Below are 57,671 nucleotides of genomic sequence, written 5' to 3' on the forward strand. Positions count from 1 at the left end.
TAAGCAAAGAGCACTTGCGTACTCTCAGATGGAAGGAGCAATATGTGTACTGAGCGATATGCAGGCGAATAAAAGCTTTATTTATAAATCTGCAGCCGCTGGAGAACTTGGACTCACTATGGGAGAAAATCCCACAGAAATAGATTCTATCTGGGAAGAAGAGATGCTGAAAAAGATCCATCCGGATGACCGTCTGAAGAAATATATCCATGAACTCCGTTTTTTCAAATTAATGGATGCTATGGAAATGGAACAGCGTACAGAATACAGTGTGGTGTCAAAAATCAGGATGAAAGATAAAGATGGCGAGTACCGCTGGGTAAAACACCGTATGTTTTATGTGTATTCGCCTTCCAATGGCAGACTGAGGCTGGCTCTCTGCCTTTACAATATTGCTCTGGCTTCATCTGCGGTTCCTGATTTTATGATTATCAATACAATAAAGGGAGAAGTTGTTGTAAAAGATAAACTTGATTATAAAAATATTCTGAGTCCCAGAGAACTTGAAGTTTTGAAATTTGTGGGAGAGGGCTATGCCAGCAAAGAAATTGCAGATATACTTTTCATAAGTATCAATACTGTCAGCAGACACCGTCAGAATATTCTGGAAAAACTAAAAGTAAAAAATTCTACACAAGCTTTCAAAGATAGTTTTTATTAACTACTTAGCTTTAAATATCCGAAAAGTTCACCATGTTATTTTGTATCTTATGATTAATTTTATACCTTGAATATAGATTAGCAAGAAAAATACATGATGAAAAGAAGTGAAGAAATTACCCGTCAATATTTTACCTTTCTGGACAAGCACATTCAGGAGGTTATTTCCGGAACTGTTCCGGATTTTATGGAGCTGAACGAAATTGCCGGAGAGCTTGCTGTCTCTCATAAACATCTCACTGATACCATTAAAAAAGAAACCGGAGAGCACCCCTGCTATTTTTATGATGGAAAAATTATCGAACAGGCTAAAAAGATGCTCATCAATTCCGATAAATCTATAGCAGAAGTTGCCCGTATTTTTACATATGACCCATCCAATTTTTCAAAATTTTTCAAAAAAATGACCGGTTTTACTCCCGGAAAATTCAGGAATTCCAACAAAATTTAACCTGCTTATTTTATTTCTTTAAAATTGCTGTGGGAGGGAATTTGTGACGATTTTCATCTCTTGGTAGGGATTTAAGCATGCCGGATTTTCCATTATAATGAGTGTTTTAGTGAATAATCATCGGAAAACAGCCTGAAAATAATCTTTTATAAATGAGATGGTTGTAAGGAATAACCGCCTTTTTTTATTATTAATTTATTAATATTTCTTTATTGTTTACTTTTTTTGTTAAATTTAGGTAAGAAAAAACTAATTAATTCAATAGGAAAAAAAAGTTAAAAAGGGACAGATATATAAAATAGTTTGGTTACCAGATAATAAGAATAAATTATTGTGTCTTTAATAATATTTAATCTTATTGCAGGCGTTTAAGCCCTCTAAATAGTTATATATTTGTTTCTTTTAAACCACAACAAACAAGATTAAGGATGAGCATCAATTTCACAACAGCAACTATTAAAGACTTTGAGAATATACCAGATAATAATATGGCTCAAAGGGCTGAAATTTTTTATGAATATTTAGACTACGTAAAGTCTAATGGACACATGAATTACAGACTGAAGAATACTTCAGGAACCAATGCGATACTGAATGTAAATATTGCAAACCAAAACAGAGAATTTGTTAGTTTTGTATCAAGTGATTATTTAGGATTTACGCAGCATCCAAAAGTAAAACAAGCTGCTATTGAAGGAATCGAAAAATATGGTACAGGTACAGGAGCTACTCCTCTCATCGGGGGATATTTTGATTACCATAATGCTTTAGAAAAAAGAATTTCAAGTTTTTTTAAAAGAACAGAAGATGAAGCCGTAGTATTTACTACCGGTTATACTGCTAATAGTGCGAGTTTACAGTGTTTAATGCAGAAAGAAGATCTTGCTATTTTAGACATGGCAGTACATGCCAGTGTACATGAAGGATGCGCTTTTACCAATAAAAAAACTTTTCCGCACAATAATTTGGAATCTTTGGAACACATTTTGAAGGTATCTGAAAATCTGTACCGTACGAAACTCGTTATTGTGGACGGAGTGTATTCCCAGGATGGTGATACCTCCCGTATTAATGAGATCTACAATCTTGTGAAAAAGTATAATGCCTTTCTAATGGTAGACGATGTACATGGCGTTGGTATCCTTGGAGAAACAGGCAGAGGTACTTTGGAACAGGCTGGTTTATTAGATAAAGTAGACATCATCACCGGAACATTCAGTAAAACGTTTGGAAACCTTGGTGGATATGTCATTGCCGATAAAAAATTGGCTGCATTTATCAGATTCCATTCCCGTCAGCAGATTTTCTCAGCAACAGCTCCACCATCATCCGCAGGAATTGTTAAAGCCATTGATTTAATAGATGAAGAACCTATCTGGAGAGAAAAACTCTGGAGCAATATCAATTATTTCAAAAAAGGACTTGATGATCTTGGATTGGATACCGGAGTTACCTGTTCCGCAATTATTCCAGTGAAAATAGGAGATCCCTATGTAACAGGTGAAGCAGGAAAACTACTAATAGAAAAAGGAATCTACACCAACCCGATTCTTTATCCGGCTGTACCAAGAAAAGATGCGCGTATCAGGATGAGTGTAACTGCAAGACACGAAAAAGAACATCTCGACAAAACGCTTAACGCGTTTGATGATATTAATAAAAAATTGCATATTGCAAAAAAATAATAATTATGCCTAGAAAAGTAGTGCAGGGCCCCATTAGGGACAAAGAAAAAACAAAGCAAAAACTGCTTGCTGCAGTTGGTAAAATTTTAAGAGTAAAAGGATACTCCGGACTAAAAGTAAGTAAAATTGCCGCAGTGGCCGGATTTGATAAAAAATTGATCTATGAGTACTTTGGAAGTACTGATAAACTGATTGATGAATATATCAAATCTCAGGATTACTGGAGCCAGGTCAACCAGGACGTTGATATGGATTTCTCTGACGGTGGACACGAACTTACTAAAATGGTTGTACTCAACCAGTTCGAAAACCTGAAGAAGAATAAAGAACTTCAGAAGATTATCCTGTGGGAGCTTTCAGAAAGTAAACCTATTCTTAAGAAATTAGTTGAACAACGTGAAGAGGTAGGAGAAGTTTTATTTGGGAATATCTCAGATCCTTATTTTGGTGAAGGGGTAGCTACAAGACACAGGGCAATTATGGCTTTGATTGTTTCCGGGGCTTACTATCTTAACCTTTATACAGGATATAACGCAAACAAGTTCTGCGGTATTGACCTGAAAACTGAAGAAGGTAGAAAAGAGATTGAAAGTGCTATTGTTGAGTTGATTGACTTTGCATACAGCAAAAAAAAGTAGGGATTAAAAGTTTTCCGATTTAAACAGAAATACGTTTTTTGTTGATATTTGAAAACTTTTAATTTTCAAATTAAAACTATATTTCTTATTTTTGACCAATGGAAAATTTTATAGTATCTGCAAGAAAATATCGTCCTCAGGAGTTTGATACGGTTGTAGGGCAATCCCATATTACGGATACTTTAGAACATGCAATTGAAGAAAGTCAATTAGCTCAGGCATTACTTTTTTGTGGTCCTCGTGGTGTGGGTAAAACTACTTGTGCCAGAATTCTTGCAAGAAAAATCAATGAGAAAGATGGCTCGGTTTCAGAAGATGGCTTTGCTTATAATATCTATGAGCTGGATGCTGCATCCAATAACTCTGTAGATGATATCAGGGAACTGATAGATCAGGTAAGATTTGCACCTCAGGTTGGTAAATACAAAGTATATATCATAGATGAGGTCCATATGCTGTCTTCTGCCGCTTTCAATGCTTTCCTTAAAACACTGGAAGAGCCACCTGCCCATGCCATCTTTATTCTGGCAACAACGGAGAAACATAAAATTATTCCAACAATTTTATCCCGTTGTCAGATCTATGACTTCAAGAGAATTGTCATTGAAGATATCCAGAATCATCTGAGAAATATTGCTCAAAAAGAAAATATCCAGTATGAAGATGATGCATTGTACCTGATTGCTCAGAAAGCTGACGGGGCACTAAGAGATGCGCTTTCTATCTTCGACAGGCTTTCTACATTCTCCCAGAAAAATATTACGCTGGCAAAAGCAGCCGAAGTACTGAATATTCTGGATTACGATCAATACCTCAATATTGTAGATCTTGCCAAGGAAAACAAAATTCCTGAAGTGCTTTTTGCGTTCAATGAAATTGTAAAAAAAGGATTTGATCCCCATATTTTTATTGCCGGATTAGGAAATCATTTCAGAGACCTGATGATGGCGCAGAATGCTTCTACGATCGACCTCATTGAAGTAGGAGAGAAGACGAAATCCAAATTTATAGAACAGGGACAGAAGTGGGCTGCCCAGCAGCTGATTGATGGCATTGAAATCTGCAACCATGCAGATATTAATTATAAGAATTCCAAAAACCCAAGACTTACGGTTGAAATTGCATTAATGCAGCTTGCTTCACTGACAGCTAATTTAGGCGATACTAAAAAAAAAAGTTCCTGATTCTGGCTCCGTTTCTTAGTGAGAAACAGGAGGTGAAGATACCGGAAAAAACTCCGGAGAAAAAAGAAGTTAAAGCAGAACAAAAGCCTGCTGCTTTGGAACAAGTTGAGGAAACTTTAGTAACAAAAACAACCAGGCCATTATCAAGACCGGGAATTTCTTCCGGTTTCAGCATCAATTCTTTCCTGAATAAAGAAGATAAAGTGGAAACAACAGAAGATGTTGTTGTGAAAACTGAACATCTTCCTCAAAACCATTTTACAGATACAGATCTGCAGATGGAATGGAAAATTATGCTTAAACAGCTTCAGGTAAAAAATAACTTTGTATTTAACGCAGTAAAAACATTCAAACTGGAAAAAGCTGCAGAAAATAAAATCAAAGTTTTATTCCCTTCAGATTCTGCCAAAGTAGAATTTGATAAAATAAGCGGAGAATTTTTTAATCATTTTAAAAGAAAAATTCAAAACCATAGAATTGAGGTAGAATACGTCAGAGACGTTGAAAACCTGAAGATTGAAGTGGTGACCAAGAGGAAAATGTTTGAAAAAATGATCGAAAAAAATCCACTTTTAAAAGATCTTGATGATTTAATGAAGTTTGATTTGACATAATTTTTATATATTTGTCAGATATTTCTGTTGAAAATACGTTTTCAACAAGAACAAATTACAACCAGAAACGCTAAAACAAAGACATTTCCAGAATAAAATGGAAAAACTGACTAACACATATCTGTCTTTTTTTGCACCCGCTAATTACTTTTTTAGCGGTTATTTTAGTTTTTCTGCTTCTTATTATAGAAATTTCAGAACGTATTACCGATTTTATTGGTACTGTTAACTGAATTTCTTTCCAAAAAATACAGGAGAAGTAGAGCCCTATTATTTTCCTGATTCCTTTAAAAATTTTTGAACGGCATTTTTTGAAAAGAATTATAAATTAAATTTTATAATCCAAAGGGCTATTGCTGTCAACGAAAAAATTATATAAAAAAACAATAAAATTTAGAATATGAATTTAAATGATTTGAAAAATGAGTGGATCGATGGGCTTACACAGCCACTAATGATCGCGGGACCATGTAGCGCAGAAAGTGAAGCTCAGATGCTTGAAACCGCCAGGAGAATTAAAGAATCCAATGCCAATGTATCGGTTTTCCGTGCGGGAATCTGGAAGCCTCGTACCAAACCAAACGGTTTTGAAGGAGTAGGAGTAATCGGTTTGAACTGGCTAAAAAAAGTAAAAGAAGAGTATGGTTTTAAAACAGCTACTGAGGTAGCCAATGCACACCATGTATTTGCAGCTCTGGAAGCAGATGTAGATGTTCTTTGGATTGGAGCACGTTCTACAGTAAACCCATTTACAGTACAGGAAATTGCAATGGCTTTAAGAGGAACAGATAAACCTGTATTCGTGAAAAACCCTGTGAATCCGGATCTTGCATTATGGATTGGAGCGTTGGAAAGACTTTTAGGTCAGGATATTAAAAACCTGGGAGTAATTCACAGAGGATTTTCAACATACCAGAAAACAAAATACAGAAACAACCCGAACTGGCAGATTGCCCTTGATTTCAAAAGCCAGTTTCCAAATATTCCAATGTTGATTGACCCATCACACATCTGCGGAAACAGAACCGGTCTTGCTGATATTACACAGGAAGCTCTTAACGTAGGATACCAGGGTGCTATCATTGAATCACACTGTAATCCTGATGAAGCCTGGAGTGATGCTTCTCAGCAGATTACTCCTGAAGTTCTTGCAGACCTTATTGGTAATCTGAAAGTAAGAAGCTCTAATCTTGCAGGATTTGAAGGAGAAATGGGAAGACACAGAACTTTGATCTCGGATCTTGACTTCCAGTTAATAGAACTTCTTTCTCAAAGAATGAAAATTTCTGAAAAGATCGGTAAACTTAAAAAGGAAAATGACATCGCGATTTTCCAGCCTGAACGTTGGAAAGTAATCACGGAATATGCTAATCAAAAAGCAAAAGAAACCGGAATGTCTCAGGAATTTATTGAAAAAGTCTTCAAAGCAATTCACGAAGAATCTATTGAAGTTCAGAACAGCATTATGATCGATAAGAGATAAACAGCAGATAAACGGGTAAGGGGATTAGGGTTTAGGATAAGTAGAATTGATTTAATTCCTGAAAACAATTACCTATTTACGGCAAAAAATATTTATTAGGGCTTAGACCTCAGGATTTAGAAGAATTGAAACATGTGTTTTTAACCTATTTCCTGAATGCTAAGCCCTAATTCCTTATATTTGCACCAGTATTATCTATGAAAGGAAAAATCATTAAATCTACAGGCAGCTGGTACCAGGTTTTGGAATTGGAAACAAATAAAATTTTCGAGGCCAGAATCAGGGGGAAATTCAAATTAATAAAAACAAGGCTTACCAATCCACTTGCTGTAGGAGATTTTGTTGAGTTTCAACTGGAACAGGATGATATTGCCTGGATCACGAAAATTGAGCCACGCTCCAATTATCTGATCAGAAAATCAGTAAACCTTTCAAAAGAAGCCCATATTATCGCTTCCAATATTAATTTAGCGTGCTTTATCTTTACCCTGAAACATCCTGAAACATCTTTAGGATTTCTTGACAGATTTTTGGCATGCTGTGAAGCCTATAATATTACTCCTTTGATTCTTTTTAATAAGATTGATGTTCTCCAGGGGGAAGAAATAGAAATTGTGAAAGATATCGAGTTTCTCTACCAGGAAATTGGATATAACACATTGGAAATTTCATCTTATTCAAGACTGAATCTAGATCAGTTGCAGGAAATCCTTAAAGATAGAACTTCAGTGTTCTTCGGACACTCCGGTTGTGGGAAATCTACTTTAGTAAATGCTTTGCAGCCAGGACTGAATTTGAAAACATCTGAAATTTCAGACACCCATCTGAAAGGAAAGCATACAACAACTTTTGCACAGATGCACTTCTGGGATTTTGGCGGAAATGTTATCGACACCCCTGGAGTTCGTGAATTTGCAATGATCGATATTGAAAAAGAAGAAGTACAGCATTACTTCCCTGAGATTTTCAAAAAGAGAGAAGAGTGCAAATTTCACAATTGCCTTCACATTAATGAGCCGAAATGTGCTGTTCTTGATGCCCTTGAAACAGGCGAAATACAACATTCGCGCTATTCTACGTACATTAAATTGATGGATGAGGCGGAAGAAGCTTCTCAGAAATAACCATATCAATTTCTATACTATTATAACCACTGCAGATTAATTCGGACAATCTGTACAGATTCTATTGCTGTCATTTTAGTATAATATTTCTCAAATATTATTTTTTAATGTTCAAATTTAACATTCTTACTAATGGTCTGTTTTTTTTGATTTGTTTTTTATAAATTTTAACGAAAAAAATCTCTTTTTTATATAACTCTACTTTTTGGCACAACAAATTTGGCAGATAACTCCACTTTTGACATATTTTAGTTTAGCGAGAAAATAATATTCTGGAAAATCCGATTGTTTTAATAATTGAAATAAAAGCAATAATACTATTAAATTTACTTTTATTTAGCTATTTAAAATGTTGAATTGATAAAAAATGGCATTGTTTTTTGAAAATAAAAAACCCAGCCGAAGCTGGGTAAAAACTAATAACCATGAAAACTCAAATTAAACATGAGAATCGCAGTAGAATAAACAATTACTGTGCCAAAGATTGGTTCATAATTTCTTAATAAAAGTTATTTTTATGTTAAAAAAAAATTAAAATAAAAATCAAAGATATTTTTTGTAATTTTGCGCCATTAAAAAAATATACATTTATGTCTAACATTACATTCACTATGATTAAGCCTGATGCAGTTGCTGACGGACATATCGGTGCTATATTGGGTAAGATTGCTGAAGGAGGTTTTAAAATCAAAGCTTTAAAATTAACTCAGCTTACAGTTGCTGATGCAAAAAAATTCTATGAAGTACACGCTGAAAGACCATTTTATGGTGAGTTGGTAGAATTCATGAGCTCTGGTCCTATCGTGGCTGCAGTTTTAGAAAAAGATAATGCAGTTGAAGACTTCAGAACATTAATTGGTGCTACTAACCCTGCAGAAGCTGCAGAAGGTACAATCAGAAAAATGTTTGCAAGAAGCATCGGAGAAAATGCTGTTCACGGTTCAGATTCTAACGAGAATGCATTAATCGAAGCTCAGTTCCATTTTTCAGGAAGAGAGATTTTCTAAGAAATCATCTTACAAAATAAAAGATCCGGAGAGAATTCTCCGGATTTTGTTTTTTATGATATTCAACGCTTATTAAAGATTGTTTTCAATAGCACCCACATTTTCTCTGTAAAGTTCAATAGGCTTATTGAGTAAAACAGCAATGACAGTCATCTGCTTATCCAGCTTTTCCTTTGGAATATCAATATAAATAATTCCCGGTCTGTCACTCCAGTAAAGTTTATTATATATCGTATGTGACAGCATAGTGCCTTCGCCTACCACTCTTATTCTGGCAATTCCGTTTTTTATTCCTTTTAAGGCAATTGGGCCTGTAGGGGTTCCTTCCACAAAAAGATAAAGTGTCTGTTTATCTTTTGACAATGCACTTATTCCTGAATAGTGGCCATCTGGTAATCCTTTTTCAGTTTCATAAAGTGCCTCCGCATGCTTACTTATCCATTGCAGAGTTTCCTGATTGGTGTTGGGTGTTGTCTTGATTTTCATATCGAGACCATCACTGGTCAGCCCTGAAGAGGTCGGCAGATTATAACCATTATATAGTGTATTGGCTATAGTATAGGCCGCTTCCTGTGTGTTTTTATTACCCATGATTTCAGCGAGAGAGTGATTTTCCTTTTTAAAATCTTTCAGAAATACAGGCGGAGTATCAAAAGTAAGTTCTACAACGGTGACGTCTTTATCAAATTTCACATTGGAAAAATTCAATGTGAGTGTTTTTTCAGCGTTGTAATCTGTTTTGATAATAGCTGAAGGATCTCCTATTATTTTTGCTGAAGCAGGTTTTGTTTCCAATCCATAAATCTTTGCGAAGTTTTTGGCTTCCTCCAGGTAAAGGAATAAGGATTTTTTTGAGGTAGATAAAGAAGATTTTCCTTTATAATTTTCAAAAGGAATTCCACGGGTTGTTTCATAAATGGCGTGCTGGTTTTTAGAGGTCCATCGGCCAAGGTTTTTCAGAATTTCCACTTGCTCCTCGGGAATTGTACCATCTGATCTGGGTCCGATATCAAGCAGAAGATTTCCTCCCATACTGATAACATCTGCCAGCGTTCTTACGATCATATTAGGTGTTTTATAGCTTTTATCATAAGGCTGATATCCCCAGGAATCATTCATGGTATAACAAAGCTCCCAGTATGGATTTTGTGGTGGAACGACCGGAATTCCCTGTTCAGGAGTGTCATAATCCCCATGATTGTTGAGCCTTGAATTGATGATGATATTTGAATTGTATTTCTTGAGCAGATCCAGAGTCTGAGAAGCTTTCCATTCCTCAGAAGTATGTTCCCAGTCTCCATCAAACCAAAGAAGGTCAGGGGAGTACTGAGAGGAAAGTTCATTAAGCTGGCTTTGATAGTAACTGATGAAATTCTGCCATCGTTTCGGATCGTTTTTTATTTCGTATCGCTTTTTTGTCCGCGTATTGATATCATAATAGGGATGGCTCCAATCCGGCAAGGAGAAGTAAAGCCCTGTTTTTAATCCGGAATTTTTCAAAGCAGAAATAAAAGGACTTAGAACATCTTTTTTGGCCAAAGACTGTCCGGGAATCGTGATCGCTTTTTCAGCCTTAGAGTTCCACAATGAAACCCCGTCATGATGTTTGGTCGTAATAACAGCGTATTTTGCTCCGGATTCTTTAATAAGGTTTACCCACTGTTCAGGCTGATATTTTGAAGCTGAAAAACCATTCAGCTGTTTCATGTAATTTTCGTGATTGATATAATTGTTGAAAAATGACCATGATTCAGATATTCCATTTACGGAGTAGATTCCCCAATGAATAAAAATACCCAGTTTGGCATTTTTAAACCATTCCATTTTCTTGCTGTTGTCAACTGTTTGAACCTGTGCATTGGTATTATAAGCAGATAACACCAACCCAAGGAAAACAGCTTTAATCAGGCTGCTTTTCATATATAGTTTTATTTTACCATTAAATATAAATAAAGAAAGCATTACCGCAATAATATCTTGAGATTTACTCATAATTATTATCAGAGCGTCTCCTTTATTATTGTATTTTTATGATTTAAACTAAAAATTAAAATAAAACCATCTCCATATAATTTGAACTTAAAATAAAAGGTTGAATATATTGGACGAGATAAATGGAACGTTTATTGTAAATTTTATCTGAAAAAGCAATTATGAAAATTCCAGCAATATTAATGGCGAGTTTATTAGCAGTAGGAGCTTCTGCACAAAGCACTAAACCTGAAACTAGAACTAAAAAGCCTGTAAAAAAAGTAAAGAAAGCAACAGCATCCGATACTGTTGAAAAGAAAAAACCGGGAACTCCTAAGTCAATCGTAAAAAAAGATACGCTTGTTCTTCGTGGCCATGGCTGCCCGGCTTGTGGAATGGGATAAAAGATGAAAAAACCACTATTAGGAATATCAATGATGGCAGAAGCTGATTTTGTTTCTGCTGTTTTGCCGTTGCTGCAGAACAACACTATTGATGTTCTGGAATGGTCCTTTGATACCCTTTATCATGCCAATGAACCGGATTGGCTTCGTGATCTGCTAAACTTTTATGCAGAAAATAACCGTTTGATAGGCCATGGTGTTTATTATTCCCTGTTTGATGCAAGATGGACAGAAAGGCAGGAAGATTGGCTGAAAAAGCTAAAAGAAGAAGTCGGTTTAAGGAAATACAATCATATCACGGAACATTTTGGTTTCATGAATACTGAAAACTTTCATCAGGGAGTACCATTGCCGGTATCTCTGCATCCCAAAACTTTACAAATAGGAAAAGACAGGCTGTACAGGCTTCAGGAGATGATAGATATTCCTGTAGGTATAGAAAATTTAGCGTTTTCATTTTCTATTGATGATGTCAAAGAACAAGGGATTTTTCTTGATAAACTAACGGAGGATACCAATGGCTTTCTGATTCTCGATCTTCATAATATTTATTGTCAATCCTGTAATTTTGGAGTGAAAATGCAGGAAATAATTGATCTGTACCCTTTGGATAAGGTAAAAGAGATTCATCTTTCCGGAGGAAGCTGGCAGGAGAGTGTATATGGGAAAAAGCAGGTGAGAAGAGATACCCATGATGATATTATTCCCGAAGAGATTTTTTCTGTTTTGCCTTCCGTTTTAGCAAAGTGTCAAAATCTGGAATATATTATTACCGAAAGGCTGGGGCATACGCTGAAAACAGAAGAGGAAAAAGAAAATTTCCTGAATGATTTCAATAAAATTAAAACAATAATCGAAGCTTCTGATTGGAAAGGAAGAAAAATAAGCAGTTGGAACAAGCGGCAAATACAACTTCCGGAGAAACCTGTCGAAGATCTGGCTTTGTTTGAAGAGCAGTCAAGGCTTACCAGACTTCTTTTTGACAATGCGGGAGCAGCAGTTATCAAAGATCAGGATTTTCATTACTTTAAAACAGAGAACTGGGATCCTGAAATGATTCTTACTGCCCAGAATATTATCAAAAAATGGAATCCTTATTAATTCTATCCTGATAACCAAAATCAAAATATATGAAAATGACAACACTAGTATTGATCATTACCGCTGTCCTCACTGCTCTGATAGGAGGACTTTTCTATGCTTATTCATGTTCTGTAGTCCTTGGACTGGGAAAACTCTCTGATGTAGAATATCTGAAAGCTATGCAGAACATCAACCGGGAAATTCTGAACCCTGTTTTCTTCATGAGTTTTATGGGAACAGCGGCTTTTCTGCCGGTATCTGTCTTTTTGTTCCGCGGACATCAGTCTGTTTTTATCTTTCTCCTGCTGGCTGCACTGGCCTATCTGATTGGGGTTTTTGGAGTGACGGTTGCGGGGAATGTTCCGATGAATGACGCACTGGATAAGTTTGATATTTCCAATTCTACAACGGAAGCCATCAGGCAGATGCGCGCTAATTTTGAAAACAGATGGAATTTTCTGAATAATATAAGAACCGTTTTCTCTGTTATTTCTATCATTTTTGTAGTCTGTGCCTGTATCTGGAATAAGGATGTGTAAATGGGCGAATACGTAGAAATACTTAATGTTAGATTCGGTATTTCTACGGATGTGTACCTATGGTTTTATTCTGATCTTTGTGTTGTTAGCAAGACAAAACAGATTTAACATTTTCAAAATGTTGAGAAAAAATTTATAACCACGAAGACTTCATTTCAAACAAGAGAAAAGGCAGCCATTGGCTGCCTTTTGTTTTTATAATAAAGATAATTATTAAATCTTTAGAAGTTCAATCGTTCTCTCAGGGCTTTCTGCTGAGAAAACAGCATTTCCTGCCACAAGTACATCAGCTCCGGCTTCAAAAAGCTTAGAAGCGTTGTCAAGGTTCACTCCACCGTCTATTTCAATAAGGGCTGTAGAGTTGTTGCTTAAGATTAGGTCTTTGGTTTCAGCAATTTTTTTGTAAGTATTTTCAATGAATTTCTGTCCTCCAAACCCTGGATTTACACTCATTAACAATACCAGATCCACATCTGCAATGATGTCTTCAAGCATTAATACCGGAGTAGAAGGGTTCAAAACAACACCTGCTTTTACTCCTTTGCTCTGAATGTGATGAATGGTTCTGTGAAGGTGAGTACATGCTTCATAATGTACTGAAATAAGGTCTGCACCATGATTGATGAATTCATCAACATATTTCTCAGGCTCCACAATCATCAGGTGAACATCTACAAATTTTTTGGCATGCTGCTGAACAGTTTTCATTACCGGAAAACCAAATGAAATATTGGGTACAAAACGGCCGTCCATTACATCAATGTGGAACCAGTCGGCCTGGGAATTGTTCAGCATTTCAATGTCTCTTTGCAGATTCCCAAAGTCTGCAGATAAAAGGGATGGAGCAATAAGCTTCGTTTTCATTTTTACTTTATATTAGATATTTAGAGTCAGGAATCAAGAACCAAAACATGGTCAAAACAGGTGTTTTATATGTGTATTTTGGTTATCTTGAATCTTGTGTCTGGCATCTTGATTCTATTAATGATACTTCAGTTTCATTTCCGGTTTGATCTTAAGAACGGTTTCGTAGATAAGTTTAATCACATTCCCTACATCTTCTTTGGACACCATTTCTACCGTAGTATGCATATAACGCAAAGGTAAGGAAATTAACGCACTTGGTACTCCGCCATTAGAATGAGCAAAAGCATCTGTATCAGTTCCTGTAGCTCTGCTTGCTGCTGCTCTTTGGAAAGGAATTTTTTTAACTTTTGCTGTGTCAATAATCAATTCTCTGATGGTATGGTGAACACTTGGCGCAAAGAATACTACCGGTCCTGCACCACATTTCTGATCTCCTTCTTTCTTCTTTTCAATCATCGGAGTGGTAGTGTCATGGGTAACATCCGTTACAATGGCAATATTCGGTTTGATGGTGTCAGCGATCATATCTGCGCCGTATAAACCTACTTCTTCCTGTACAGAATTGGTAATATAAAGTCCGAATGGAATAGATTTTTTATTTTCTTTCAAAAGTCTTGCTACTTCTGCAATCATGAAACCTCCGATTCTGTTGTCCAACGCTCTGCAGACAAAATATCTGTCGTTCATTTCAAAGAACTCGTCCGGGTAAGTAATCATACATCCTACAAAGATTCCCATTTCTTCCACTTCTTTTTTGGAAGTAGCACCACAGTCGATGAAGATATTTTCAATTTTAGGAGTAGGCTCATTCTGATTCGTTCTCGTATGAATAGCCGGCCATCCGAATACTCCTTTTACAATTCCGTTTTCTCCGTGAATATGAACCACTTTTGAAGGGGCAATCGTCTGATCGGAACCTCCGTTTCTGATGACATAGATTAATCCGTCATCTGTAATATAATTGATGTACCATGAAATTTCATCAGCATGTGCTTCAATCACTACTTTAAATTCAGCTTCCGGGTTGATGATCCCATAACAGGTTCCATAATGGTCTACTTCTATTGTGTCAACATAGGGTCTGATATAGTCCATCCAGACTTCTTGTCCTTTATGTTCGTAACCTGTTGGAGATGATGTGTTTAAATATTTTTCTAAAAATTTCAAAGATTTCTTTTCAAATTTCATAAAAAGGAATGATTTTTGCGTTTAATTTTTGTTCTTATAAGTGTAAAAATAATGAATTTTAGTAAGATTATCTGCCTTTTTATTCTCTTTTTTGGAGTCAGTGCTTTTGGCCAAAAGGATGGTGTAGTGGCGAAACCACTCAATCAGTATCCACCTGAATCCTTGAAAACGGATGAATTTGGTAATAAATACTATTATGACGAGCAGCAAAAAGTCAAGATTTATGAAATTAACGGCGAGCCTGTAGTTGTATTAGACGAGTTGGTTTTGGTTAATAAACCGAGATTTAATAACCAGCTGGATAAAAATTACTATTATTTTCTGAATAAAAAGCTGTACAGAGTATATCCGCTATTTGTCACTGCATTACAGCAGTACAGAGACATCCAGAAAGATATGAATGATATGGATAGCAAGGCTAAAAGAAAATTTGTAAGAGAACGACAGAATATGCTGGCAGATCAATATGAAAAACAACTGAGAGATCTTACCACTACCGAAGGGCAGGTTTTTGCAAAACTGATGAACAGAGCTACCGGAAAAAATGTCTATGAAATAATCAAAGAACTGAGAGGCGGATGGAGCGCTTTCTGGTGGAATGTAAAAGGAAAAATGGCCGATATTGATCTGAAAGAACAATACGATCCACACAAAAACAGAACTGATGAATTTGTAGAATCATTGCTTCAGTCCAATTGGAATTCAGGGTATTTGCAGCCTTACCCGGGAGCAAGCGATTTTAAAGTCAAGAAATAATATAAATTCCTGTAAGAATGCTTACAGGAATTTTTCTTTTAATTTATCAAATACAATCTTATCTATTGGAAGAGGGAAAGGATTGTCTGGTCTGTCTATATCAATCCATTCTGTTTTTTCGATGCAGGGATCCATGATAATGAAATCTTCTTCATTCACAATATCTACTATATAATATATCGTAAGAAGCTGTTCGTTTTCTTTGAAGCGGGAAACCAGAAAGTTTTCCTGAGTATAAAAATGTTCCAGAACATTAATCTGTACATTCAGTTCTTCATCAAATTCACGATGCAGGCATTCCAGTACTCCTTCACCATATTCTAATCCGCCACCCGGAAATTTCATTAAAGGTTCGCCGGCATATTCTTCAAATAAAGTCAGAACTTGTTTGTCTTTTACCGCACACGCATACACTCTAATGTTGATCTTATCTATCATATATATAATGTATAATATTTGTATAGCTAATGTAAGAAATTTTGTTGAAAAAAGCTGGCTGTAGGAAGCGTGAAGCTGGAAGTTTTATGCTATCTGTTTTATTTCTGAAAATTTCCAAATCAACCTATCTTTACTATAGAATGATTATTATAAAAAATAGAAAATTAAAGTATATTTCCTTAGTAGCTTTACATTCTACAATTTAACGGCATTGATCATTTCTCTTTTTCCCGGAGGTCCCTGTTTTTTTTCTACCTGGAAATTCAGTTCCTGAAGAATTCTTCTTACACTGCCTTTAGAAGAGTAGGTAGTTAATAATCCGTTAATGGCCATTTTGTCAGAAACCAGTTCAAATAGTGGCTTTTCCCAAAGATCAGGCTGTACTCTGGCACCGAAACAATCAAAATAAACAAGATTGATTTTAGGCAAGTCAATGTCTTTTAGGTCAAAAAAATCACATTCTATCTTTTTTAAGTTGAATCCACTAATGATTTCTACTGACTTTTCCCAATCTGCCAGATGAATTTTCTGATAAATATTTTTAAACTCAGGGTTATCAAAATGTTCAAAGTAAGCCAGATCCTTAACTTCGGATTCATTTATGGGATATTTTTCAAGCGAAAAATAATTGATGACATGATTTTTGTCAGTTTTTAAATATTCATTAATTGTTACTAAAACATTCAAACCTGTTCCAAAACCGAGTTCTAAAATATTAATTTCGTAATCATTTATCAAATTTAATCCATTTTTAATAAACACGTGTTCGGCTTCCTGAAGTGCTCCGTGATGAGAATGGTAGTTTTCATTTAATTCATTGATAAACAATGTTTTACTTCCGTCGTTTGTGGTCTTAATCTCTCTTTTCAAGCTATTTTTTTGTCAAATTTACTCTAAAATTTTTATATTTAGAAAATTATGTTAAATTTGTAGAACATCGTAAAAATTTTAAAAAATGATAATTCAAAAAACTGAAAACTCCAGAATTTCTACATTTGACCCTAACGATTTTTCATTTGGTGGTACTTTCATAGATCATATGATCATATGTGAGTATGAAGATGGGAAATGGGGTGATGTAAAATTAGTTCCTTACGGTCCGATTCCATTTACACCTGCCATGATGGGGGTAAACTATGGACAAGCTTGTTTTGAAGGGATGAAAGCCTATAAAGACAAAGACGGGCAGGTTTTCCTTTTCAGGCCTGAAAAGAATTTTGAACGTATCAATAAGTCAGCAAAGCGTCTTGCTATGCCTGAGGTGACTGAAGAAATGTTTTTGGACGGATTAAAAGCATTGGTAGATATGGATAGAGAGTGGATTCCACAGGGGGAAGGAATGTCTCTTTATATCAGACCATTGATCTTTGCAACGGAGGAAGCTTTGAAAGCAAGAGTATCTAATAAATATATGTTTGCAATCGTTGCAACACCAGCGAAGAGCTATTATTCTGAGCCTGTATCTGTAAAGATCTCTGATCACTATTCAAGAGCAGCAAACGGAGGAGTAGGTTCTGCAAAAGCTGCAGGTAACTATGCTGCTTCTTTCTATCCTACGCAATTGGCGATCGAAGAAGGATATGAGCAAATCATCTGGACAGATGATGCTACTCACGAATATTTCGAAGAAAGTGGTACAATGAACGTATTTGTAAGAATCAATGATACAATCTATACACCTCCAACTTCTGAGAAAATCCTTGACGGAGTAACAAGAGACAGTTTCATTCAACTGGCTAAGAAAAGAGGAATTGAAGTGAAAATAGAACCAATTCCTGTGAAAACAGTTATTGAAGCATTGAAGAATGGTTCTCTTAAAGAAGTGTGGGGAGTAGGTACAGCAGTGGTAACCACTCAGTTCCAGGCTTTAGGATATGAGGGTGTAAAACTTGAGCTTCCAAGATTATCTGATGAAGAAAGTTTCGCTGCTATTCTTAAGAAAGACTTGGTAGACCTGCAGACTAATCTTTCTGAAGATCCTTTCGGATGGAGAGTTGTAGTAGATCATGCATTAGAAACAGTTTAATATTTTTTTTAAATAAACTATATAAAAGTCGGGTTTTTCCCGGCTTTTTTTGTATTTATGTATTCGTGTAAAATGTATGAATAACTTTTAATCAGAGGATTCAGCCAGCTGCCTTGTTTTATTAGCAGATTGATACATTCTTACATTCACATATTTCTGGGTCAAGTTTTGTAATTGATTCGCGAAATGTGTATTTTCGCAAAAGTTTATGAAAAAAATACTCTTCATATCAGCCATAAGCCTGTTAAGCTGCAACAGAAATACACAGACGGCCCATCCTCCGGTAGGCGGTGTTTTAAGCCAAAAAGATCTGGATGTTTCTAAAAACAGGATGAAAAATCTGAATATCATAGAAAGAGGCCAGATTCAGGATTGGATCAGCGGGCAGTCTGTGAAATTTTATCCTACACAGCTTAATTACTGGGTAACCGCTGAAGGTTATGATCAGAGAGAAAGAAGGAAAGATGAAACTTTGATTTCCTATTCTTATGATCTGTATGATTTTGATCAGACAAAAATATACGATCAGTCTTTTGAAAGAAGAGATGCCAGATTCGGGCACTTTGATGAACTGAGGGCAGTGGAGAACGCTTTGCGTTTTATACATGATGGAGAGGAAGTAACGCTTTTGGTACCGTCTTCTTTGGCTTACGGAACTTTTGGAGACGAAAAGAAAATAGATAACGATATTCCATTAATCATAAAATTAAAAGCGCTATAATACATGAAATTGTTTAACAAGAATATAATTCTGGCAGCGGCAAGTATCTCGCTGATGAGTTGTACCCCAATTTATAAAAAAATGAACGTAGACAAAGAAACTTACGAAGGTCTTAATGACGGGCTTTATGCCAATCTTCAAACCACAAAAGGTAATTTGATTGTAAAGTTTGAAGACAAGAAAGCACCAGTAACTGTAGCCAACTTTATTGGTCTTGCAGAAGGGAAAATCGACAACAAAGCTAAGGCTAAAGGAGTTCCTTATTATGACGGAACTATTTTCCACAGAGTAATCAAAGATTTCATGATCCAGGGGGGAGATCCTCAGGGAACTGGCGCGGGTGATCCGGGATATAAATTCGAGGACGAAAGAAATGACCTTAAACATACAGGAAAAGGTATTCTTTCAATGGCGAACTCAGGACCTAATACAAACGGGTCTCAGTTCTTCATCACTGAAGTAGCTACGCCTTGGTTAGACGGAAAACACACGATCTTCGGAAAAGTGGTAAAAGGTAATGATGTGATTGATGCTATTGCTAACGTTGAAAAAGGAGCTCAGGATAAACCTAAAACAAATATCGTTCTAGAAAAAGTTTCTGTTTTCAGCAAAGGTGATGAGTACAAGCACTATGATGCTGCTAAAACATTTACTGAAGGAAAAGCAAAGATTGCAGAAAACAATAAAGCTTTCATCGCTAAAGAAGAAGCTGAAAAGAAGAAAAAAGAAGAAGAATTCAAAGCTAACCAGGAGAAATTAGTTGAAAACCTAAAAGCTGGTATGCAAAAAACTGAATCAGGTCTTTACTATAAAATCACAAAAACAGCTGACGGTAAAGCTCCAAAAGCGGGTGATAATGTATCTGTACATTATGCAGGTAAACTGGTAGACGGAACTGAATTCGATTCTTCATTCAAAAGAAATGAGCCGATCGAAATTCCAATCGGAATGGGAAGAGTAATCAAAGGATGGGATGAAGGTATCCTATTGTTGAAAGAAGGTGAAACTGCTACATTATTGATCCCGCCAGCAATGGCTTACGGAGAAAGAGGAGCAGGAGGAGTGATCCCGCCAAACTCTTGGTTAGTTTTCGATGTTGAGCTTGTAAAAGTAAAATAATTGAATTTTCAAAATATTCTCAAAAGCCGTCCGGAAGGATGGCTTTTTTTATTCTGTTCAAATACATTCTGTAACGATATGTGTAAGGCTGCGACCCATTTTAATATCTGGGAAGTTCAATGATTTTTCCGGTAAAAAGTAATCTTAAAATTTGTAACAACTACTAAATAATGAAGACCAAATCACTTCTGTTTCTGTTCGTTCTGCTTTCGTTTATAGCCTTTTCACAGACCAAGGCAAATCCTGACGATACAGCGATAAAGAAATCACTTACTTATTTTGTAAACAGTATTAAATCTAAACAGCTAGATCAGGCAGTAAGCTGTATATATCCAAAATTCTTCACCATAGTTTCAAAAGAGCAGATGACGCAGATTTTGAATATGACATATAATAATCCATTCATGAAAATTGAAGTACAGGATTTGAAGTTTGGAAATATTGAAAAACCTGAACTCATTACTGGTGAGTATTTCTCTATTACCAATTATTTTTTGAAACTGAAATGTAATGTAAGCTCATTAAATGATGATATGAAAAAGAAAATGAACAGCGCTTTAACAGCCAAATATGGCGCAAATAATGTTAAATATTTAGCTAACGAAGGTTCATATCTCATCAACGCTAATATGAAAGCATGTGCTGTTTCAAAAGATAAAAAGTCATGGAAATTTGTTATTCTTGAAAAGAAATATAAAAAAGAACTGGTGAAAATCTTACCGAAGAAAATTCTGGATACATTTTAAAAGGTTAAGCAGTAAGCATCAACTTTTATATTAAAATAATGCCGTCTGAAAAAGACGATTTTTTGTTTCCTGTAAATACCGTAAAAATACGGATTTCGGTAAGGCATTATTACATCTATCTTTATCCTGTACTTATAAGAAACAAAATAAGAGATATGTTTGATCTGAATTACGACCTTATAAAAAAAGAAATTGAGTCAGAAATGTGTGAAGAACACGGTCTGCACCCGGAATTGATTAAAACAGATGAAGGCTTTGGAATAAAAGCCTGCTGTGAACCTTTCCGAGAAAAAATGGTTGAAAAATCCGGACATATGATAGAAGAAGAAACCAAAAAGGCCCTTGAAAAAATGATGAAGGACCTGTTTAAAGAATAAGTTTTTACGATGTTAAGATAACTTTGTTGTTATCGCTGAGCTGCTCCGGAGGGAGTGGCTTTTTTTGTTGGAAAGATTGTAATTCATAGGGACTATTAATTATAAAAAATCTTTATGGATTTTAATGGTTGTATAATTTAGCTATACAAATAAAAAACCGCCCCAAACAGGACGGTTTTTTCAGTAAAAATTAATTGAAAGTTATATTTTATTATCTTTTCTTCATACTCGTTCCGGCTAAAGAACTGATGAATACAAGGCCGAAGCCGATATAAGCGGCAAATGCCGTCAGATATATAATTAAGCTGTTAAAGCTTGGTTTTAAGGCGTATACCAATACAGAAAATGCAGCAAAACTTAGTACCAGCAATAGGCTCCATATATTCAATTTTGCAGCATCTTCATTTCTCTTAAAAATCATTTCAAAAAAGGCTCTCATCATTACTTACATTTTAAGGGTTATACAATTAATTAAAAAAATAAAGGCGTACTCATCGCGGTAAAAAGAATAAATTCCTTTACTGGGCTAAGGTTCGTGATGACTTTGCCGTTTATCTATATCGTAATACCGGGCAAAAAGTCCGGGATATTTTTGTTTTTTTTGAATCAATAAATGATTCGTGGTTATTGATGATACCAGTGAGATACGGGTGCAAAATTGCTGTGAAAAATCAACGGGGGTTAGTTAATCACGAGCCCGTATCTGTGACGGCATCGTAGAAAAAAAAGGATTCATATACTAGATATGAATTTGAATCAGTGGAAAAACTGAAAATCCACAGAAAACCTTTTTTCTCATCCTTAGTGTTTTTTTTAATTTTTTCTCAATATTTTACATGCTAATATCATGCCAAAATAAAACTTTCTCGATTAACACTTTGTTTCACGGGACTGGCGAAGCTCCTCATGAAGCGTGTTTTCATCTGTTATTTCCTTAAACAAAGAAAAATTTTCTGTTTTTAAGCTTAAGTTGCCTGAAGCAAAGAAAATATTACGGTGCAACTATTTTTTATATATTTAAACTCCTTTAGTATAGTTTAAAAATGAACCGGGAAAGTTTAAAAGACAGTATCAATATCTGTATAACAAATCTTTTGCAGCTGGCTGAAATCAATTGTCGGAATGCGATTTCCCCGAAATTGTTTTTTATTTTGTCTGATTTTAATGAATTTGAAGGATCCGATTTCAGTGAACAGAGGATATCCCGAAACAGGATAAATAATTCAAAAACATTGCTTACTTTGGATCTTGCACTGGAGATTTTACAAAAAGAGTTTGATGATCTTTATGATGTTACTCTGTATATTTTCCGGGCAAATACAAGAGAAACTATTATAGAAATCCAATATTACAGAAAATCAAATTTTGATGCTGATTATTTTGCTGTAGTAAAAGATAATCCACCAATGTTCCATTCAAAAATTGCAATGCCTGTATATGCATGGGAAGGAGAGAAATTTGATGTCAATTGGGAATCGGGAGGTGGAATACATCATGAGTGGAAAACTTTTTTATGGAGAAATTTTCTTTACAGGCGTAAAATTAAAAAATTCAAAAGATAATTTTATAGGATAAGAAATTAGTTATTACCATTTATACAATCATCTGTGTCAATCTGTGAAATCAGTGGTTATAAAATCAATATAAGTTTTGGCTGAAGCCATTGGAAGGTATTTGTAAAATTAAACGGCTCCCTTCGCCTACGCTTAGGATGATAGCCCGTTCCTATTGAAATAATGAGATATTGTATGTAAAAAACAAAAACCGCCTTTAAAGACGGTTTTTATATTTGTTACCAGTTTTTATCAATCATATAAATAATCTGCGTCAAAGCTGTAGCGCCTAATAAAAGCTCTCTTCTGTTCACTTTTTCAAAAGTATCTTCTTCTGTATGGTGAATATCAAAATAGCGCTGAGAATCCGGCATCAATTCAGCGGCAGGAATTCCCATGTCATGAAGCGGATAGAGGTCAGTTCCGGAAAATCGCTCTTCAAAATTATAAACTCCGTAGGGAATGAATAGACTTGACCAGCCTTTGATCTGATTTCTTTTGGTATCATCCATATCCAGGGCAATTCCTCTTGGTGCAAAACCTCCGGCATCCGTTTCTATGGCAAAAAGATGTTTTTCATTCTTCTCTTTTACCGTTTTACCGTATTGAATTCCGCCCTTTACTCCGTTTTCTTCATTGGCAAAGCAAACCACTCTGATAGTATGGTTATTTTGTAATCCTAACTTTTTAAAGGTTCTCAAAACCTCAATACTTTGAACAATTCCGGCTCCGTCATCATGAGCGCCTTCACCTACATCCCAGGAATCAAGGTGTCCTCCAACTACGATAACGCTTTGGTCTTTTTTACCTGTGATTTCCCCGATTACAGAATGGGAAAGCTTTTCGCCTTTCATTCCGCAGTTGGAATTAAGTTTAGCAGTAATTTTCTGGCTTTTCAGTAAAGCTTCCAGTTCATCTGCTGTCGTACTTCCGATGGCTACGGCAGGTATTTTAGAGACTTTGTCTTCGTAGCGCATTGCTCCTGTGTGAGGTACATCATCAAAAGCAGAAGAAAGTGATCTGACGATGGCAAACTTACCTCCTTTTTTTGCCGTTAATGAAGCGGCTGTGGTTCTGTATTTTGCGGCATCACCATATGCTTTAAAGGTTTCTACAAACGACTGGCTGAAGGGGTAGTTGAAGAATACAATCTTATCTTTCACCTTTTCAGCGGGAAGTTTGTCATATTCTTCCATAGATTTTACCATGATAATTTCTCCTGAAACATCTTTTCCTCCGGTTCCTTCAGAATTTCCAAGGGAAAGCATTTTAAGACTTTTCCATTTTCCGTTAGAAGCCTGGATATGCAGAGATTCTTTTCCTCTTTCCCATACCGGAATCATAACTTCCTGAAGCCATACTTTATCAGCTCCGGCATCACGAAGCTTCTGCTCTGCCCATTTTACTGACTTCTCGTAAGCTTCAGATCCGCTTAAACGATGTCCGATATTTTTTGTAAGCTCTCTCAGCTCAGTATATCCTTTTCCGTTGTTCAGAATTTCCGTAGAGATTTTTCTGAACTGAATAGAATCGTCTTTGGATTGGCCAAAAACAGCCATTCCAAAAAGTAATAATGAAGTTCCTACTATCTTTTTCATAGTTACCAATTTTTATCAATCATATAAATAAGTTGTGTCATTACCGCAGAACCAAGTAACAGTTCTCTCCGGTTGACTTTTTCAAAAGTGTCTTCTGCTGTATGGTGAATGTCAAAATAACGCTGTGGATCTGGAACCAGCTCAGCTGTGGGAACTCCCATTTCGTGAAGCGATGCTATATCCGAACCAGAATATTTACCCTCAAAATTGTAGACTCCATAAGGTAAAAACAGGTTGACCCAGCTTTTGATATGGTTTCTTTGAGGATCATCCATTTCCAGGGAAATTCCCCTTGGTGAAAAACCTCCGGCATCTGTTTCTATAGCAAAAAGATGTTTTTCATTGTTTTCTTTAACAACTTTGCCATATTGTTTTCCGCCTTTTGTTCCGTTTTCTTCGTTGGCAAAGCAAACAGCGCGGATGGTGTGGTTATTTTGTATTCCTAATTTTTTAAATGTTCTCAGAACCTCAATACTTTGCACAATTCCGGCTCCGTCATCATGAGCACCTTCACCCACATCCCAGGAATCAAGGTGTCCGCCAACTACGATAACACTCTGGTCTTTTTTGCCAGTGATTTCTCCAATTACAGAATGAGAAAGCTTTTCGCCTTTCATTCCACAGTTGGAATTAAGTTTAGCTGTTACTTTCTGATTTTTTAACAGGATTTCCAGTTCATCAGCAGAAGTATTTCCGATCGTAATAGCCGGTATTTTTGAAACGTTTTCATCATAGCGCATATTGCCTGTGTGAGGAACATCATCAAAAGCGGAAGAAAGTGACCGGATGATGGCAAATTTCCCTCCCTTTTTAGCAGTCAATGAAGCCGCAGTTCTTCTGTAGGGGCTGGCATCGCGATAAGAAATGAAAGTCTGTACATTTTCCTGATTAAAAGGATAGTTGAAAAATACAATCTTATCTTTCACCTTTTCTGCAGGAAGTTTATCATATTCTTCCAGTGATTTTACCATAATAATATCACCTGAGATATCCTTTCCTTTTGTACCTTCGGAATTTCCGAGAGAAAGCATTTTAATACTTTTCCATTTTCCGTTTGAAGTCTGGATGTGCAGAGATTCTTTTCCTCTTACCCAAACCGGGATCATGACTTCCTGAAGCCATACTTTATCAGCTCCGGCATCACGGAGTTTCTGTGCTGCCCATTGTACTGATTTCTCATAGGCTTCAGATCCGCTTAAACGGTTGCCTATAGTTTTGGTAAGTTCTCTCAGTTCATTGTATCCTTTGCCGTTGTTCAGAATTTCTGTGGAAATCCTTTTAAATTGGATAGAGTCTTCTTTAGTCTGACCAAAAACAGCCATTCCAAAAAGCAATAATGAAGTTCCAAATATCTTTTTCATATTACCAGTTTTTATCAACCATAAAAATCATCTGTGTAATGGCAACTGCTCCGAGAAGAAGTTCTCTTTTATTCACCTTGTCAAAAGTATCCTGTTCGGAATGATGGTAGTCGAAATACCTTTGTGTATCTACCACTAGCTCTGCTAAGGGAATGTCAAGTTTTTTTAAGGGTGAAATGTCCTGAATTGCCTCAGTTTGGTCAAAATCATAAACGCCATAAGGAAGAAAATATTCTTTCCATGGGTAAATCAATCTTCTTCTCTGAGGTGACATATCCAGAGAAAATCCTCGCGGAGAATAGCCTCCGGCATCTGTTCCTAAGGCAAAAACGTGTTTTTCGTCTCTCTTTTTTACAAAAGCGGCATACATCTCACGGCCCTGGCCTCCGTTTTCACTGTTGGCATACAGGACTACGCGGATGGTGTGGTTATTTTCGTATCCGAGTGCTTTCAGTGTTCTTAAAACTTCTATACACTGGACTACGCCTGTTCCATCATCAATGGCCCCTTCACCAAAATCCCACGAATCAAGCTGGGCACCCAAAACAATCACTTTAGAATCTTTCTTACCCTGAATTTCAGCAATAATATTGGAGTTTGTAGTGTCACCTTTTGATTCGGCAGTCATGTTGATTTTAGCAGTAACTTTTTGCTTTTTCAATATTTTTTCCAACTCATCTGCGGATCTTACTCCAATGGATAAAGCCGGAATTTTAACTTTATCATCTGGTTCATAGTAAATCATTTTAGCATGAGGAGTGTCGTCATTAGCTGTTGTCAGTGATCTTATGATTAATGCTTTTGCGCCTGTTTTAGCAATGATAGAAGCGGAAATTAATTTCGATTTTGCAGTCTGTAAATAGGAGTCACTTGTATTGATAATTTTCGGGTCCATAGGAACATTCACGAAAACGATCTTGTCTTTTAACTGGCCTATTGACATTGCGTTAAGCTCTGACGTGGTATTAATTAAAACAATTTCACCTGTAAGGTCTTTGCCACCCGTTCCTTCAGAGTTTCCAAAAGAAAGCATTCTGATGTTTTTCCAATCTCCATTTCCGGTTTTTATCTGTAAAGATTCTTTTCCTCTGATCCAGACAGGTGCTTTGGCTTCCTGTCTCCAGATCATATCAATACCAATTTCCTTGAACTTTTTTTCTGCCCATTCTACGGCTTTTGTATAGCCTGGAGTTGCGCTGAAACGCGATCCGATTCCTTTCGTAAGCTCTCCAAGATTATCATAAGCCTTACCATTGGTCATGATTTCATCTGAAATTTTTCTGAACTCATCATGATAATTGAATTTGGCAAGCGTTGTTTTTTTTGCCGGATTTTTTTGTGGCTTTTTTTGAGAAAATAAAAATCCACTCAAAAAGAGTGGAAGTATAATGAATATTTTTTTCATTTTTTATTTACCTTTCTTTTTCCTTTGATAAAAGTAGGGAAAAAATGGGAATTTATTAAGGTTTCATATCATACATTACCAGCGCTGTAATCAACTTTGGTTCAATAAATGTACATTTTGGAGGCATGCTTAATTTTAAATCCGAAATTTTAATCATATCATTAAAACTTACAGGATAAATTCCAAAGCCAACCTTGCCTTCACCACTGTCTACTTTCTCTTTTAAAAGATTGATTCCGTTGATATTGGATGTTCCTTTTACATAAGAAATAAGCTCAGAGCTGTCCGGATCTTCAATTTTCAATATATTTTTAAAAATATACTTGTCAATAAGGTGGTGATCCAGATTATCAAGAGACATTTCTTTGGAACGAAGATCGTGCTTCACATGAAGAGAATAGAACTTCCCATCCATATACATTGAAATGTGGAATTTCTGAGAAGGGTAGTAGGATGTTTCTCCTTTTTCATGAATAAGGAAATAATGTTCAAGTTCCTTCAGGAAAGCTTCGGGAGAAATACCGTTCAGATCATGTAAGATTCTGTTATAATCATGAATTTTAATAGACTGATTGGAAACAATAAAGCTGTAGACAAAGTTGTAAAGCTCTGTACCATTATGTTTTTTGTTTTTCTCCTTATGATATTTGGCATTTATCGCTGTAGACCCAATTCTGTGGTGTCCGTCAGCAATATAAAATGAATCAATCTGATCAATCACTTCTTTAAACTGCTGTAACTTCAGGCGGTTGTCTATTCTCCAGATTTTATGTCTGATACCGATAGTGTCTACATGGTTGAAGATAGGGACATTTTTTTCCTCATGATTCATCAGCAGCTCAATTTTTGAGTTGGCCGGATAGGTAAGGAGTACAGGTTCTGCCTGCAGGTTTACTTTTTCAAGGTAATGAGCCAGTTTTTCTTTTTTCTGGGGAATGGTACTTTCATGTCTTTTGATTTTTCCATTCCAGAAATCTTCAATACTTGCTAATCCCAGAAGTCCTCTGAACACCTGTTTGTTGGGGTAGATCTGCTCATAAAGATAGTAGGCTGAATTGTCCTGGACCAATTTCTTTTCGTCCAGAAGTTCTTCAAATGTAGAACGGATCTTTCGCAGATTCCGGTCAATATCTTTAGATTTACTTACAACATAGGGTTTAATCATATTGATGTAAGTATTTTCAACTTGAGCCTTCTCTGTGATCTCTTCCTGGGTAAAATTATCCAGTGGATGTGTAGGGAAAGTGCTCTCGAAGTCTCTATGAGGTCTTATTCCACGGAAAGGTTTAAAAACAGGCATATTTATCTTATAGTTTCTTTTTGTAGCTTAATAATTTGTTCTGCAAGTTCGATACCGATTTTTTCCTGAGCATCTACTGTGTTTCCTCCAACATGTGGAGAAAGAGATAGTGCAGGGTTCATCAGTAAAGGCAATTCCGGGCTTGGCTCGTTTTCAAAAACGTCCAATGCAGCTCCGGCTACTTTTCCTGACTCGATAAAATCAATCAATGTCACTTCATTGATGACACCTCCTCTTGCAGTATTTACAATATAGACCCCATCTTTCATTTTTTCAAACTGAGGGGTATCTATAATATATTCATTCGTTTTCGGCGTATTGATACTGATGAAATCTGCATCTTGCAGGAATGCATCCATATCATTGGTGGAAGTGATTTCAAAGTCGACAGATTGTCCGTTGAAGAAATTCAGGGTAAGAACTTCTGTTTTAGGGCTTCTTGTCAGAACGGTTACTTTCATTCCTAAAGCAATTCCTATTTTTATGACTTCCTGGCCAATACTTCCAAAGCCGATTACTCCTAATGTTTTCCCTGAAAGTTCATATGCATTGCTGAATGACTTTTTCATAGCACTGAAATGAGTATCTCCTTCCAGAGGCATCAGTCTGTTGGATTCGTGAAGGAATCTTGCCAGTGAAATGAAATGTCCGAACACTAATTCTGCCACCGATTTTGAAGATGCTGTAGGAGTATTGATTACTTTAATCCCCTTGCTTTTGGCATATTCCACATCAATGTTGTCCATCCCGATACCACCTCTTCCAATGATTTTAAGGCCGGGACATGCATCAATCAGCTCTTGTCTCACTTTCGTTACACTTCTTACAAGAAGGACGTCCACATTATTATCGTTGATAAAATTAATAACGTGATCCTGAGCGACTCTATTGTCCAGGATTTCAATTCCAGCTTCTTTTAAAGCGTTTTCTCCTGCTTTTGAGATTCCATCGTTTGCTAAAACTTTCATGAATTATTTGATTTAAAGATTGAAAAATGTAAATATTTCAAAATTTTAAAACTGAGGCGCAAATTAATAAATTTAAATTAACTGCTTTTCAATCTTTCAATCTTTGAATTTTTAATGCTTAAATTATTTGATTGATTTCATTACATCTACCAAAACCTGTACGCTTTCAATGGGTAAGGCATTGTATAAACTTGCTCTGTATCCGCCCAGACTTCTGTGTCCGTTTAATCCACTGATACCTGCAGCTTTCCATGCGTTGTCAAATTCTTCTTTTTTGCTTTCGTCAGTAATTTTGAAAGAAACATTCATCAGTGAACGGTCTTCTTTCACGCAGAAAGTTTCAAATAAAGGATTGCTGTCGATTTCATCATATAAAAGCTTAGCTTTTGCTTCGTTTCTTTGTTCTGCAGCCGCAATTCCTCCGTTTTTTTCAAGATACTGAAGGGTAAGTAAAGAGGCATATACAGGGAATACCGGCGGCGTATTGTACATTGATTCTTTGGCGATATGCTGAGAATAGTCCAATATAGAAAACATGTTTTCTCTTCCTGTTTTTCCAAGGATTTCTTTTTTGATCACCACTAAGGTAACACCTGCAGGTCCCATATTTTTCTGAGCACCCGCATAGATCAGATCAAATTTGGAAAAATCCAGTTGTCTTGAGAAAATATCAGAACTCATATCACAAACCATCAGGGTATCCACTTCAGGGAAAGATTTCATCTGAGTTCCATAAATCGTGTTGTTGGAAGTACAGTGGAAATAATCGTATTCTGAACCAACCGTATAATTTTTAGGGATAAAACAGTAATTTTCTTCTTTTGAAGAACCTACTACATCTACTGTTCCTACTTTTTTTGCTTCTTTAATGGCTCCGGCTGCCCACGTTCCTGTATCCAGGTAAGCTGCTTTTCCACCTACTTTCATCAGGTTGTAAGGAACCATTGCAAACTGCAGACTGGCACCTCCTCCTAAATAAATAACTTCATAATCATCACCAAGATTCATCAGTCTTTTTACAATTGCACGCGCTTCGTCCATTACAGCTACGAAATCCTTACTTCTGTGAGAAATTTCGAGAAGAGACAATCCGATACCGTTAAAGTCCAGGATAGCCTGTGCTGATTTTTCAAATACCTCCTGTGGCAAAATACATGGCCCTGCGCTGAAGTTGTGCTTTTTGTTCATATTTTTATTTTTTGGTTGCTTCCGGATTGATAGTCTTTCAGCTTTATTTTTGGTTAAATTGGATTTTTGGACAAAAAAACCGCCTCACAGATAATGAGACGGAATTTTTTTATTCGCCATGTAAGAATGCTTTTTTATTAAGAAGAGATTCTTCAGATTCTACGTGATCCTCGTCAGGAACACAACAGTCTACAGGGCATACCGCCGCACACTGAGGTTCTTCGTGGAATCCTTTACATTCTGTACATTTATCTGTTACAATGAAATAAACATCATCACTTACAGGTTCCTGTGGTGCATCTGCATCTACAGTAAGTCCCGACGGCATTGTAATTGTACCTTGAAGAGCCGTACCGTCAGAAGCTTTCCAATCTACAGCTCCTTCATATATTGCATTGTTGGGACATTCCGGTTCGCAAGCTCCACAATTAATGCATTCATCAGTTATTTTAATAGCCATCGCTAATTTTTTTTAAATTTGCACAAAATTACAAAATATTCCCCAATTTTAAAGTAATTATGAATACCGAAAATCAAGTTTTAGGACTTATTAAATTAAGTGACTATATAAAAGCGTTTTTAGCGAAGAAACCGGAAGATCGCAATGAAGATGATGTAGATATTGAATTATTGTTGAAGAGATCTGAAATAGAGAATCCGTGGTTTACTATTGATAATCAGAAATTTGCTTTACAGCAATGGGCAGATCTTTTGACTGACGAAAATATCAAAAACTGGCTTGGAAATTATTCAACCTCTAAAATATCAAAAAGAGTTGGACTTATTTTAGCCGGAAATATTCCTTTGGTAGGCTTTCATGATGTGATGTCCGTTGTGTTGAGTAATCATATTCCTGTTATTAAGCTGTCGTCAAAAGATAAATATATGGTTCCGTTTTTATTGAAAAAATGGAATGAATTTTCCAATGAGAATGTAGTGTTTGAATTTGTAGAGAGATTAGAGAATTTTGATGCAGTTATCGCTACAGGAAGTAATAATACAGCCAGATATCTTGAATATTATTTTAAAAATCACTTAAGCATTATACGCAAGAACAGAACTTCCATTGCTGTGTTGAAAGGTGATGAAACGGAGGCAGAACTACAGTTGCTGGCAAAAGATATTTTCCAGTATTTTGGACTTGGATGCCGTAATGTGACGAGAATTTTTATTCCACAGGACTTCGTTATTGACAGACTGTTTGAGAGCTTCGTAGGATTCCAGGATATCATCAATCATAATAAGTATGCCAATAATTATGACTATAACAGAGCAGTTTATCTTTTAAATCAGGATAAATTCTGGGATAATAATTTTGTGATGCTGAAAGAAGATGATAAACTTTTCAGTCCGCTTTCTGTAATCAATTTCAGCAGATATGAGTCTTTGGATGATGTGAAAACATTTATTGCTGAAAACGAAGAAAATATCCAGTGTGTGGTGTCTAAAGAGGAGTTGGGATTGAATGCTATTCGGTTTGGAGAAGCACAAAATCCAGGTCTTGATACCTATGCAGATAATGTGGATACAATGAAATTTTTAGAACTGGTCTGATTTTCGTATCTTCCATCACTTATTTCACCAGATAACAAAAATGAATACTATGAAAAAATTATTGCTGGGAATTGCTCTCGTAGGTGCACAGTTGATGTTTGCTCAGAAAGTGGCAGGTGTGAAGGTTGAGGGTGGCCAGAAAAAAGAGCAGCCCGCTGCTATAAGTAAGGAGAAAGTCAGTTTGTACAATGATAACTTTCTTAAGTTTATTGAGGCTTTACAGGCTTCTGACCGTAAAACAATTGATGGATTGCTTTCTGAGAAGGTAAAGGAAATTGTAACGGATGATGTTCTTAAAAAAGTAAAAGACGGCATTGATCCCAACAAAAAGCTTGAAATCTTAAAAGCAGGATATTATAAAACCATGGATGGTATCAATCATCCAAGTATTAAATATAAATATGCAGGCGAATCATCTTCCAAAGAGGCTATTACCGCTGTATTTGAGGATGATGGGAAAATTCTGGGTGTTTTGCCTTCGAAATAGATAAAATTTATTTTCGATTAACTAAAAAAATATTAACTATGATGACAGATGTTTTAGTCGCTCATTCTTCGGACGTGGAGAAGGCGGGTTTTTACAAGAAGACGTATTTGCATGTTGCTTTATCTATTCTTGCATTTATTGGAGTTGAAACGATATTATTGAAAACGGTTCCGAAAGAAATTATTTTCATGATGTTTGCTCAGAAATATATTTGGTTACTAATCATTGGAGTTTTCTGGTTAGCTTCTGTTTTAGCTTCTAAATGGTCACTTTCACAAAGTAAATCTACTCAGTATATGGGATTAGGTTTTTACATCTTTTTGGAAGCGATTATCTTTATGCCTCTGCTTTTTATTGCTACCAATATGGCAGGCGGTACAAATGTAATTTTCCAGGCTGCTACTTTAACGATCGCAATGTTTGCCGGTATTTCAGCGGTAGCATTCACTTCTAAAAGAGATTTTTCTTTTTTAAGAAATATCATTGTGATTGGTGGATTTATTTCCATCGGACTTATTGCAGGTGGAATGATCTTCGGTTTTAACCTTGGCTTATGGTTTTCAGTAGGAATGGTAATTTTAGCTTCGGCTGCTATTTTATATCAGACAAGTAAATTAAAAGACTCTTATGGAACGAACCAGTATGTAGGAGCGGCATTGCAGCTTTTTGCTTCAATTATGCTTTTATTCTGGTATATTCTAAGTATTCTGATGAGCAGAAGAAACTAATAGATAAGTTGATTATCTTTATAATAATAGTCCCGGTGATTTTTCATCGGGATTTTTTTTGAATAAAAGTTTTTTTTAAACACAAATGTCACAAATGGTTTCACGAGTAACACGAATTCAATGGGAGCGGGATTTAGTCAAAACTTATGATGATATTGATTTATTGTCCACAGATTTCATAAATCAACACTTTTGATAGAGTGGGTTTATCTTTGGTTCAATTGCATAAATCCTTGTTGTTTATTCAATAAGAACAGGCTATCATCCTGAGCGTAGACGAAGGGAGCCCTTTTACTTAAAAAGCCATTATCTATTGGCTTTAGCCAAAATTTATAATAATTAAAAATGTTTTTTTAACCGCAGATTTCACAGATTGACACAGATGATTGCATGTAATTTTGATAATTTGATAGCTATTGTCCTATTTGTGAAATTTGTGTAGAATATTTGTGCTATTAGTGTTTTAAACCATAAACCCAAAAAATCCTGATGATATTTCACCAGGATTTTATTGGATATTCTTTAAAACTTCCACACAACATCCAGCCTCATGTGACCGGGTAAGGTCCTTTGAAGTACATTTTATAGTTGAAATAAAAGATTCTTAAAGAATAGAAAAAAGTATAGTAATGAGGAAAACCTCAGGTATTGTATATGTGTTTTTATAATCTTTTAATTAAAAATAATCAAAAGATATTATTTGTCGATTGATCCTAAAACCTTCTGAGCAAAAGAGTTTAAAGCATCTTTTTCACTCATTCCGTTCTGTACGTTGGCATGAACTTCTAAAGCTCCACAAATGTTGGTGATCAATTCTCCTGCAACATTTAAGTCTTCTTCGCTTGTTCCTCTGAATTCGCAGAAGCTTTCCAGTACTTCTAATGTTTTTTCAAGGTTTTCAGGAGTCTGATTCTGGTAAAACTGTCTGATTACGGGTAATTTCATTATGCTAATTCGTTAAAAAGGTTAATTAAACTTTCTGTCTGGTTAGATTGAACCTGATTTACCAATTCTCCGTTTTTAAAGATCGCGAAAGTAGGTAAGTTGTCTACTTTTGCTAATTTTCTGCTTTCAGGAAGCTTTTCAGCATCTACATATAAAAATGGAATAGTATCATTTTCAGATGCCAGTTTTTTGAATTTTGGCTTCATGATTCTGCAGTTTCCGCACCATGTTGCGCCATATTGAACAACTACTTTTTCGTTGTCGTTAACGATATTTTGTAATGTATCTTCGGTTAATTCTGTGTACATGATTGTAATTTGAAAATTTATTAATTGGGGATGTGTCAATGTTTTGTAAAGAAGAAAATGAGATAATTTTCAAAAATCTTGAGATTATTTTTCAAATTATCTCATTTTCAAATTAACAAATTATATTAGTTCTTAGCTAAATATTCTGCTGTAGAAGTTCTGTCAGCTTTCATAGCATCCTTTCCTTCTTCCCAGTTTGCAGGACATACTTCACCATGTTTTTGAACGTGTGTGTAAGCGTCAATTAATCTTAAGAATTCTTTTACGTTTCTTCCTAGAGGCATATCGTTTACCGCTTCATGGAAGATTTTTCCAGTTTCGTCGATAAGGTAAGTTGCTCTGTAAGTTACATTAGAACCTGTGAAAACTTCTTCTCCTTCTTCATTGTATTCAAAATCCTGATCTACAATTCCTAATGTGTTTGCCAATTGTCTGTGAGTATCAGCTAAAAGTGGGTAAGTTACTCCTTCGATACCTCCGTTATCTTTTGGTGTGTTCAACCATGCGAAGTGTACTTCGTTAGTATCACAAGATGCACCAATTACTTTAGTGTTTCTTTTTTCGAACTCTCCTAAAGCCTCCTGAAAAGCGTGAAGCTCAGTAGGGCATACGAAAGTAAAATCTTTAGGGTACCAGAATAAAAGAACTTTTTGCTGGTTGTTTACTGCTTCATCAAAGATGTTGATTCTTAAATCGTCACCCATTTCGGACATTGCGTCAATTGTTAAATTTGGGAATTTTTTTCCTACTAAAGACATAATTTTCTGTTTTTATATTTAAATTTCTATCGCAAAGATATGAAAGATTCATCTATCGAACAAACAAATATTGATAAATAAAATCTATAATTGTTTTTGACACGCTGTTAAATAAAAAAGCCCTGATAACAGGGCTTTTTGTTTATTTTAGTAACCAAATACTTCGGTTAAATTAAGTTTTTTTACCTCACCTAATTTCTGCATATCAGCCTCATTTACTTTATCTTGAGAAGCAACGAGACAGTATGTGTAGTTTTTGTTCTTCATTTCCTTATCGTGGAACGTATTGATGTCTGCAAAAGACAGTTTTGGTGCCTGTTCGTAGACGTTCTTTCTCATGTCAAAGTTGTTTCCAAGTCTTTGAGATTTCAGATAAGAGAAGATGATTCCGTCCTGAGTAATTCTTTCAGAAGCAATAGATTTTTTCAACCCGCTTTTTGCAGTTTCAAATAACTGTTCAGATTTTGGAAGAGTTGTTAAAAGCTCATTCATTGCTGTTGTAGACTCATTGAATTTGTCTGCCTGTGTTCCTACATACGCCATAATCATATCCTTGTCTGTTTTCTTGCTAGGAAGTGCAAAATAAGAGTAGGTAGAATAAGCCAGTGCTTTAGATTCTCTGATCGTCTGGAAAACAATAGATCCCATTCCGCCTCCAAAATAGTTGTTGAACAAGCTTACAGTAGGTGTCGTAGAAGGGTTGTATTGGTCTGCGTTTCTCACCCAGAAAATTTCTGCCTGTACCATGTCATAATGAGCAAATAATACCTTGTTCTTATCAGTCGGGATCTGAGCAAAAGTTTTTGACTTAGGAAGATCTTTCAGGGTTGCAGGAAGTTTGTGGACAGGTTTTAGAGATGCTACCACATCATTTCCTGATTTCGGACCGTAATACAATACTTTGTGCTTGAAATTGAAAAGATCATGAAGAACATTAATCAGATCTTCTGCTTTTAAGGCGTCAAGTTCAGCATCGCTCAGTACATTGTTGAAAGGATTCTGTGCACCATACTGGGCATAACTTCTCAGTCCGGCCATGATGGTTCCTTTATTTTGCTTCGCATTCGCTCTGGCTTTTTTCAGTCTTGTTTTGTAAGCATCAAGAGCGGTTTGGTCTGCCTGGCAGTTTTTAATCAGATCTTCAAATAAAGAGATCGTTTTATCGAAGTTTTCATTTAAACCTTCAAGTGATACATAAGTTTCTTCATTTCCTGCGCCAACATTGAAGCTTGAAGCAAGTTTATAGAATTCTTTGCTGATTACTTCTGAAGATTTGTCTTTAGTTCCTAAATACTGAAGATATTCTGCTGCTATAGGAAGAATTTTGTTGTTCCATTTTCCGGAATCAAAGTGATAATACATTCTGAACAGCGCATTATCTGTATTTTTTACAGAAAGTACCTCTACATCGGCCAATTTGTTTTTAGCGATATCTTTATCATAATTCAACCATACCGGAGCGATAGGGTTTTCAGGCATATCATCAATCTTCTTAAGGAAAGGAGACTGGTCTTCTCTGTTTACAGAAACCGGAGTGATTGTTGGCTTGTCAACTTTCACTATACTTTTGTCTTCTCCTTTTCTTTTGTAAACTGCAACGTAGTTGTTATTTTGAAGATATTTGGATACGAAATCCATGATGTCTTTCTTCGTAAGTTTTGAAATTTCGTCTACATACTCCAGTGTTGCTTTGTGGTCAATGTCTGAAGTAAATTCATCCATCAGGATGCTTGCTCTTGACGAATATTTTTCATCTTTCTGAATAATACCTTTCTTTTCGTTGTTGACGATAGATTGAATCAGGTCATCAGAAAATTCCCCTTTTCTTAATTTATCAATTTCCTGAAGAAGAAGATTTTTTACTTCATCTAGAGACTGTCCTTCAGTTGGTTTTCCTTGAAGAAGTAATACTGAATAATCTTTTAAAGTATAAGAACCTGCATAAGCCCCAAGTAATTTTTGTTTTTTTACCAGGTTAAGGTCAATCAATCCAGCCTGTCCGTTGGTAAGCATATTTCCAACAAGGTTCAGCATTCTTGCATCTTTTGTAGAAGCTCCCGGAAATCTGAAACCAAGCATTACATTTTCAGGATTAGGTCCTACAACTTCTTTTACAATGGGAGCTGTAATTGGTTTTTCCTGCCCTACTTTATATTCAGGAATGGCTTTGGGCTTCATATATGAGAAAGCCTTGTCAATTTTTGCAATCACTTCATCCGGGTTAAAATCTCCGGACATGATGATTCCCATGTTATTGGGAACGTAATAATTGTTGTAATATTCTCTGATAGCGTGTAGAGAAGGGTTCTTCAAATGTTCAATCGTCCCGATGGTTGTTTGCTTTCCGTAATTATTGTTAGGGAAAAGACTGGCAAACATCGTATCATAAACTTTATCTCCATCATCATCAAGAGACCTGTTTTTTTCTTCATATACTGCTTCAAGCTCTGTGTGGAAGAGTCTCAAAACAGGCTCTCTGAATCTTTCAGCCTGTACAGCAAGAAATTTGTCAAGAACATTGGATGGTACATCTTCTGTGTATACCGTTTGTTCAAAGGAAGTGAAGGCATTGGTTCCGTCAGCTCCCATACCGGCCATCATTTTGTCGTATTCATTCGCTATTGCATATTTGGCAGCCTCTCCGGAAACCTTGTCAATCTCTTTGTAGATCTCTTTTCTTTTAGCTTCGTCTTTAGTTTGGTTGTACTTTTCGTAAAGAGCATCAATCTGGTCTAAAAGAGGTTTTTCTTTTGCCCAGTCCTTAGATCCGAATTGATTGGTGCCTTTGAAAAGCATATGCTCCAGATAATGGGCAAGACCGGTGTGGTCTGCAGGGTCGGTTTTACTTCCTGCCTTTGTGGCAATATATGTTTGTATCCTCGGGTCCTTATTGGTAGGGCTCAGGATAACCGTTAATCCGTTCTTTAAGGTATAATACCTTGCAGAAGTAGGGTCGTTGGTAACATATTTATACTTATAGCCATTAGAATTTCCTTCTTTCCATTGGAAATCCTGGCCAAAAGCATATCCTGCAAAACTTGCGGCGGCAATACTGGTCGCGATGGTTAGTTTTTTTAACAGATTCATTGCTGTTGTACTTTATTTTTGGTTATTAATTTGTTAGTTGAATTGCTCCAATAAATTTTTGATTCGCTTCATTGCTTCTCTCAAATCTTCTTCAGATGCAGCGTAAGAGAATCTGATACATTCCGGACTTCCGAAAGAGAATCCGCCGACACAGCCTACATGAGCATTTTCCAGTAGGAACATTGCAAAATCGTCAGAGTCCTTAATTTCAGTTCCGTTCAGGTTTTTTCCGATATAATGCGAAATGTCCGGGAAGAAATAGAATGCTGCTTTAGGAAGCAATACTTTAAATCCTGGAATTTCTTTGATCAGTTCATACACAAGATCTCTTCTTTCTTTGAAAGCATCAATCATGTATTTATATTCAGAAGGATCTGTTTTCAATGCGGTGATAGAAGCTCTCTGTGCCATGGTGTTGGCTCCGCTGGTCATCTGTCCCTGTACTTTTTCACACGCTTTTGCCAGCCATTCCGGACAGGCAGAATAACCGATTCTCCATCCTGTCATTGCGAATGCTTTTGACATTCCGTTGATCACCGCTGTCTGTTCATATACTTCAGGAAACTGTGCAATAGAAGTCGTTTTTGTTTCGTAATTGATATACTCGTAAATCTCATCAGAAATTATCGTTATCTGAGGGTATTTGGCGATAACTTTTGCAATGGATTTTAATTCGTCATAAGTGTAATAGCCACCTGATGGATTACATGGAGAACTGAAAAGTACCGCTTTGGTTTTCTCTGTAATAGCCCCTTCAAGCTGTTCTGCTGTTACTTTAAAGTCCGTTAAATAAGAGGTAGGAAGCATTACGGAAGCTCCACCCATCATTTTTACCATTTCATCATAGCTTACCCAATATGGAGCTGGAAGAAGAACTTCATCCCCATCATTGATAATGGAGGCAAGAACATTTATAATAGCTTGTTTGGCGCCATTTGAAACACAGATCTGGGTGGGTTTGTATTCCAGGTTGTTATCTCTTTTTAATTTATGAGCAATAGCCTCTCGCAGTTCCAGAAATCCGGGTACAGGAGAGTAGTGGCTGTAGTTTTGGTTGATGGCATCAAAAGCGGCCTGTTTGATATTGTCCGGAACATCAAAATCCGGTTCACCAAGAGTTAAGCTGATCACGTCTATTCCGCTGGCTTTCATTTCTCTGGCTTTGTTAGACATTACAAATGTCTGTGAGTATCCTAATCTTTTTACTCTATCTGAAAGTTTATCCATGTATTTTTTTGAATTTTAACAAATATATAATAAAAACGCCTTTCAGGGATAATAAAAGTGGGTTTGGTTAGAAGATTTTTGTCAGGTTTTAACCAAATTTAACCTGTTTGAGAATCATTGCATCTTTTTCACGGTTTGGCAGATATTAACCCATAATGAACTTCATTAAAATAAAAAACTATATAGTAGCCCTATGGTTTTGTATCTTTAACAATCTAAGATTGATCCTATGAAATATTTCGTTTTTCTGCTGCTGATTTCCTGCACTGTTTTCTCTCAGAAACATTCAAAAGATGAGGAAGTGAAAAAATATGTCTCGCAAGTGAGTGAAGACTCATTGAAGTCATACATCGGTAAGCTGGTGAGTTTTGAAACAAGACATACTTTAAGCACGCTGGATGATCCAAAGCATGGAATAGGAGCAGCAAGAAACTGGGTTATTAAAAAATTCAATGAATATGCAAAAAACTCCGGAGGCAGAATGGAAGTATACCTTCAGCAGGAAGATCTTCAGCCGGATGGAAAGCGAATTGATAAAGCAGTCAATCTTGGAAATGCTGTTGCTTTTCTGAAAGGTACGGATCCTGATGACAAAAGAATATTTCTGATCGGCGGGCACCTTGACTCCAGGGTGACAGATGTGATGAACAGAACTTCCAAAGCACCCGGAGCCAATGATGATGGCAGTGGAGCAAGCGCCGTTATAGAATCTGCAAGGATATTAAGCAGATCTTCATTTCCGGCCTCCATTATCTTTGTGGCGTTTTCAGGAGAAGAGCAATCACTTTTGGGATCTAAACAATTGGCTGAAAAAATTAAGAGAGAAAATTTACAGTTGGAAGCCGTTCTGAACAATGATATGATTGGCAATTCTGAAGTTGGAGAAACAGGAGAAGTCAATACCCGCATACTCCGTGTATTTAGTGAAGGTCTGCCGTATAAAGATTTGGACAAAAAGGCAATGACGATCAGAAATCTGGGTTTTGAAAATGACAGCGAATCCAGACAGCTGGCAAGATATATCAAAGAAATTACAGAACAGTACATCAAAGGACTTGAAATAAAACTGATCTACAGAAATGACAGGTTTCTGCGCGGAGGAGATCATACCAGCTTTGTTAATAATGGCTTTCCTTCAGTAAGACTTACCGAGTATTATGAAAATTATGATCATCAGCATCAGGATATAAGAGTAGAAAACAATAAACAATATGGTGACCTTCCGGAATTTATAGATTTTAAATATCTGAAAAAGAATGTGGCTGCCAATATAGCGGTACTTGCCAGTCTTGCGAAATCCACTTCAAAACCTGAAAAAGTAGAAATGGATGTTAAAGAACTGACCAATTCCACAACTCTGCATTGGGAAAAACCAAAATCAGGAACTCCGGCAGGATATTATGTGCTGGCCCGTGAAACAGACAGTCCGGTATGGCAGAAAAAAATATTTACAAAAGAGCTTTCCATTAAAGTTCCGCTTTCCAAAGACAATTATATTTTTGCCGTACAGACAATCAGCCAGTCCGGAAACCTGAACGTGCCTGTAATTCCGGGTATTGCAAAGTGATGATCTCTGTTGAAAAACAGGGATCAAGGCCTGCCGGGAAAAGTAGATTTGAATACAAGAGAAATAAAACTTATTTTTGCTGTTTATAATAATTCACATGTCTGCATCGTTACTATTAAAATATTTCCCGGATCTTACTGAAAGACAGAGAGAACAGTTTTCGCAATTGGAAAATCTGTATAATGAATGGAATGAAAAAATCAATGTAATTTCCAGAAAAGATATGGAGTCGCTGTATGAAAAGCATATTCTCCACTCTTTGGGAATTGCAAAAGTGATGGAATTTGCTCCTGGAACAAAAGTTTTGGATATCGGAACCGGAGGTGGTTTTCCGGGAATTCCTTTGGCGATCCTGTTTCCTGAGACAGAATTTACGCTTATTGATTCTATCGGTAAGAAAATCAGTGTAGTACAGGCGGTAGCAGAAGGTGTAGGATTGACGAATGTAACAGCGATCCACGGAAGAGCAGAAAAACTGAAAGAAAAATTCCACTTTGTAGTCAGCAGAGCAGTAACCCAGATGCCGGAATTTTTAAGATGGCTGAAAGGAAAGTTTGAAAAAGAACAGTTTAACACTAAACATAACGGAATTTTATATTTGAAAGGCGGGGATCTTGCAGAAGAACTTGCTGGCCTTAAATGTGAAATTTTCAACCTTAAACACTATTTTGATGAAGAATTTTTTGATACTAAAAAAGTAGTTTATGTATCAAAAGGTAATTTTAATTCCTGATTTTTATGTAAATAAGGAATAATTTTTGCTAATATTTGTTAATAATCAGAAAACTAAAGGTTATGAAAAAACTTTTAAATATTGGATTTTCAGTATTACTGTTTGGCGGGCTTCTGGTTTCGTGTAATGACGACGATTACCATACAATTGAATCTATTGATAAGATCAAAATAGACAGCGTAAAAATTGTCAATGACACCATGGATGTTTTTGCGATACAGAGCATAAAAACTTATTCCACCTATCCCTCTCATTGTGATGGCTTTTACGGCTATGATTATATTTACAATACTAATCTTGAAAGAACGGTGACTTCCTACAAATATATCACAAACGGACCTTGTACGCAGGGAAGTTATGTAGGAGCCAATCAGATCAACTTCAGTCCGCAGAAAAAAGGAACTTATACTTTTAAATTCTGGAACGGAGGAAATAACTGGATTACGAAAACAATTGTGGTAGAATAATGAGATTGACTTTTGTATTGTGCTTATTGGCCGCTGAGTTGGTATTCGGGCAAAAGATTATCTGGGAGGAAGGCAGAAAGCTGACCTGGGATAATTTTAAAAGTCCGGTGAATAAGAAAAATAATCCTGATGTAGCAGCGTATACCCATTGCGGCTGGGAGTTTTCCTCTATAAAATCTTCCAATCCAAAAGCACCGGTTACCATTACCATCAAAACCATATTTAACGAAGAGAAATCCTGGAAGGATGTTAAAAAAATGGATGATTATATCCTGCTTCATGAACAAAAACATTTTGATATTGCAGAATTATTTGTGAGAAAATTCAGAAAGGCAGTCGCTGAAAAAATCAGGACTTCCGGTGATTATAACAAGTATTTCAAAGCAATTTATGACGGGATATCCGTTGATTATCAAAACTTTCAGATGGCCTATGACAGAGAAACCCGTCACGGGATCAATAAAGAAAAACAGGCAGAATATAATAATATGATTTCTGAACAACTCGACAACTTAAAAAGCTATCAAGCCCCTTGAAATTCCTCAATAAGATCATTCACGAACTGCTAGCGCAAAACCCGGACCTTTCTGCGTTTAATATCATTCTGCCCGGAAAACGTCCTATTGTGTTTATCAGACAGATTCTGGAGGAAAATAGTTATTCAGGGCTTCTTCCCAATTTTTTTACCGTAGAAGAACTTATCAATAAAATTTCAGATCAACAGCCGATTCAGGGAATTCCATTGTGGCTTTTCTCATTCGATGTGTACAGAAGTCTGAATCTTATTCCCAGAGATGATTTTTCGGACTTTTTGAAGTGGTTTCCTACCCTGCAGAAGGACTGGGATGATATTCTCAAATTTTCAGACAGTGATCAGGCGGTTCTTCAGTATATGTTTGATGAGGAAAGGATCAAAGAATGGGCTCAGGATCTTGGTGAGGATGATGATGTACCAAGAAAGAAGTTCCTTAATTTCTGGCAGAATATGAATGTTTTTCTCCCCGTTTTGAAGGAGAGACTACAGGAAAAAAACTGGGCGACTTCCGGAATGATTCATGAGGCTGCTAAAGCTAAGATTGCTGATTTTGCTGAAAATACCAAAGAAGAATTTGTCTTTTGTGGATTCAATGCTTTTACTCCGGTAGAGGAAAAGCTGGTAAGAAGCCTTTTGAAATGGAATAAAGCTCAATGTTTCTTTCAGGCAGACCATTATTATTTCGACGATGAAAGACAGGAAGCCGGAAAGTTTCTGAGAAACCATAAAACCTGGAAAGAATTTGATGAAAACAGAACTTTTCAATGGATAGAAGACGACTTTAACCAACCTAAAAAAATTAAGGTATACGAAGTATCCGGGAATGTGACCCAGACCAAAGTACTGCCGGAAATTTTTAAGGAAATCAATAATAAAACCTATTCCAATACAGCAGTGGTATTGCTGGATGAAAACCTTCTTCCTGCAAGCCTGGATGTGATGCATGGTGTTGATAATTTGAATATTACGATGGGTTTTCCATTGAAGAACCTATCTTTCTCCAACGCTGTGAAACGTCTTTTTTATCTGCAGAAACAACTGGAAAAAAATAAATCCTCCTATTATTACCGAGATGTTTTCCCGATTCTGGAAGAACTTCCTAAATCTGATGAGGACGAGCTTATTATCAATGATTTTAAATCCAAAGTAGAGGAGAGAAATATTGTTTATATTTCTAATAAACTTTTACATGAACTGCTGAGTGGGTTATCGTACTTTAACCTTCTTCAAAAAGCTGAGGGGACAAATATTTATCTAGATATGCTCATTACGTTTTGCCAGCAGGTAAAATGGCTGGAAATAGACGATATTCAGTATGAGAATGTTTCTCACTTTGAAAACGCATTCAGGATCATCAAAAACCAGCTGACTCCCTACAATATTGAGATCAAAATGGAAACGCTGGAAATTCTTATCAACCAGCATATTAATTCTGAAAGTATCGATTTTCAGGGTGAACCGTTGAGAGGACTGCAGATCATGGGATTGTTGGAAACGCGTCTCCTGAATTTTGAAAACGTTATTCTGCTTTCTGTGAATGAAGGAAAACTTCCCCTTGGAAACTCTCAGAACACCTATATTCCTTTTGATATCCGAAGGTTCTTTGATCTTCATACTTTCCTGGAAAATGACAGCATTTATGCTTATCACTTTTACAGACTGATTCAGGATGCTAAGAATGTTCATTTGCTCTATAATGCATTAAGTTCCGGAGTGAATACAGGAGAGAAGAGTCGTTTTATTACACAGATTGAAATGGAGAGTTCACATGAGATTGAACACCTGATTATTGAGAATTCTTCCGAGCCTATTATCACCAAACCTATAGAAATTTCTAAGACGCAGATTGTACAGGACCATCTTCAGAAATGGAAGGAAAAAGTATCTGCATCCCACCTTACAAGTTACCTCTATAATCCGATTGATTTCTATCTATCCAAGATTTTGAATACCTCGGAAACAGATGAAATTGAAGAAGAACTTTCTGTGAAAAATTACGGAAATCTGGTCCATTATTCACTTCAAGAAGTGTATGAAGTGTTGAAGGGTAAGGTTTTAAAGGAAAGCGATTTAAGAGATTCAGTTAAAGCGATAGATTACTATATAAATATTGCTATTGAAAAGCTGAAGCACCAGCCGGAATTCTATGAGAAGGGGATGAATTATATTCATAAAGCAATTGCTAAAAAAGTAATTGAAAACGTACTTACTCATGATCTTGAATTGATAAAACAGGGAAACAAACTGGAGATTATTGACATCGAAAGAAGGTTTGAAAACATTGATTTTGCTCTTGATGGAAATGATAAAATTTCTTTCTTCGGATTCATTGACCGGATTGATAAACTGAACGGAACTCTAAGAATTATCGATTATAAAACAGCTAAGATCAAAAATCTCAGCGTGAAAATTGACGGAGATAATGTAGCTGAATATTTCCATAACAGTGAAAGAAAACAGGCACTTCAGCTTTGTATTTATCATTATGTGGTGCAGCATCTTCCTGAGTTTTGGGGATACCCTATCGAAACAGGAATATGGAGCTTTGCAGATGCTAAAAAAGGAATGGTTTCCCTGCAGTTTGACAAAGGAAATATTGATGATGCAATGAAGTCAGTCAAAAGCCTGATCCTTGAAATCCTAAATCCGGATGTTAATTTTGTGGAAACAATAAAAGCATATTAAAATAATTTAATATTGATACATTGGCTTATTGTATTTGAAAATCAGTTTGTTATTGATTTTAAATAATAGATAGAAATACATTTGCTTACTTCATAAAAACGGCCGTAAAGCAGGTGGCTTTTTTGTGTATCTTTACTCCTTATTACTTTTAAAGTTTCAATCGGATACACCAAGAATCACCAATGAAAAAGATCCTGATATTTTTTGCCATAGCTTTCTCTCTTATTATCAAGTCTCAGCAAAAGAATGATTCCCTGAATATTGCTCTTCAGAATGTGACCAAAGACACTAAATTTGGCCTTGCGCTCAGTGGCGGTGGTGCAAAAGGTTTTGCACACATTGGAATTCTGAAGATGATTGACTCATTGGGAATCAAAGTAGATTATATTACAGGAACCAGTATGGGAGGGATTTTAGGAGGTTTGTATGCAATGGGGTATAATGCGGATCAGCTGAAGCATACGATCTATAAAATGGACTGGAACAGGATTCTGAGCAATAAAATTCCTTACAGCAAAGTCAATATCAGTGAAAAAGACGAGTATGACAAATATATCCTCGAGTTTCCTGTAGTCAAAGGATTTCCGACTCTTCCTAGCTCATATATTGAAGGGCAGTATATGGGAGAAGTTCTTAATACACTTACTTTCAATGCAAAACATATCAATGATTTCAGCAAACTGAAGATTCCTGTTCAGCTTACTTCTTCCGATATTGAAAATGGTGGTCTGATCATGCAGAAACAAGGTTCTTTACCGCTTGCTATTCGTGCTACATTGGCAATTCCTGCAGCTTTTGCACCTGTTTATATTGACGGAAAACTTTTGGTTGACGGTGGATTGGATCGTAATTATCCAGCCAATGAGGTTCGGGAGATGGGTGCGGATTTTGTGATCGGAGGCTATACAGGCTTCAGGCTTTTTACCAAGAAAGAAATTGAAAATCCGATGAAGATGATTTATCAGACCCATGCCATCCGTTCGGTAGAGGATTTTAAACATCAAAAGGAGCTGTCTAATGTATTGGTAGACTTTGTGGATCCATTGGGTGAGATTACAACGAAAGATTTTGCTAAATTCAGGAGGATCATCAAAATTGGAGAGGTGGAAGCGAGAAAGCATCTTCCTGAGTTTGTAGCCCTGGCAGAAGCTCAGCGAAAGGCAGGAATTCAATATGAACATCAGATGATTGAAGAGGTGAAACTGCCTACTACAAAATTTACTTTTAACGAAGAAGACGGAACTCCTATTAATGATGCGGCAGAAATTGAGGTGCTTAAGAAGCAAATGGGGCTGACAGAAGGAAAGTATTACGATGCAAAAACTGTAAATGAAGCAATAGACAGAGTATTTGGAATGCGTCAGTATGTAAAGGTGTATTATACCTACACGAATGAAAATGATGGTCTTGTAATGAATGTTTTTGTGAAAAGAGCAAAAAAAGGAGCTTTTAAACTGGCTCTGCACTATGATACGGAACAATCAGTAGGAATTATTGTTAATTATACTTACAGGAATATTCTTCTGAACAGATCTCGATTTTTAGCAACCGTAGATATTTCTGAACGTTTTAAGGCTAAACTGGCTTATCAGCAGTTCCTTGACAGCGGAGAGCGTTTGTGGCTGGATCTGGAGGCTAAGATGGTTAATCTTAAAAGTAATGACCTGAACTTCAGATTGTATGATGTAAGCGAAGACGGGAGCGACCGTTTTCCTAACCATATGTACCGGAATATAACCGGAAAGATTGCGCTGAACTATAACATCAATCCAAATGCTTACCTGTCACTGGGAACAGAGTTCAGCACAGAAAGAATGTACAGCTTACTGGATAAAGTGGATCAGGCAAAAGTGGATAATTATAGTAAGAAATTATATAACCACAGCAATTTCAACACTTTCCTGAAATTTGAACAGAATAATCTCAATAAAAGATATTTTACTACAAAAGGGAATCATCTTCAGGTGAGTACAAGATTTTATTATGGAGATCAGTATAAGCTTTATGATCTGAACACAGTACAGCCACTTCTTTATCTGATACTTAACCCAAAAGAATCTTATTATTACGAGCCTAAAAACCTCGTGTCATTCACTTTAAATGAGAATTTTTTCTATCCAATCACAAGAAGACTGACTGTGAAAGCAAATGTATTTTTGGGAGCAAGTTTTGGATCAGGGAAGGATGATCAGGTTCCCTACCTTTTCCTGAATCAGAAATATAATCTTGGAGGAAGTGAATATAATTATGATCTCTTAAGTCCTGAATTCAATGGTCTTCGTCAGAAAGAACTTCCTATGACCTCGGTTGCTAAAACAGCAATATCACTTCAGTACAGGATCATGAAAAAGCTTTATCTTACCCCATCGTTCAGCTATGGTAAGGTGAGTGAAGAGCTGTCTCCTTTTAATGATAGTTTCGATATGTTTGGATATGGAGTGAATCTTGGGTATGAATCTCTCATAGGTCCTATCAGTTTAAATGTCTCCAGAAACAGCCAGCTTGATTTTTCAAGAATATATTTCAGCGTTGGTTTTAAGTTTTAAGTATCAGGAGAATCTGTTACTTAAGCTATTAATTTAAGTAAGACCATTTATTATAATTATTGATATAAAAAAGCACTTCATTGCTGAAGTGCCAAAAATTAACTTGAAATGAGATATAGAAGAGTGATTGATTCTACAGTTTTACTTTTTTATTAATAACTTTTCCATTAGAAAGGGTGATTTGTACCAGATACACACCGGATTCTAAATTTCTGGATTCAAATAATGGCTTATTGACTTCCTGCTGAATGATCAGAGCTCCGGAAATACTATAAATACTGATGTTTTTAATATCATTGGCGGATTTTGCAACAATTTGCTGTTTTTGAGTGAAAATATCAGTACTGTTCTCAGAAGATTGGGTACCTCCAATTGCTTTATTGAACTGAAGATTGTAATACGGAGTTACCACTTCAAAAGTATAGTTTTTATTTTCGAGATCCTGCACATTGATTCCTCCGGCTTCGCGATATTGTTTTTGAGAAATACTTTTGATCATTGTTTTATTTTCATCAAAAACGTTTACAGCAGTAAGTTCATCCAGATCAACTTTTAATTGCAAAACTGATGAGTTCGCAGACTGTACGATTTCATTTTCAGTAACTTCTTTAGGAGTGTTTTTGATGTACGGAATTATTTTATTCTCGTTGTTTTCCGATACTTTCAACAGATAAACTCCGTCTTTTAAAGTTGATAGACTACGGTCATTAGCTGTCCTGCTGTGAATTTTTTCTTTATTAAAATCTGTGATTTCAACCAGCTGCATGTTGCCCAAATCCGGTTGTATTTGTGAAGAAAAAGGAGCAGGCTTTTCATTCGTTTTCTCTGCTGACTGCTTCCCGAAAATAGACCCTGCAATCGCCCATTCATTAAGAAGTCCGCCGCTTCTCAATGTATTGAATTTGGCATTGGAAGCTAGAGTGAATGGAAGAATTCCTCCAACATGTCCTAGTGGTCCCCAATAAAAAGAATCCAGTTTGTATTTATTCAGATCCCACCATGCATAATATCCACGCTGAACATCAATGGTTTTAGAAGTATTTTCAGGCGGAATCGCTAAATCAACAGTAGAATGACCTAATGTCATAGGTGTTTTGTTGTACCAGTCGTATACATCCTTCGGTTTCATGCACTGTCTTAGCTTGTTATTGGGGTTATTGGTAACATCATTCACGAAGCTTGTCGTAAAGAGTTTTCTCCATATCACCGGACCCCATAAAAGCCCGCCGTTATCCTGAACAACGTGGTAATTGTATTTATCAAGATATTCTGCAGAAATAACTTCTGAAATGTCGTTATTATATGTTTTATATCCTGTACTGTTGCAGGTATTGAGAACATTGGCCAGGAATGAGGTAAACGGATAAATATCTTTTTCCAGAACTCCTTTATTTAAAGTAACTCCGGAGAAATCATACGGTCCGTCGCCCATATATGCATATTTGAATTTGATATTATTGGGATTCGAAATGCTTAATCTTTTTAAAGTAGACATCGCAGCATGAGCACCCTGTGAATATCCGGCTAAAAAGTATTCATCATACCGTTTAACACCTAATTGACCCAGTACTTTATTGGCAGCAGTGATGAAATCAATGGTGGCACCTGCTTCAGTGGCATAATCTACATAAGGGTGAACTCCGTCTCCGGTTCCCATCCCTACATAATCAGGAGCCATTAAAATATAGCCATTGAGTACATAAGACAATTCAACAACAAATCCTGCTGTCAATGCTCCCTTAAAATTAGACGGAACATTATTTCTACTGTCTGTTGTTCCATGATCTGATACCACTGTTGAAAGTTTGAAAGGTACACTAGGATACATAAGAAGCCCCGTAGCTTTCACAAGAACATTATTTTCGTTTTTGGTGTAATAAGTGATCTTGTACCCCTTTAGTCCTACATTAAAACTGTTCAGGTAGCCGGCAAATTCCGGAGCATCCTGATCACCGAGATTATTGGCGATGAAATTGATGACTTCCTGTGGGGTTAAATCCAGTTTCTGTTCCGCACTTACGACGTCTCCAGCCTGCTGTGCAAAGTAGAATGAGGCAGTAAGGCCCAGTAAAAAAGTTGTAATTTTTCTCATATTGATGCATTTTCTTTGGTATTAAGATAATAACTTTAATAAATTAATGAAAATATTACGACATCAACAATTATTCATTGAATATCAATTCTCTGAAATGTGAGTAAAATAAAAGAGTCTGACCGACGGCCAGACTCTTTTTATATATATTGTCTTTTTTAGAAAGCGTTGATTCCCGTAATGTCTAATCCGGTGATCAGTAAGTGAACATCATGCGTTCCTTCGTAAGTGATCACAGATTCCAGGTTTGCAGCATGTCTCATCATTGGGAATTCACCCATGATTCCCATACCACCAAGGATCTGTCTGGATTCTCTCGCAATTTCAATAGCCATATTAACGTTATTACGTTTCGCCATAGAAATCTGAGCCGGAGTTGCTTTGTGAGCATTTTTAAGATTTCCTAACTGAAGACATAATAACTGAGCTTTTGTGATCTCTGTTAAGAATTCAGCCAGTTTTTTCTGTTGAAGCTGGTAAGAACCGATTGGTTTTCCAAACTGTTTTCTTTCTTTAGAATACTGAACAGCAGTACAGTGGCAGTCAATAGCAGCACCAATTACTCCCCAAGAAATTCCATATCGTGCAGAGTTCAGACAAGATAAAGGTCCTTTCAGTCCTGTTACTCCGGGAAGAAGGTTTTCTTTTGGAACTTTTACGTCATTGAATACCAATTCTCCGGTTTTTGAAGCTCTTAAACTCCATTTATTGTGAGTTTCAGGCGTAGTAAATCCTTCCATTCCTCTTTCAACGATCAATCCCTGTACTTTTCCTTCTTCATTTTTTGCCCATACCACAGCGATATCGCATAGAGGAGAGTTCGTGATCCACATTTTAGCTCCATTCAAAAGATAATGATCTCCCATATCTTTAAAATAAGTTTCCATAGAACTTGGGTCTGAACCATGATTAGGTTCTGTCAATCCAAAAGATCCGATCATTTCTCCGGCAGCAAGCTTAGGAAGATATTTCATTTTCTGTTCCTCAGAACCGAATTCATTGATAGGAAACATCACCAAAGAACTCTGAACCGAAGCTGCAGAACGTACTGCAGAATCTCCTCTTTCCAACTCCTGCATAATCAGACCATAAGAAATCTGGTCTAATCCTGAACCGCCATACTCAACCGGGATATAAGGTCCCAGTGCTCCGATTTTCCCTAATTCTCTCATAAGATTAGGTATATCGGTATGATTTTGAGCGGCCTGATCAATCTGCGGCATTACAAAACTTTCAACCCAGTCTCTTACAGATTGGCGGATTAGTTTGTGTTCTTCAGTAAGTAAAGCATCAATTCCATAATAATCAGGGATGCTTGTAAGAGGATAATATGACATGATTTTTTGATTTGGTTAAAAGTAACATTTTTCGTGGTGTCTTGAAAATTTTTTTGAAAACTTATCTTAAGTTTGGTTTTCAGACAGATAATGCTCTTTTTATTTGTTTATAAAATAAATTCTGTGTTTTAAGCCTCCTCATCATTGGATATAGGATACTGATTGGTAGAATTGTGAACCTTACTTTTAAATTTATACAGGTAAGGAGCTTTATTGGCTGAGCCATCATACAATTTTTCCAGTCTGTCAAGAATATTTAAACTTAAAATTTTACGCTGGAAATTATTCCTTCTGAATTTTTGGCCTAAAATGGTTTCGTAAAGAGACTGAAGATCTTTCATCGTAAACTTCTCAGGAAGCAGATTGCTGGCCGCCACCTCTGTATTGATATTCATTCGCAGGTATTCTAACCCTGTTTCTATGATCCTATCATGATCGAAAGCCATCTTGGGCAAATTGCTTACCTCAAACCATTCACAGCTTTCGTTGAAGGCATCAGGGAAAGTATTGGCCATTGAAAAATCAATAAGGCTGCAATAACCTACTGTAATGAATCTTTGAAAAATCCAGTGATCTTCCGGTACCTCAATTCCTTTATTGTTAAGAAGAATCTGATGAACATTATTTTCTGTACGGTCTATCCTTCCAAACGTATGAAACTGTTTCAGAAATATATCTTTAAGATGTGTTCTTTCAAATAAAACCCTTGCTGCAGCTTCCCTTAAATCTTCATCATTGAAAACAAAACCACCTGGAAGTGACCATAGATCAAGATCATGATACTTTAAAAGAAGGACTTTCAAAATATTATTATGAAAGCCGAATATAGTACAGTCAACAGATATATGGGCAACAAAATCTTTGGTATCGATAAGTTCCCGAAGTGTTTCTTTACTTTTTGTGTCTTTGATTTTCATGGCTGTAAAAATAAAACTATTTTCTTTTTGAAACATTAAAAAATACCAAACTAGTCACAAAAAGAAGAATTACGAAAGATAAGATATATAACGGATAAAAATTTAATAATTGTTTTTCAAACAGAACAGCCATGATAATCGAGCTTACAGAGCTACCCAGTGAGGAAAATATAACAATAAGAGAAGTGAATAAGTTTACTTTTTCCTTATCCATCTGTGCAATCATTTTTGAATTGATGACAGGGTAGAGTGGCGACAAAAATAAACCGATCACCGGAAATAAGAAGAGAATAATCTTTGAATCTGCTGAATCAAAATACTGTACACCTACAATAATGATCAATAAAGAAATAATAAAAGCCATGCATGAAAGATAGTAACCCGGCAATGAAAATCTTCGGATAATGTTGGCTGTTATTGTTCTTCCTGCATAAGAAAATACTGCCAGAAAAGACGTGGCCTGAAGGGCAAAAAATGAATTGACTTTCAAATGATTCTTATAAAAAGACGGAAGCCATGAGTTGAATCCCTGTTCTATAAAAACAATAAAAAATATAACCCCAAGGAATAGCATTATAGAAGGAGTTACAAACCCTGAAAGTTCAGAGAATATACTTTTATTTTCCAATGGTTTGGCCTCAGAAATTGTAATTTTTGATAAAAGGAATATTGTTAATGCAGATAAGAAAGCGATTAATAAAAAGCAAAATTTCCAATATTCAGAATATTCACTTGATACTACCCATCCAAAGCAGGTATTCACTACAAAAATTCCGATCATGAAAGAAGCTTCTACACTGTTCATAGTCTTTGCCAGCGACTTTTCATCCGAAATATTGTTCCTTATAATTCCAAAAACACAGATTTTACCAATCGCAAAACAGGCACCGATGATGGCAAACCATAATTTGAAAAACCAGAAAACTTCTATAAATGGCAGCAGACAAGAACAAAAGCCAACAATTATTAAAGCCGAAATCAATGCTTTTTTTGTTCCGGTTTTGTTGATAAAACCCACTGCAAAAAGAGAAATAAAAGCGATGGGCAGATCTTTAAATGATTCTAAAAAACCCAATTCTCCGTAAGTGATTTTCTCTTCGGCCAACTGCAGAATAATAAGCCCCATACAGTTCAAAACCATTGAAAAAATAAGAAAGGTAAGTTTTAACGGAAGAGAAATTTTAGAAAGCTTGATGATCATTTTGGGAGACTTCTTTATTGTTTTTTTGTGAAATTTTATGAAATATTGATGCGAAGATAGGGCTTCTAACCCTGAAAAATAAAAGAAAAATTAAAATATTTATGAATAGAATGTTAATTAATTGAAAAAAAATATATTTTTATTGTCTCAATTTGAGAATTAAACAATAACTGTATATGAATGTAAGAATATCACGAAGCGTAGGAGTGGTTGCCGTCCTCTATTTTACGGCCAACTTCAGTGCCCAGACCACCAAGGCGAAGGACACAATTGCTAAAGAAAACAAAATAGACGAAGTTGTAGTGATTGGTTACGGTACTCAGAAAAAGAGTAATGTGACAGGTGCTATAGCGAGTATTAAAGCCAGCGATATTGAAAATATTCCATCTGGTAAACCGGAACAGGTATTACAGGGAAGAGCAGCCGGAGTTTCTGTAGTGACCAATTCCGGACAGCCTGGAGCTGCTGCCACTGTACGTGTAAGGGGTATTACCAGTTTTGGGGCAGGAAGTAACAGCCCTTTATGGGTGGTAGACGGTATTGTTGTAGATAATATTGGATGGCTCAATCAGTCTGATATAGAAAGTATCGAAGTCTTAAAAGATGGAGCTTCATCTGCAATCTACGGAGTTTCTGCTGCAAAAGGAGTAATATTGGTTACTACTAAAAAAGGGAAAAAAGGAAAACTTACCCTTTCTTACAATGGATTCTATGGTTTTTCAAACGCTTCTAAAAAACTGGACCTTCTGGATGCTACGCAGTATGCTAAAATTATCAATGAGGGTTTTGTAAATGATGGAGGAACTCCTAGATTTACTAATCCGGAATCACTTGGAAAAGGAACCAACTGGCAGGATGCCATTTTCGGAACAGGTGAAAAATCTTCTCATGAAGTAAGCATTACAGGAGGTAATGAAAAATCAACATACTATACATCGTTCGGATATTTTGATCAGTCCGGTATTGTATTGAGCGATATCTCTTATTACAAAAGAATCAATGCGAGATTCAACTCAACCCATAAAGTTACAGATTATCTGACGATAGGACAAACCTTTGCCTATACCCATGTGAAGTCACAAGGAGTAAGTGCAAATGAAGAATTTGGAGGGCCTCTGGCTTCAGCAGTTAACCTGGATCCTACCACTCCGGTTGTTGTAACAGATTGGTCTATGGTAGACCCAAGCGGCTATACCAACCCTTATATCATCCGTGATTCTGAAGGCCGTCCCTATGGAATTTCAAGATATGTAAATCAGGAAATGACCAATCCGCAGGCTTTCCGCCATATACAACAGGGAAATTATAGCTGGTCTGATGATTTCGTAGGAAATGTTTTTGCCGAGCTTAAGTTTCTGGATCACTTTACATTTAAAACCAGCCTGAACGGTAAGAAATCCTATTGGGGAAGCCGTTCTTTTACCCCGAAATATTATTTAAGTCCAAACTATAACAATACCAGCTTCAACAGTCTGAATAAGGTGGATGAAAATAAATTTGAGTGGAGTATGGAAAATACTTTGACCTATCAGAATAAGTTTGGGGATCATAATATCAACATTATGATTGGACAGGGAGTTTACCGATACAACATTGCTGGCGGGGCTAGTTTGACATATAGTAACCTACCTATTGATAACTGGCAGGATGCTTCTTTCAACTTTAATATTCCGCAGGATAATATTACTGCAACAGGATGGGATGGAATTCAGACCCGTAAAGCATCTTATTTTGGTAGAATCATTTATGATTATGCGGACAAATATTTATTCACCGGAACGATTCGTAGAGATGGTTCTTCAAAATTTGCGACCAATCAGCATTGGGGAACTTTCCCGTCTATGTCCTTGGGATGGAATGTTCATAAGGAAAACTTCTGGCCGGAGAACAGAGTAATTAATAACTTAAAACTAAGAGGAGGTTACGGAGTATTAGGAAATGATGAAATGGATAACTTCAGATTTGCAAGCTTCATGGTTTCAGGAAGTAACTATACTAACTCTGGAAATAATATCATTATTGGATATGCACCAAGTACATTGGAAAATCCAAACTTGAAATGGGAGCAGACCAGTCAGCTCAATATTGCTGCTGATTTAAAATTATTCAATAATTTCACTCTTACTGCCGACTGGTACAAAAAGAAAACAACAGATATCCTTAGACAGATCAATATACCTGGCTATGTAGGAGTTCCGAATTTACCTTGGTCAAACGTAGGAGATATGCAGAATACTGGTCTGGAGCTTGAGTTAGGATATAAAAAGAACTGGGAAGATTTCGGAATTTCAGTTAATGGTAACTTCGCTACGATAAAGAATGAGGTTCTTAGATTGGAAGATGACATTAAATATTTTAACCTTGCTTCTTTCCAAACAATGGGAGCAGTTTCCAGAGTAGCAGTAGGACAGCCCTATGGATCATTTTACGGACAGACTTATAGTGGTGTATTCCAAAATCAGGCACAAATTGATAACTATGTAAATGCAAATGGAGTAAAATTACTACCTGATGCAAAACCGGGAGACTTTATCTGGCAGGATAACAACGGTGATGGTAAAATTGATGATGAAGATAAAGTAAACTTAGGAAGCTCTATCCCGAAATATACTTTCGGACTTACAGTAAATCTTAATTATAAGAATTTTGATTTAATGATGTTCGCTCAAGGACAGGCTGGTAACAAGATTTTCCAGGGTTTGAGAAGATTGGATATGCTTGATGCCAACTATCAGACAAGAATCTTAGACAGATGGACGGGTGAAGGCTCTACCAACGATAATCCTAGAATTACACGTAATGACCCTAACCATAACTATTCATGGATGTCAAATTATTATCTTCAGAAAGGTGATTATGTCCGTTTGAAAATTGTTCAGTTAGGCTATACTATTCCTAAGGATGTTACCGAACGTTTCGGAATGAGCAAAGTAAGACTGTACATCACTGGAGAGAACCTTGTTACTTTCACAAAATATACCGGTTACGACCCTGAAATTGCAGGAAGAAATAATTCCGAACAGGATATTATTGGTGTAGACAGAGCTTACTATCCACAGGCAAGAACATTCCTGATAGGTGCTAATATTCAATTTTAATGATTAACAAAATGAAAAATAAGAATTTTATATATAAAGGACTTGCCGTTGCATTCCTGACAGGTCTGAGTTTTACCAATATGGGTTGTAGTGATTCCTATCTGGATGATGTACAGAATTCAGGATCTTTTAATACTGATTTGTATTTCCAGAATGAGCAGCAGTCTTTCAGTGCTCTGGTTTCAGTATATGATCTTTTGAGAAAATATTCAGGCGGATTCGAGAATTCAGTTACTTTCTTTAATGCAGGGTCTGATGATTTTTATTCAGGAGGAGGAAACTCTAATGATGGAGCAGGAATTCAGGGGTTAAATAACTATATGATTAACCCGAATACAATGCCAGCCAGTTACTGGAGAGACTATTATCAGGGAATTGCACGTGCTAACCTTTTAATAGAAAGAGTTCCGAGTGCTAATATGGGTGATGATATTAAGAAAAGATATATCGCAGAAGCAAAAGTTCTTCGTTCATTATATTATTTCGAATTGTTAAGAATGTTTGGAAATATTCCTTTGATCCTTAAATCCGTAAAGTTTGATGATAATTATTGGAATATTCCACAGGCTAATCCTAATGATGTTTATACTCAGATAGAAAGCGATATCAATGCTGCTATTCCAGATCTGATGATGGTATCAAGTGGGAATGATAAAGGAAGGATCACACAGGGAACAGCAAGAGCTATTTTAGGTAAAATTTATCTTTATGATAAAAAAATGCCTCAAGCAGCAGCACAGTTCGCTGAGGTAAATGGTACTCCTGGAGGAACTAGCCAGTATGGATATAAACTGGTAGCCAATTATGCAGACTTATTTAAAGTAGGTCCTGAATTATCGGATCCTTATAAGTTTTCAACAGAATCTATCCTTGAAGTAATGCATACCAATAAAGGAAACTCCGATTGGGGATTCTGGGGGCAGGGTAAAGATGAAGGGAACTCTA

Annotated in this window: 52 protein-coding genes (2 of these 52 cut by a window edge); 30 read left to right on the top strand and 22 right to left on the bottom strand. The window is 36.2% G+C overall.

All coding sequences use genetic code 11. From position 1 onward, the window contains the following. From ACTJIP_RS09890 to ACTJIP_RS09930, 9 genes are all read left to right on the top strand, one after another. Window positions 1–661, top strand: the 3' portion of a protein-coding gene (locus tag ACTJIP_RS09890) for a LuxR C-terminal-related transcriptional regulator (RefSeq protein ID WP_180565694.1). 77 nt of this gene lie to the left of the window's left edge; 661 of the gene's 738 nt are visible here — the last part of the coding sequence; its start codon lies off the left edge, out of view; the stop codon is at window positions 659–661. A 93-nt stretch (window positions 662–754) separates the two neighbouring features. Continuing rightward, the gene (locus tag ACTJIP_RS09895) at window positions 755–1,111 is read left to right on the top strand and encodes a helix-turn-helix domain-containing protein (RefSeq protein ID WP_077414534.1); all 357 of its coding nucleotides are present in this window, start codon (window positions 755–757) and stop codon (window positions 1,109–1,111) included. A 428-nt stretch (window positions 1,112–1,539) separates the two neighbouring features. Then, window positions 1,540–2,796, top strand: a complete 1,257-nt coding sequence (locus ACTJIP_RS09900; RefSeq protein WP_077414532.1) for an aminotransferase class I/II-fold pyridoxal phosphate-dependent enzyme — start codon at window positions 1,540–1,542, stop codon at window positions 2,794–2,796. Window positions 2,797–2,801: 5 nt separating this feature from the next. After that, entirely contained in the window at window positions 2,802–3,434 is a 633-nt protein-coding gene (locus tag ACTJIP_RS09905; RefSeq protein ID WP_077414530.1) for a TetR/AcrR family transcriptional regulator, read from the top strand. Window positions 3,435–3,532: 98 nt separating this feature from the next. Further along, the gene (gene dnaX, locus ACTJIP_RS09910) at window positions 3,533–4,618 is read left to right on the top strand and encodes a DNA polymerase III subunit gamma/tau (protein ID WP_180565695.1); all 1,086 of its coding nucleotides are present in this window, start codon (window positions 3,533–3,535) and stop codon (window positions 4,616–4,618) included. Between the two features lie 32 nt (window positions 4,619–4,650). Continuing rightward, the gene (locus ACTJIP_RS09915) at window positions 4,651–5,232 is read left to right on the top strand and encodes a hypothetical protein (RefSeq protein ID WP_228408684.1); all 582 of its coding nucleotides are present in this window, start codon (window positions 4,651–4,653) and stop codon (window positions 5,230–5,232) included. Between the two features lie 400 nt (window positions 5,233–5,632). Then, window positions 5,633–6,715 carry a chorismate mutase gene (locus ACTJIP_RS09920; protein WP_047384411.1) on the top strand — a complete coding sequence of 361 codons (1,083 nt, stop codon included), beginning with the start codon at window positions 5,633–5,635 and terminating at the stop codon, window positions 6,713–6,715. Between the two features lie 197 nt (window positions 6,716–6,912). Then, window positions 6,913–7,839, top strand: a complete 927-nt coding sequence (gene rsgA, locus ACTJIP_RS09925; protein WP_426483147.1) for a ribosome small subunit-dependent GTPase A — start codon at window positions 6,913–6,915, stop codon at window positions 7,837–7,839. A gap of 590 nt (window positions 7,840–8,429) precedes the next feature. Next, the gene (locus ACTJIP_RS09930) at window positions 8,430–8,846 is read left to right on the top strand and encodes a nucleoside-diphosphate kinase (RefSeq protein ID WP_076355787.1); all 417 of its coding nucleotides are present in this window, start codon (window positions 8,430–8,432) and stop codon (window positions 8,844–8,846) included. Window positions 8,847–8,918: 72 nt separating this feature from the next. On the opposite strand, the gene ACTJIP_RS09935 is transcribed toward ACTJIP_RS09930, so the two are convergent. Beyond that, window positions 8,919–10,838 carry an alpha-L-fucosidase gene (locus tag ACTJIP_RS09935; protein ID WP_440704506.1) on the bottom strand — a complete coding sequence of 640 codons (1,920 nt, stop codon included), beginning with the start codon at window positions 10,836–10,838 and terminating at the stop codon, window positions 8,919–8,921. A 161-nt stretch (window positions 10,839–10,999) separates the two neighbouring features. On the opposite strand from ACTJIP_RS09935, the gene chrA reads away from it, so the two are divergent. Genes chrA through chrI form a run of 3 tightly spaced genes read left to right on the top strand, consistent with a single transcriptional unit; the run spans window position 11,000 to window position 12,843 of the window. Beyond that, window positions 11,000–11,221 carry an MNIO class RiPP chryseobasin precursor ChrA gene (gene chrA / locus ACTJIP_RS09940; protein ID WP_440704507.1) on the top strand — a complete coding sequence of 74 codons (222 nt, stop codon included), beginning with the start codon at window positions 11,000–11,002 and terminating at the stop codon, window positions 11,219–11,221. A gap of 3 nt (window positions 11,222–11,224) precedes the next feature. After that, window positions 11,225–12,322 (top strand): MNIO family chryseobactin maturase, encoded by a 1,098-nt coding sequence (chrH, locus tag ACTJIP_RS09945; protein ID WP_440704508.1) that lies wholly within the window; start codon window positions 11,225–11,227, stop codon window positions 12,320–12,322. A 35-nt stretch (window positions 12,323–12,357) separates the two neighbouring features. Next, complete coding sequence (gene chrI, locus ACTJIP_RS09950) at window positions 12,358–12,843, top strand: chryseobasin maturation helper ChrI (RefSeq protein WP_228408680.1); 486 nt, start codon at window positions 12,358–12,360, stop codon at window positions 12,841–12,843. Between the two features lie 213 nt (window positions 12,844–13,056). On the opposite strand, the gene rpe is transcribed toward chrI, so the two are convergent. Beyond that, a complete protein-coding gene (gene rpe, locus ACTJIP_RS09955; RefSeq protein ID WP_047375387.1) occupies window positions 13,057–13,707 on the bottom strand; it encodes a ribulose-phosphate 3-epimerase in 651 nt (216 codons plus the stop codon). Between the two features lie 117 nt (window positions 13,708–13,824). Further along, a complete protein-coding gene (gene chrP, locus ACTJIP_RS09960; RefSeq protein ID WP_077414515.1) occupies window positions 13,825–14,898 on the bottom strand; it encodes a chryseobasin maturation metalloprotease ChrP in 1,074 nt (357 codons plus the stop codon). Window positions 14,899–14,949: 51 nt separating this feature from the next. Between chrP and ACTJIP_RS09965 the strand changes: the two genes are divergently transcribed. Beyond that, window positions 14,950–15,654, top strand: coding sequence for a DUF4294 domain-containing protein (locus tag ACTJIP_RS09965; protein ID WP_077414513.1), 705 nt, complete (start codon window positions 14,950–14,952; stop codon window positions 15,652–15,654). Window positions 15,655–15,675: 21 nt separating this feature from the next. Here the strand turns inward: ACTJIP_RS09965 and ACTJIP_RS09970 are convergent, their stop codons facing one another. After that, entirely contained in the window at window positions 15,676–16,092 is a 417-nt protein-coding gene (locus tag ACTJIP_RS09970) for an NUDIX domain-containing protein (RefSeq protein WP_047384430.1), read from the bottom strand. A 195-nt stretch (window positions 16,093–16,287) separates the two neighbouring features. Beyond that, a complete protein-coding gene (gene mnmD / locus ACTJIP_RS09975; RefSeq protein WP_077414511.1) occupies window positions 16,288–16,962 on the bottom strand; it encodes a tRNA (5-methylaminomethyl-2-thiouridine)(34)-methyltransferase MnmD in 675 nt (224 codons plus the stop codon). Window positions 16,963–17,047: 85 nt separating this feature from the next. On the opposite strand from mnmD, the gene ACTJIP_RS09980 reads away from it, so the two are divergent. The 5 genes from ACTJIP_RS09980 (at window position 17,048) to ACTJIP_RS10000 (ending at window position 21,081) form a co-directional block, all read left to right on the top strand. Further along, a complete protein-coding gene (locus ACTJIP_RS09980; RefSeq protein ID WP_077414509.1) occupies window positions 17,048–18,118 on the top strand; it encodes a branched-chain amino acid aminotransferase in 1,071 nt (356 codons plus the stop codon). Window positions 18,119–18,326: 208 nt separating this feature from the next. Beyond that, the gene (locus ACTJIP_RS09985) at window positions 18,327–18,839 is read left to right on the top strand and encodes an FKBP-type peptidyl-prolyl cis-trans isomerase (protein ID WP_077414507.1); all 513 of its coding nucleotides are present in this window, start codon (window positions 18,327–18,329) and stop codon (window positions 18,837–18,839) included. 81 nt (window positions 18,840–18,920) lie between these two features. Next, window positions 18,921–19,958, top strand: a complete 1,038-nt coding sequence (locus tag ACTJIP_RS09990; protein WP_228408745.1) for a peptidylprolyl isomerase — start codon at window positions 18,921–18,923, stop codon at window positions 19,956–19,958. Between the two features lie 170 nt (window positions 19,959–20,128). After that, window positions 20,129–20,704, top strand: a complete 576-nt coding sequence (locus tag ACTJIP_RS09995) for a hypothetical protein (RefSeq protein WP_077414503.1) — start codon at window positions 20,129–20,131, stop codon at window positions 20,702–20,704. Window positions 20,705–20,742: 38 nt separating this feature from the next. Next, a complete protein-coding gene (locus tag ACTJIP_RS10000) occupies window positions 20,743–21,081 on the top strand; it encodes a hypothetical protein (protein ID WP_077414501.1) in 339 nt (112 codons plus the stop codon). Window positions 21,082–21,292: 211 nt separating this feature from the next. Here ACTJIP_RS10000 and ACTJIP_RS10005 read toward each other — a convergent pair whose 3' ends face one another. Continuing rightward, entirely contained in the window at window positions 21,293–21,523 is a 231-nt protein-coding gene (locus ACTJIP_RS10005; RefSeq protein WP_047384443.1) for a hypothetical protein, read from the bottom strand. 601 nt (window positions 21,524–22,124) lie between these two features. Here ACTJIP_RS10005 and ACTJIP_RS10010 point away from each other — a divergent pair. Beyond that, window positions 22,125–22,643: a hypothetical protein gene (locus tag ACTJIP_RS10010; protein WP_077414497.1), complete on the top strand. Its 519-nt coding sequence runs from the start codon at window positions 22,125–22,127 to the stop codon at window positions 22,641–22,643. Between the two features lie 230 nt (window positions 22,644–22,873). Here the strand turns inward: ACTJIP_RS10010 and ACTJIP_RS10015 are convergent, their stop codons facing one another. The 7 genes from ACTJIP_RS10015 to ACTJIP_RS10045 all read right to left on the bottom strand — a co-directional run bounded on the left by ACTJIP_RS10015 (window position 22,874) and on the right by ACTJIP_RS10045 (window position 30,914). After that, on the bottom strand, window positions 22,874–24,232 hold the full coding sequence (locus tag ACTJIP_RS10015; RefSeq protein WP_077414496.1) for a M20/M25/M40 family metallo-hydrolase: 1,359 nt from the start codon (window positions 24,230–24,232) through the stop codon (window positions 22,874–22,876). A gap of 2 nt (window positions 24,233–24,234) precedes the next feature. Continuing rightward, entirely contained in the window at window positions 24,235–25,593 is a 1,359-nt protein-coding gene (locus ACTJIP_RS10020; RefSeq protein ID WP_440704509.1) for a M20/M25/M40 family metallo-hydrolase, read from the bottom strand. 1 nt (window position 25,594) lies between these two features. Further along, entirely contained in the window at window positions 25,595–26,998 is a 1,404-nt protein-coding gene (locus ACTJIP_RS10025) for a M28 family peptidase (RefSeq protein WP_440704510.1), read from the bottom strand. A 55-nt stretch (window positions 26,999–27,053) separates the two neighbouring features. Further along, the gene (locus tag ACTJIP_RS10030) at window positions 27,054–28,298 is read right to left on the bottom strand and encodes a DUF1015 domain-containing protein (protein WP_077414490.1); all 1,245 of its coding nucleotides are present in this window, start codon (window positions 28,296–28,298) and stop codon (window positions 27,054–27,056) included. A gap of 2 nt (window positions 28,299–28,300) precedes the next feature. Then, window positions 28,301–29,266 carry a D-2-hydroxyacid dehydrogenase gene (locus ACTJIP_RS10035; protein ID WP_440704511.1) on the bottom strand — a complete coding sequence of 322 codons (966 nt, stop codon included), beginning with the start codon at window positions 29,264–29,266 and terminating at the stop codon, window positions 28,301–28,303. 123 nt (window positions 29,267–29,389) lie between these two features. Beyond that, a complete protein-coding gene (gene serC / locus ACTJIP_RS10040; RefSeq protein ID WP_440704512.1) occupies window positions 29,390–30,454 on the bottom strand; it encodes a 3-phosphoserine/phosphohydroxythreonine transaminase in 1,065 nt (354 codons plus the stop codon). A gap of 109 nt (window positions 30,455–30,563) precedes the next feature. Further along, window positions 30,564–30,914 (bottom strand): 4Fe-4S binding protein, encoded by a 351-nt coding sequence (locus ACTJIP_RS10045; protein WP_047375361.1) that lies wholly within the window; start codon window positions 30,912–30,914, stop codon window positions 30,564–30,566. Window positions 30,915–30,973: 59 nt separating this feature from the next. On the opposite strand from ACTJIP_RS10045, the gene ACTJIP_RS10050 reads away from it, so the two are divergent. From ACTJIP_RS10050 to ACTJIP_RS10060, 3 genes are read left to right on the top strand one after another with little or no spacing between them, the layout of a single operon-like run. Further along, window positions 30,974–32,008: an acyl-CoA reductase gene (locus ACTJIP_RS10050; RefSeq protein ID WP_440704513.1), complete on the top strand. Its 1,035-nt coding sequence runs from the start codon at window positions 30,974–30,976 to the stop codon at window positions 32,006–32,008. A 49-nt stretch (window positions 32,009–32,057) separates the two neighbouring features. Beyond that, window positions 32,058–32,495, top strand: coding sequence for a peptidylprolyl isomerase (locus ACTJIP_RS10055; protein ID WP_228408678.1), 438 nt, complete (start codon window positions 32,058–32,060; stop codon window positions 32,493–32,495). A 38-nt stretch (window positions 32,496–32,533) separates the two neighbouring features. Beyond that, window positions 32,534–33,223: a Bax inhibitor-1/YccA family protein gene (locus ACTJIP_RS10060; RefSeq protein ID WP_077414483.1), complete on the top strand. Its 690-nt coding sequence runs from the start codon at window positions 32,534–32,536 to the stop codon at window positions 33,221–33,223. A gap of 696 nt (window positions 33,224–33,919) precedes the next feature. Here the strand turns inward: ACTJIP_RS10060 and ACTJIP_RS10065 are convergent. The 5 genes from ACTJIP_RS10065 to ACTJIP_RS10085 form a co-directional block, all read right to left on the bottom strand. Then, a complete protein-coding gene (locus ACTJIP_RS10065) occupies window positions 33,920–34,168 on the bottom strand; it encodes a DUF6952 family protein (RefSeq protein ID WP_002980002.1) in 249 nt (82 codons plus the stop codon). Then, window positions 34,168–34,476, bottom strand: a complete 309-nt coding sequence (locus ACTJIP_RS10070) for a thioredoxin family protein (protein WP_047384463.1) — start codon at window positions 34,474–34,476, stop codon at window positions 34,168–34,170. The genes ACTJIP_RS10065 and ACTJIP_RS10070 overlap by 1 nt, the downstream gene beginning before the upstream one ends. Window positions 34,477–34,601: 125 nt before the next feature. Further along, window positions 34,602–35,234, bottom strand: a complete 633-nt coding sequence (locus tag ACTJIP_RS10075; RefSeq protein ID WP_077414481.1) for a peroxiredoxin — start codon at window positions 35,232–35,234, stop codon at window positions 34,602–34,604. 147 nt (window positions 35,235–35,381) lie between these two features. Further along, window positions 35,382–38,321, bottom strand: a complete 2,940-nt coding sequence (locus ACTJIP_RS10080) for a M16 family metallopeptidase (RefSeq protein ID WP_219072564.1) — start codon at window positions 38,319–38,321, stop codon at window positions 35,382–35,384. A gap of 33 nt (window positions 38,322–38,354) precedes the next feature. After that, entirely contained in the window at window positions 38,355–39,548 is a 1,194-nt protein-coding gene (locus ACTJIP_RS10085) for a pyridoxal phosphate-dependent aminotransferase (protein WP_077414477.1), read from the bottom strand. 229 nt (window positions 39,549–39,777) lie between these two features. On the opposite strand from ACTJIP_RS10085, the gene ACTJIP_RS10090 reads away from it, so the two are divergent. The 6 genes from ACTJIP_RS10090 to ACTJIP_RS10115 all read left to right on the top strand — a co-directional run bounded on the left by ACTJIP_RS10090 (window position 39,778) and on the right by ACTJIP_RS10115 (window position 48,081). Beyond that, window positions 39,778–41,115, top strand: a complete 1,338-nt coding sequence (locus ACTJIP_RS10090) for a M20/M25/M40 family metallo-hydrolase (protein WP_440704514.1) — start codon at window positions 39,778–39,780, stop codon at window positions 41,113–41,115. 97 nt (window positions 41,116–41,212) lie between these two features. Further along, a complete protein-coding gene (gene rsmG / locus ACTJIP_RS10095) occupies window positions 41,213–41,848 on the top strand; it encodes a 16S rRNA (guanine(527)-N(7))-methyltransferase RsmG (protein ID WP_428168169.1) in 636 nt (211 codons plus the stop codon). Window positions 41,849–41,910: 62 nt separating this feature from the next. Continuing rightward, window positions 41,911–42,315 carry a hypothetical protein gene (locus ACTJIP_RS10100; RefSeq protein ID WP_428168170.1) on the top strand — a complete coding sequence of 135 codons (405 nt, stop codon included), beginning with the start codon at window positions 41,911–41,913 and terminating at the stop codon, window positions 42,313–42,315. Beyond that, window positions 42,315–42,851, top strand: coding sequence for a DUF922 domain-containing protein (locus ACTJIP_RS10105; RefSeq protein ID WP_077414469.1), 537 nt, complete (start codon window positions 42,315–42,317; stop codon window positions 42,849–42,851). The genes ACTJIP_RS10100 and ACTJIP_RS10105 overlap by 1 nt, the downstream gene beginning before the upstream one ends. Beyond that, window positions 42,848–45,535 carry a PD-(D/E)XK nuclease family protein gene (locus ACTJIP_RS10110; RefSeq protein WP_440704515.1) on the top strand — a complete coding sequence of 896 codons (2,688 nt, stop codon included), beginning with the start codon at window positions 42,848–42,850 and terminating at the stop codon, window positions 45,533–45,535. The genes ACTJIP_RS10105 and ACTJIP_RS10110 overlap by 4 nt, the downstream gene beginning before the upstream one ends. Window positions 45,536–45,717: 182 nt before the next feature. Next, window positions 45,718–48,081 (top strand): patatin-like phospholipase family protein, encoded by a 2,364-nt coding sequence (locus ACTJIP_RS10115; protein WP_180565712.1) that lies wholly within the window; start codon window positions 45,718–45,720, stop codon window positions 48,079–48,081. Between the two features lie 133 nt (window positions 48,082–48,214). Here the strand turns inward: ACTJIP_RS10115 and ACTJIP_RS10120 are convergent, their stop codons facing one another. The 4 genes from ACTJIP_RS10120 to ACTJIP_RS10135 form a co-directional block, all read right to left on the bottom strand. Further along, window positions 48,215–50,173 (bottom strand): T9SS type A sorting domain-containing protein, encoded by a 1,959-nt coding sequence (locus ACTJIP_RS10120; protein WP_440704516.1) that lies wholly within the window; start codon window positions 50,171–50,173, stop codon window positions 48,215–48,217. A gap of 158 nt (window positions 50,174–50,331) precedes the next feature. Next, window positions 50,332–51,510: an acyl-CoA dehydrogenase family protein gene (locus ACTJIP_RS10125; protein ID WP_077414460.1), complete on the bottom strand. Its 1,179-nt coding sequence runs from the start codon at window positions 51,508–51,510 to the stop codon at window positions 50,332–50,334. Between the two features lie 128 nt (window positions 51,511–51,638). After that, a complete protein-coding gene (locus ACTJIP_RS10130; RefSeq protein ID WP_052184596.1) occupies window positions 51,639–52,427 on the bottom strand; it encodes an NUDIX hydrolase in 789 nt (262 codons plus the stop codon). Between the two features lie 16 nt (window positions 52,428–52,443). Continuing rightward, entirely contained in the window at window positions 52,444–53,628 is a 1,185-nt protein-coding gene (locus ACTJIP_RS10135; protein ID WP_257468891.1) for an MFS transporter, read from the bottom strand. Window positions 53,629–53,804: 176 nt separating this feature from the next. Between ACTJIP_RS10135 and ACTJIP_RS10140 the strand changes: the two genes are divergently transcribed. Then, window positions 53,805–56,726: a SusC/RagA family TonB-linked outer membrane protein gene (locus tag ACTJIP_RS10140; protein ID WP_219072568.1), complete on the top strand. Its 2,922-nt coding sequence runs from the start codon at window positions 53,805–53,807 to the stop codon at window positions 56,724–56,726. Window positions 56,727–56,737: 11 nt separating this feature from the next. Further along, a protein-coding gene (locus ACTJIP_RS10145) for a RagB/SusD family nutrient uptake outer membrane protein (RefSeq protein ID WP_219072569.1) crosses the window boundary here: on the top strand, window positions 56,738–57,671 show its 5' portion. The gene runs 617 nt beyond the window's last position; 934 of the gene's 1,551 nt are visible here — the first part of the coding sequence; the start codon lies at window positions 56,738–56,740; its stop codon lies off the right edge, out of view.

Source organism: Chryseobacterium sp. 22543, assembly GCF_052044565.1.
Taxonomy (GTDB): Bacteria; Bacteroidota; Bacteroidia; order Flavobacteriales; family Weeksellaceae; genus Chryseobacterium.

Coding starts and splice junctions, on each gene's coding strand:
- ACTJIP_RS09920 (WP_047384411.1), top strand. CDS start 5,633: ATGAATTTAAATGATTTGAAAAATGAGTGGATCGATGGGCTTACACAG.
- ACTJIP_RS10010 (WP_077414497.1), top strand. CDS start 22,125: ATGAACCGGGAAAGTTTAAAAGACAGTATCAATATCTGTATAACAAAT.
- ACTJIP_RS10105 (WP_077414469.1), top strand. CDS start 42,315: ATGAGATTGACTTTTGTATTGTGCTTATTGGCCGCTGAGTTGGTATTC.
- ACTJIP_RS10090 (WP_440704514.1), top strand. CDS start 39,778: ATGAAATATTTCGTTTTTCTGCTGCTGATTTCCTGCACTGTTTTCTCT.
- ACTJIP_RS10030 (WP_077414490.1), bottom strand. CDS start 28,298: ATGCCTGTTTTTAAACCTTTCCGTGGAATAAGACCTCATAGAGACTTC.
- ACTJIP_RS09935 (WP_440704506.1), bottom strand. CDS start 10,838: ATGAGTAAATCTCAAGATATTATTGCGGTAATGCTTTCTTTATTTATA.
- ACTJIP_RS10015 (WP_077414496.1), bottom strand. CDS start 24,232: ATGAAAAAGATAGTAGGAACTTCATTATTACTTTTTGGAATGGCTGTT.
- ACTJIP_RS10000 (WP_077414501.1), top strand. CDS start 20,743: ATGCCGTCTGAAAAAGACGATTTTTTGTTTCCTGTAAATACCGTAAAA.
- ACTJIP_RS10045 (WP_047375361.1), bottom strand. CDS start 30,914: ATGGCTATTAAAATAACTGATGAATGCATTAATTGTGGAGCTTGCGAA.
- ACTJIP_RS10075 (WP_077414481.1), bottom strand. CDS start 35,234: ATGTCTTTAGTAGGAAAAAAATTCCCAAATTTAACAATTGACGCAATG.
- dnaX (WP_180565695.1), top strand. CDS start 3,533: ATGGAAAATTTTATAGTATCTGCAAGAAAATATCGTCCTCAGGAGTTT.
- ACTJIP_RS10025 (WP_440704510.1), bottom strand. CDS start 26,998: ATGAAAAAAATATTCATTATACTTCCACTCTTTTTGAGTGGATTTTTA.
- rsgA (WP_426483147.1), top strand. CDS start 6,913: ATGAAAGGAAAAATCATTAAATCTACAGGCAGCTGGTACCAGGTTTTG.
- ACTJIP_RS09905 (WP_077414530.1), top strand. CDS start 2,802: ATGCCTAGAAAAGTAGTGCAGGGCCCCATTAGGGACAAAGAAAAAACA.
- ACTJIP_RS10080 (WP_219072564.1), bottom strand. CDS start 38,321: ATGAATCTGTTAAAAAAACTAACCATCGCGACCAGTATTGCCGCCGCA.
- ACTJIP_RS09895 (WP_077414534.1), top strand. CDS start 755: ATGATGAAAAGAAGTGAAGAAATTACCCGTCAATATTTTACCTTTCTG.
- ACTJIP_RS09970 (WP_047384430.1), bottom strand. CDS start 16,092: ATGATAGATAAGATCAACATTAGAGTGTATGCGTGTGCGGTAAAAGAC.
- ACTJIP_RS10070 (WP_047384463.1), bottom strand. CDS start 34,476: ATGTACACAGAATTAACCGAAGATACATTACAAAATATCGTTAACGAC.
- ACTJIP_RS10085 (WP_077414477.1), bottom strand. CDS start 39,548: ATGGATAAACTTTCAGATAGAGTAAAAAGATTAGGATACTCACAGACA.
- ACTJIP_RS10050 (WP_440704513.1), top strand. CDS start 30,974: ATGAATACCGAAAATCAAGTTTTAGGACTTATTAAATTAAGTGACTAT.
- ACTJIP_RS10055 (WP_228408678.1), top strand. CDS start 32,058: ATGAAAAAATTATTGCTGGGAATTGCTCTCGTAGGTGCACAGTTGATG.
- ACTJIP_RS10065 (WP_002980002.1), bottom strand. CDS start 34,168: ATGAAATTACCCGTAATCAGACAGTTTTACCAGAATCAGACTCCTGAA.
- ACTJIP_RS10125 (WP_077414460.1), bottom strand. CDS start 51,510: ATGTCATATTATCCTCTTACAAGCATCCCTGATTATTATGGAATTGAT.
- rpe (WP_047375387.1), bottom strand. CDS start 13,707: ATGAAAACGAAGCTTATTGCTCCATCCCTTTTATCTGCAGACTTTGGG.
- serC (WP_440704512.1), bottom strand. CDS start 30,454: ATGAACAAAAAGCACAACTTCAGCGCAGGGCCATGTATTTTGCCACAG.
- ACTJIP_RS09900 (WP_077414532.1), top strand. CDS start 1,540: ATGAGCATCAATTTCACAACAGCAACTATTAAAGACTTTGAGAATATA.
- chrP (WP_077414515.1), bottom strand. CDS start 14,898: ATGAAATTTGAAAAGAAATCTTTGAAATTTTTAGAAAAATATTTAAAC.
- ACTJIP_RS09930 (WP_076355787.1), top strand. CDS start 8,430: ATGTCTAACATTACATTCACTATGATTAAGCCTGATGCAGTTGCTGAC.
- ACTJIP_RS09980 (WP_077414509.1), top strand. CDS start 17,048: ATGATAATTCAAAAAACTGAAAACTCCAGAATTTCTACATTTGACCCT.
- ACTJIP_RS10120 (WP_440704516.1), bottom strand. CDS start 50,173: ATGAGAAAAATTACAACTTTTTTACTGGGCCTTACTGCCTCATTCTAC.
- chrI (WP_228408680.1), top strand. CDS start 12,358: ATGACAACACTAGTATTGATCATTACCGCTGTCCTCACTGCTCTGATA.
- rsmG (WP_428168169.1), top strand. CDS start 41,213: ATGTCTGCATCGTTACTATTAAAATATTTCCCGGATCTTACTGAAAGA.
- ACTJIP_RS10020 (WP_440704509.1), bottom strand. CDS start 25,593: ATGAAAAAGATATTTGGAACTTCATTATTGCTTTTTGGAATGGCTGTT.
- ACTJIP_RS09985 (WP_077414507.1), top strand. CDS start 18,327: ATGAAAAAAATACTCTTCATATCAGCCATAAGCCTGTTAAGCTGCAAC.
- ACTJIP_RS09995 (WP_077414503.1), top strand. CDS start 20,129: ATGAAGACCAAATCACTTCTGTTTCTGTTCGTTCTGCTTTCGTTTATA.
- ACTJIP_RS10005 (WP_047384443.1), bottom strand. CDS start 21,523: ATGATGAGAGCCTTTTTTGAAATGATTTTTAAGAGAAATGAAGATGCT.
- ACTJIP_RS09990 (WP_228408745.1), top strand. CDS start 18,921: ATGAACGTAGACAAAGAAACTTACGAAGGTCTTAATGACGGGCTTTAT.
- ACTJIP_RS10115 (WP_180565712.1), top strand. CDS start 45,718: ATGAAAAAGATCCTGATATTTTTTGCCATAGCTTTCTCTCTTATTATC.
- chrH (WP_440704508.1), top strand. CDS start 11,225: ATGAAAAAACCACTATTAGGAATATCAATGATGGCAGAAGCTGATTTT.
- ACTJIP_RS09965 (WP_077414513.1), top strand. CDS start 14,950: ATGAATTTTAGTAAGATTATCTGCCTTTTTATTCTCTTTTTTGGAGTC.
- ACTJIP_RS10100 (WP_428168170.1), top strand. CDS start 41,911: ATGAAAAAACTTTTAAATATTGGATTTTCAGTATTACTGTTTGGCGGG.
- ACTJIP_RS10035 (WP_440704511.1), bottom strand. CDS start 29,266: ATGAAAGTTTTAGCAAACGATGGAATCTCAAAAGCAGGAGAAAACGCT.
- ACTJIP_RS10130 (WP_052184596.1), bottom strand. CDS start 52,427: ATGAAAATCAAAGACACAAAAAGTAAAGAAACACTTCGGGAACTTATC.
- chrA (WP_440704507.1), top strand. CDS start 11,000: ATGAAAATTCCAGCAATATTAATGGCGAGTTTATTAGCAGTAGGAGCT.
- ACTJIP_RS10135 (WP_257468891.1), bottom strand. CDS start 53,628: ATGATCATCAAGCTTTCTAAAATTTCTCTTCCGTTAAAACTTACCTTT.
- ACTJIP_RS10140 (WP_219072568.1), top strand. CDS start 53,805: ATGAATGTAAGAATATCACGAAGCGTAGGAGTGGTTGCCGTCCTCTAT.
- ACTJIP_RS10060 (WP_077414483.1), top strand. CDS start 32,534: ATGATGACAGATGTTTTAGTCGCTCATTCTTCGGACGTGGAGAAGGCG.